Origin of the sequence: Pseudomonas sp. YuFO20, assembly GCF_035064975.1 — a bacterium.
GTDB classification, from domain to species: Bacteria; Pseudomonadota; Gammaproteobacteria; order Pseudomonadales; family Pseudomonadaceae; genus Aquipseudomonas; species Aquipseudomonas putida_AE.
Window position 1 is genome coordinate 1 of the sequence record NZ_JAXDEO010000056.1, and the last position, 42667, is coordinate 42667.

The following is a 42667-nucleotide window of genomic DNA, read 5'->3' on the forward strand; positions in this document are numbered from 1 at the left end:
AAGGTCAGCAGGATGCCCATGTCGGCCTGGAACTTGATCGGCGACCAGACCCAGCACACCACGCCGGCCGCCAGGGTTATACCGACCAGCCCGACCACCCGCCCAGTGAAGGCCACGGCCTGGCGATAGGCCTGGGACAGCGACAGGCCCTGGCGTTGATACTGCAGCTGAACGCTGAGCAGGTACAACGCGTAGTCCACACCGATCCCTACACCCAGGGCAATCACCGGCAAGGTCGCCACCTTCACGCCGATACCCATGACCACCATCAAGGCTTCGCAAAGAATCGAGGTCAGCACCAAGGGCAGCAGCGCCACCAGCGTGGCGCGCCAACTGCGGAAGGTGATCAGGCAGAACAGCGTCACCGCCAGATAAACATAGAGCAGCATGGTGCGATTGGCCTCGCGCACCACGATGTTGGTGGCGGCTTCGATCCCGGCGTTGCCGGCCGCCAACAGGAACTGGCGATCCTCGCTGCTGTTTTCCCTGGCGAACTTGTCGGCAATCGCCACCACCGCATCCAGGGTCTCGGCCTTGTGATCCTTTAGGAAGGCGATCACCGGCATCAGCGAGCAGTCGGTATTGAACAGCTCCGGGGCGTTGACCGAGGCCTGCTGCGCGGCGTAGTTCAGCACGTTCTGGTTGCGCTGGATGCTGTTGAGCTTGGGGTTGCCCTCAAAGGTACCGGCGGTGATCTGCCGTACCGCGTTGACCAGCGAAGCGGTCGCCTGCACGCCCGGAGACTGTTGCAGCTCCCAGGCCAGGCGGTCGGCGAGGATCAGGGTCTGGTAGTTCAGGCAGCCTTCCGCCGGAGTCTTGATCATCACCGCGAACAGGTCGCTCGACAGCGCGTAATGCTGGGTGATGTAGGCGTTGTCGCGGTTGTAGCGCGAGTCGGCCCGCAGTTCCGGTGCCCCGCTGTCGAGGTCGCCGATTTTCAGTTGCAGGCTGACCACGAAACCGCCGATGCCCAGCAACACGGCGACCAGCACCGTGCCGGTGGCCCACTTGCGCGTGGTGAAACGGTCGAGCAGGTCCCACAACTTGCCGAAGCCACGATGTTCGGCGGCACGGGTGTCGATCTTCAGTGCCCGCTCCGCGGCCTTGCGCCCGACGCCGATATAGGACAGCGCCACCGGCATCAGTAGCAAGGAAGTAAAAATCAGCACCGCCACACCGATGCTGGCAGTGATCGCCAGGTCCTGGATCACCGGGATATCGATCAGCATCAACACGGCGAAGCCCACGGCATCGGCCAGCAACGCGGTGACACCAGCGATGAACAGACGGCGAAACGTATAGCGCGCGGCGATCAGCTTATGCGTGCCACGGGCAATGTCCTGCATGATGCCGTTCATTTTCTGCGCTGCGTGGGACACGCCAATGGCGAAGATCAGGAATGGCACCAGCACCGAATACGGGTCGATGGCATAACCCAGCCAGGCGACGATGCCCAGTTGCCAGACCACCGCGATCAGCGAGCAGCCGACCACCAGCAAGGTACTGCGCACGCAACGGGTATAGGCGTAGATAATGATCAACGAAGTGAACACTGCCAGGCCGAAGAACATCATCACCTGGATCAGGCCATCGATCAGGTCGCCCATCAGCTTGGCGAAACCGATGACCCGGACCTTGTACGGGCCCTTGCCCTCAGCACCGGCCTTACGCGTCGCGCTGTCCCCGGCGAACTCGATCTTGTCGCGCAGCCGCTCTTCGAGCATCTGCGAAAAGGCGTGGTAGTTGATGCCCTGGCCGGTGGCCGAGGCCTTGTCCAGCAGCGGCACGACCAACATGCTCGACTTGTAGTCGCTGGCCACCAGACTGCCGACGATGCCGGCACGCCCGATGTTCTGGCGCAGCTGTTCGATCTGCTCGGGTTTGCCCTCATAGGTATCGGGCATCACCGGGCCACCCTGGAAGCCTTCCTCGGTGACTTCGGTCCAGCGCACCGCAGGCGTCCACAGCGATTTCATCCAGGCGCGATCAACACCTTCGGTGAGAAACAGCTCGTCGTTGACCTGCTTGAGGACCGTCAGGTAGTTCGGGTCGAAGATATCGCCCTGGGTGTTTTCCACCACCACCCGCACCGAGTTGCCCAGGCCGCGCAGCGAAGCGCGGTTCTCGAGGAAATTCTGGATGTACGGCTGGCTCTGCGGGATCATTTTTTCGAAGCTGGGGCGCAGTTCCAGACGGGTCGCGGCCATGTAGCCCAGGACCACGGTGGCCAGCGCCATCAGCAGCATGAACAGCGGGCGATGGTTGAACACCAGCCGTTCGAGCAGATTGCCGGAGCGTCGATCGAAGTCGCGCAGATCGCGGATGACCGGCATGTTGTCTTGCTTGGTAGGGGCCATGTGTGAGTACTCGCTCTATTGTTCTGGCTCTTGTTCTTCGAGAAGCGTGCGGGCACCACGGCTGCCGACCACGACCAGCGCACCCTCGCCAACCGCTGTCGCGCCAGCCACCGGGGACGGGGATTGCTGCGCCACCCACTGCAAGCGGACGCTGTCGTCCTTGGCCAGCAACATGTGACCGGCCTGGGTGAAAAATCGGTAGTGACCTTGGGCATCGACGGCGGCGGCGGTGATGCTCACTTGCAATCCGCTTTCCAACGGGGACCAGCTCAGCCCGCCGTCGGTGCTGCGAAATACGTTGCCGCGCAGGCCGTAGACCACCACTTCGCCAGGCTTGCCGACCACGCCGAAAAAGCTGCCTTGATACGGCGTTTGCAACGCAGCGAAACGCTGCTGCGAGCTATCCCACTTGAGCAGCAACCCCTGCTCTCCCGCGATGTACAAGGCATCGCCGGTCGAGTTGATCGCGTTCAAATGGAAGTTCTGCGGGTTGTCGGTGCGATCCTGAAAAGGCGTCCAGCTTTGGCCGCCATCCTCGGTACGCAGGATCAGGTTGAACACGCCGACCGCGTAACCGAGCTTGTCGTCGGCGAACCAGACGTCGAGCAAGGGTTTGTCGGCGCCCTCTTCCTCCAGCCGCTGACCTTCAGCGACCAGCAGCGGCCACTGTTCGTTGGCCGGCTCGGCACCGGCCAGCTTCGAGTAATGCTTGACCAGCAATGCGCCGATCTCACGACCGTCCAGTTGCTTTTTCCAGGTCACGCCAGCGTCACTGCTGTGCAGGATGACGCCATCGTTGCCCACGGCCCAGCCTTGTTCCCGGGAAGAAAAGTAAACGGCATTCAGGTCGCTGCTGACCGGAACGCTGGCCTGCGACCATTGCTTGCCGGCGTCGTCGGAATAAAGAATATGGCCGCGCTGACCAACGGCGACCAGGCGCGGCCCCGCATTCGCAACGTCGAGCATGGGACTGCGGACCGCCAAGGCACTGAGCCTGGCGGGCAGGTCCAGCACATCGACGTAGGCACTCGCCTGGGCACCCGTCTGCCACAGCGCCAACAGCATCACCAGCGCCTGCAACCTGCGCTTGTTCAATGAACCCATAGTGCGTCCTCCTGGCAAAACCGGGCCGTGCTGCACACGGGGTGCAGCCGGCCTGCTGGTGTAACGCGCTTAGCGAATACCGTTACCGGCCAGTGCGTCCGGTGACCACTGCGCCTTGGTGAGGGGTGCGATGTACTTGATGCCGCCGTAGGCGCCCGACAAACCGTTGATGTTGTAGGTCCCGCCCACCAGGTCATAGATCACGTGTGGCGTAGTGTTGGGGGTGGTCACGTCGTAGCTTTGCGAGAGGAAGCTGAAAGAGCCACGGTACAGTTGGCCGCGCGCATCGTATTGATCGGAGGCCAGAGCCACCCAGCTGTCCTCGTCCAGATAGAAGCGACGCTTGGCATAGACGTGACGGGCACCGGCCTTGAGCGTGCCTTCCACCACCCACACACGATGCTTCTCCCAACGCACGAATTGCGGCGCCAGGTGGTTGGGTGTGGTCAAGGCTTTCGGGTCCTTGATGTAGCTCAGCGCGTAGGTGTTGTACGGCACGATCATTTCCTGCTTGCCCACCAGTTTCCAGTCATAGCGATCCAGCGCACCGTTGAAGACATACACGTCGTCATAAGTGCCCGAGCCTGCCGTGCCCGGGTTTGGCGTGTCGTAGGCCAGGGTCGGCGCCAGCTTCACCCGGCGTTGCCCCGGCAGGTACTGCCAGGCACGACGCGCCTGGGCGAGCGGGTTGGCGGCGTCCTTGAGCATGATCGCCTCCCCCGCCCGGCGCGCGGGACCTGTGTAGAACAGACGGGTCTGGAAGTAGGTGTCCTTGCCATCGATGACCTTGCCCGGGTCTTCGAAGATCGGAAACGAGTTGACGATCTCGCCGCTGGTGGCAAGGATTTGCGCGCCTGAGGCATCGACGTTCCAGGAATCATACTTGGTCGAATACGCCACCCCCTGATAGCGCAGCAGGTGGTTCCACATGGCTTCGGCACCTGACTGCGGAATCGGGAAAGGCACACCCGGCAGGACGTTCTCGATGGCGTTGCCACCCTCCAGGGACTTGGCGCCGGTGGCGTTCTTCAAGGTGTTGTCCAGTACGCTCTTAGGCAGGGCCACGCTGCGATGAGTCGGATAGACCTCGACGCGGAAGCTCGGAAAACGCGTGGCCAGTTCGACCGTGACGGCCGTCAGCTGGTTCTTGTACTGCGCGACATTCTTGCCATCGATCACCAGCAGCGGCTTCTCGCTGGCGTAAGGGTCGGGACGCAGGGTATCGCCCGATTTGAAACCTGCTGGCGCGGTCGTCAGGCCGCCGGTATAGGCCGGAATGGAGCCGTCGGCGTTGCCGGCTTTTTCGGCGCCCACGGCGGTGAGGTTGCTGCCCAGCTTGCTCGCGTCGGCGGCGGGCACGGCGGCCTGGACCAGGCCGGCGAAGGCCAGCGCGACGGAGGCGGTTAACAGATTGTGCATGCATTTCATGGTGTCGTTCTCCTGATTGCTTTTAAGCAATCGCGAATCAGAAAGTTGTCTTGAAGGTGGCCGTTACCATGCCGCGATCCTTGAGCTGGGCCGGTGTACCGCCAAAGGCGGTGGTTTGCCCGGGCGTGCAGTTGTACTGCCCGTTGGCACCCGGCGCAGCGCCGTCTCCCTGGCTGCCAGCGCTGCCTGGCGAACTGCAAGTGTCGAATGGACCGAAGTTGTCCACGTATTTCAGGTCGAAGCGATATTGGTTGTGCACGTCGAAGCCGACGCCGACCGAGTAGCTGCCGGAATCTTCGTTGCCCCCCAACTGGACGGCGGAATTGCCGTTGAGGCCGACGTTGTAGGTCATCGGCAGGTACATATCGATGCCCGGGAAGACCTGGTACCAGGTCGGGTTGAAGTTGACCCCAATGATGTAGTTGTCCTTGGTCACCTTGTCGGTGCCGCGGTACCAGTCCTCGCCCTTGAACAGCTGCTTGTTGTCGGTCACCTTCAGCCAGCGGCTGTAGCCGAGCTCGACCAGCAATGAAGAACTGTCCCACAGCGGTGTGTCGCCAAATGTGGTCAGGCCGTTGAGCACCGCATGCACGGTGTTGCCGCGGGCCACGCCGTCTTCGCCATCGAAGCCGCCAATGAAGCCTGGCCGGCCGGCAGCTGCCGCGGCCGGGCTGACGGTACCGGCGACGCTGGCCAGGGGCATGTTTTCCCGGTAGTTGAGGTCGAAGCCGACGCTGACGTCGCCGACGCTTTTCGACAGGCTGATGCCATAGATATCGATGTCGTCGACGTAGAACTGGTTGTAGCTGCCGATGTTGCCGGAGATCAGTTGGGCCGGGCCGACAGCGGTCGGCTGCAGCACCAGGTTGGGCAGGATGTCGGACGTGTTGCGGTAGTAGATGCCGAGCGTGCCGTCGAGCCATTCCGGGCTCCACTTGGCCATCAGGCCGAAGTCGCCGCGCTTGTCCGGTTCGAAGGTATGGCCATTGCTCAGGCGCAGGAACTGGTTGGCACCGATCGCGCCTGGGGCTCCAAAGAACGGATTCTGCCCACCGATCAGCGACAGGTTGTGCCCGCCGTTCTGGATGCCGTCGTTGAAGCCCAGGTAGGTACCGGACTCCGGCAGGCGCGAAGCGTCCCAATCGAGGAAGTACTGCGCGCCGAGGGTCAGTTCCGGGTTGACCGTGAAGCTGACTGACAACTGATTGCGCGGGATGAACAGTTCCTTGGCTTCGGTGCCGGGCACCGCCAACGCCTTGGTAATGTCCAGGCCAGACTGGCCGTAGCTGTTGCCATGGGCAAAGGCCAGGACACTTTCGCCCCAGTACTGGGTGTGCTTGCCGAGCTTGGCGCTGAGGATCGAGTCTTCGCCGATTTCTGTGCTGCCGAAGACGAAGGCATCGAGGATCTCGGCCGATGGGCCGTTGTAGTAACGATCGACATAACCGCTGACGTGGCGCGAATCCGGCCGGCCATCGTTGAGCTGGTTGGTCGCCGCGTTGTCACTGCCGACATTGTCGTAGGCATGGTCGTACCAGCTGTTGGCGCTGATGCGAAAACCGGCTTTCTTCTGGTACGTCACGTCCAGTTCGGACAGCACATCCAGGCGCTGGGACACCGCACTGCCCGAGGAGAAGTTGCGGTTGCCGTCGTTGTTGTTCCATGAATTGGCCAACTTGCTGTTAGCACTTTCGACCCGCTGGGCGTAATTGAACTTCATGGTGTTATCGAAGCGCACGGTCCAGTCTTCGCTGCCGGTGTTCAATTCAAAAGCCTGTGCCGCCGGCAACATGGCGATGAACAGCGCCGAGGCCAGCAGCGTTGGCTCGAACACGCCAGCACCATGAGTCTTGATTACCCGCATCGGTTGTCTCTGTGGTTTTTGTTGTTGTTTTGCGTTCATGGAAATACACCTGGCTATTCAAAATTCGGGCGTGACAGTGCCCACCACTCATAACCCCGTCAGGGGAGCGTTCAATTCATTCAACGAGATCCAGTCAATAGCGCCGGTGTCAGTACATCCGCGTTATTGAACGACCAGACTCAACTTCAGAGTCGTATCATCATCAACACCAACCCCAGCAAGAACACCGTTTCACCGACCATCAACAGGATGGGTTTGAACCCCACCGTGGCCAGTTCCTTCAACTGGATTTTCATCCCCAGCGCACTGATGGCCACGACCAGGCACCAGCTGGACAATTGATTGCCCAGGCCCTGCACCACCGGGGGCAACCAACCCAGGCTGGTCACCGTCGCCAGCACCACGAATGCCACGGCGAACCAGGGCAACAACGGTGGCCGCTCACCCGTGCCCTGCCCGCCCTGGACGCGGGTGATCAACACCGCGCAGACGATCACCGGCAGCAGCATGGCGATACGCATCAACTTGACCACCGTGGCGGTATCGCCGATGTCATGGGACATGCTGTACCCGGCACCGACCACCTGGGCGACGTCATGGATGGTGGCGCCGAGAAACACCCCGGCTTGCAGCGGGTCCAGGTCCAGTCCCCGGGCAATCAGCGGATAGACGATCATCGCCAGGGTCGACAGGCTGGACACGCCAATGACCGTGAACAGTGTCGCCCGTTCCTTGGCCTGGTGGCCCGGCAACGCCGCCGCCAGGGCCAGTGCCGCCGACGCGCCGCAGATCGCGGTGGCGCCGCCGGACAACAGGCCGAACAGTGCATTGAAGCCCAGGGCACGCGCCGCCAGCATCGACACCACGATGGTGACCACCACCGACACGACCACGATCAGCACCGGATGCCAGCCCAGCGCCACGATCTGCTCCAGCGAAATGCGCAGCCCCAGCAAGGCCACGCCCACGCGCAGGATTTCCCGGGCGCTGAAGTCGATACCGGCTCTGCTCGGCCCCGCCGCCAGGAAGTTCATGGCCATGCCGAGCAAGAGTGCCAACAGCATCACCGGCGCGTGATACTGGTCAGCCAGGAAACGCGCGGCAATGGCGACCACGATGCTCGCCAGCACACCCGGTAGATACAGGCTGGTAACCGACTGCAATTGAAGGACCGCGGACCTGGCCATAAGCTAAACCTTGATACCCATTGTCGGCATCGCACACGCGCTTCCACGCTTGATACGCGCCGCCACATAAAAGAAAACCCCACCCAGTACCAGGGCGAGAATGTCGCTGACCAGCAGCACATGGGTCAGCGGCGAGTCCGCTCCGGCACCTGTCAAGGCGTCGCTGATCCAGCCGACGACAAAGGTGCCCAGTGCTACCGAAAACAGGTTGAGCAGCAGCATCGAGAAGCCCATGACCGTCGAACGCATGCGCACCGGGACCGCGCCCTGAATGGCAGTGGTCGCAGAACCGTAGAGCGACATCAGCATGAAGATGCCGACCGCCATTCCCACGTAGAACAGCGGTGAATCCACCGGTACCAGGCGATACGCGATCATGAATGGCGCGCACACCAACATCAGCAACGCCAGCACACTGCCGTGGCCGCCCTTGAAACGAGGGGCCAGGCGGTCGCTCAGAATGCCGCCGGCCAAGGCGCCCAACGAGCCGAATACGATTTGCATCGCGCCCAGGGTCATGGCAATCGAGGCCGGGTCCAGTCCCCTCTCCCTGGTCATCCACAGTTGCGCGAATGAAATGCCCGGATAGGCCAGGTGGGCCAGCACGAACCCGGTCACGGTGTAGCGCACGACGCGGTTGCTGCGCAGTTCACTGAACACGGCGGCCATCTGTGCGGCGAGGGGTTCGCCCCGCTCCTGCACCGTGCAATGGCTGCGTTTGTCGCTCATCAGCATCAACGGCAAGCCAATGATCACCCCGGCGATGCCGAGGAAATGGAACGTGGTGCGCCAACCGTGGGCAGCGCCGAGCGTGCCCGCCAGCAGAAAGCTGCAGCCAATGCCCAACGGAATGCCGAGGTAAAACAGTCCCACCGCGGTGCCCCGGCGCTTTTCCGAGAACAGCTCCATCAACAGGGCCGTGGCGGCGGGCACCAGCGCGGCTTCGCCGGTGGCCACCAGAAAACGTGCCGCGACCATTTGTTCGAAGTTCTGGACGTAACCGGAGGCCACCGTACAGACGCTCCAGACCAGCATGCCTGCGCCAATCACCCGTGGTCGACTGTGACGATCGGCCAGGGCGCCGAGAAACACCGCCATCACGCCATAACTCAGCACCCACACCGCGCCGACCAGAAAACCGTACTGCGCATTGTTGATCGCCAGCTCACCGGTGATCTGCGGGGCGAAACCCAGCAGGATATTGCGGTCCACCTGGGCCAGCAGGTGGATCACCATCAGCGTCGCAAGGACGGCACAGGGACTCTTTTTCCAGAACATTCGTCAGTACCTTTGAGTTGTTTTTATGAAGGTAAGGCGCGATGCCACCCGTCCCAGGGGGACTAGCGCATGGTCCGCCGCTTCGGCCCAAGGGAAAGCGCGGTGATGCGATACGCGTCACCCACCCAGTTGCACAGCAGCGGACGGGTACTGTCCGGCTCGATGATGTCGATCACGCCAAAGCGCTCGGCCGTGCGCAGCGGTGAAGCCAGGGCCTGGTAATGGGCCTCCAGTTCCTTGCGCCGCACCAGCGGATCATCCGCTGCAGCGATTTCCTGCTTGTAGGCAGCGGCGACACCACCCTCGATCGGAATCGAACCCCACTGCGCCGAAGGCCAGGCAAACCGGTGCGGCAATGCCGTGCCCGTGGGGCCATGCCAGGGGCTGACCATGGCACCGGCGAGCCCGACGCAGCGGCGCAGGACAATGGTGATCACCGGCACGCTCGCCTGTTCGATCGCATGCACGGCCTGCATGGCCGCAATCAGCGTGCCCTGCATTTCCGCCTCTTGACCGGTCATGACGCCCGGCTGGTCCACCAGGTAGATCAGCGGCAGGTGAAAGGTGTCGCACAGGTCAATGAAACGGGTCTGCTTGAGCGCCGCCGCCCGGGTCAGTGCACCACCGCCGACGCGCGGGTTGTTGCAGATGATCCCCACCGAATAGCCGTTGAGGCGGGCGAACGCGGTGATGGTCGACGCACCGAAATCCGGCGACATCTCGAACAGACTGTCCTTGTCGACCAGCGACTTGAGGATCTTGTGCGGGTTGAAGATCTTGCGCCGGTCATGGGGAATGGCGTCGTTGAGCCAGGCGTCACGGCGACCGGGCGCGTCGGTCGAGGCCACACGCGGCGGTTGCTCCCAGACATTGCCCGGCAGGTAGGACAGGAAACGCTTGGCCAGGTCCAGCGCCTCGGCATCGCTGTTGGCGGCCAGGTTGATCATGCCGCTGTGACGATGCACCTGGTCGTAACCACCGAGGTCATTCTTGTCGATATCGATGCCGAACGCCTGCTTCACCACCGGCGGGCCGGCCGCGAATACCTGGCTCTGGCCACGCACCATGATCGACAAGTGCGAGGCGGCAACCCGCAGCGCGCCCAGGCCGGCACAGGCGCCGTGGGCAATGCCAACCACCGGCACCGCGCCCAGCAGGTTGGTGATCGGCAACAGGGCATAGCCCGGGATCTTGGTGTGACCGAGCTTGTCGAGCAGCTTCACACTGCCGCCGGCGCTGTCGATCATGCGGATGATCGGCAACTTGTATTCCCAGGCGTAGCGATCGGCATAGATCCACTTTTCAGCGACCGCCGCCTCCGACGAACCGCCACGAATGGTGAAATCATCGGCCGCTACCACGGTGCGCCGCCGATCGATCTGACCCACACCCACCACTGCCGTGCTCGGCGTGGCCGAGGCCATCTTGCCTTCCGGGGTGTACTTCACGGCACCTGCAAGAATGCCGAACTCCTCGAAGCTTTCGCCATCGAGCAGATGCCCGATGCGCTCACGGGCCGTGAGTTTGCCTTGGGCGTGGTGTTTCTCCACCGCTTCGGGGCCACCCAATGCGTAGGCGATTTCACGGCGAGCGCGGATGTCCGCAAGTTCCAGCGACCATTCAGGGGCAACAGGCGTGCTCATGATGATGTCCTCTGCAGGCGCGCGAGATAGTCATCGCGCAGAATGTTCTTCACCACCTTGCCGGCGTTGTTGCGCGGCAGGGCCTCGACGAATTCGATCAGGCGCGGCTTCTTGTAGCCGGCGATCAGGGCCGCGCAATGGCTGCCCAGGGTCTCGCTGTCGAGCGTGGCGCCTTCGCGCCGCACCACAAAGGCGGCGATACGCTCGCCCCACTCCGGGTCGGGCAGGCCCAGGACCGCCACCTCGAGTACATGCGGATGGCTTTCCAGGGCATCCTCGACTTCCCGCGCATACACGTTGAAGCCACCGGAAATGATCATGTCCTTGTTACGCCCGACGATATAAAGAAAGCCCTGGGCATCGAGGTAACCGAGATCACCGGAGTAGTACCAGCCATCTCGAATGGCTTCGGCTTCAAGATCCGGCCTGCGCCAGAAAGCCACTTCGCCGATGCCGTCGGTAGCGATGGCGATCTCGCCAATCTCGCCCACCGCCAGTTCTGCGCCGTGAATATCGCGCACGCTGATCTGCACATTGGCCGTCGGTTTGCCGCAGGAGCGCAGCACGCCGTCTTCGGCGTGTTCGTGCGGATACAGCACCGCCAGCGGCTGGACCGCCTCGGTCATTCCATACTGCTGGCGCATCACCGGGCCGAAGCGTGCGATGGCGCGATGGATCAGGTCGACCGAGGTCGGTGCCGTCCCGTAATGGATGCACTTGAGCGACGAGTGATCCGCTTCGGCGCCGCTGTCGAGGGCGTCGAGCAACCGGGTGAGCATGGTCGGCACGCACATCATCTGCGTGATCCGGTGCCGCTGGATCTGTTGCAGCGTGTCCAGTGGCTCGAACTTCTCGAGAATCACATTGCGCGCCCCGCGCAAGTAGCAGGGCAACAGATGCACGCCGGCGGCATGGGTCAAGGGACCGACATGCAACATCGCATCCTCCACGCCCAGGCTGTATTCCATGGCGTAGAAATGGTTGGTCAGGCGTTCATACCAGCGCTTGACCGTGTAGGTGACGCCCTTGGGCTTGCCGGTGGTGCCCGAGGTATAGGCAATGCGCAGCAAGGCATCGGGAGACACCTGGACATTCGGCGCCTGCGCTGGCATCGAGGCGAGCAACTGGCGGTAATCCAGTACCTGCGGTGCCTGCCAATCGAGCGCTATCACCTGGCGCAAACCGGCGACGCGATCACGCACGCCTTCGCCGATCTCGCGAAATTCAGGCCCCACCACCAGCAGGCTGGCGCCGGCGTCGTCGAGGATCGCGATCTGCTCGGCCAGGGTGTGCCGGGCATTGAGCGCCACGTAAACCAGGCCGGCCTTCTCGACCGCGAAAACGCTCTCGATCGCCTCGGGCGAGTTGTTGAGCAGCACGGCGACGCGCTCCCCAACCTGCAGCCCAAGGGCAATCAAGGCATGGGCAAGACGGTTGCTGCCCGTCTCGACCTGGTCATAGGTCAGGCCGTTCTCGCCGAAGATCAGGGCGGTGCGGCCCCGGTGTTGCTTGGCTGCCCAACTGAGCATGAGTCCTGCGGTGCGTTTTTTTGTCATGATTTTTTGTCTTATTGTCGACAACCTGACACAGCACTCGGGAGTGTTGTGCCCCCGTGTGGATTATTCCAGGTGATTCAATGCGGCTTGATGGGAAGCGTTGATCAGCTCGACCATCATGTTCGCGGCAACCGAACTGCTGTTTTGCTTGAGCGCTTCGACCAGTTGGCGCCAATGGTTGGCGGAAGCCTGGCGACGCTCCGCTGAACGCAAGCCCAACCGCGTGTAGCGTGCGGTCTGGATACCCAGCGCCCCCATCAGTTCTGCCAGCTGCTTGTTGCCGCAGGACTGGAACAGCAGGGTGCTCAGGCGATAACTGCCTTGGGCATACTCGTCCAGGGCATCCGCTTGCGAGGCAATCAGTTCGAGCCGGGTAACGATGGCGTCCATTTGATTGACGATCGACCCATCCAGGTCGACCAGGTACTTGGCCAGCAAACCGGCCAGAACCGCGCGGATCTCGAACAGATTGTCGATCTCTTGCCTGCTCAATGAGGTCACATGCGCGCCGCGCTGCGGCACGATGGTCACCACGCCGACCTTCTCGAGAATGCGCAGGGCCTCGCGAATCGGACCGCGGCTGACCTGGAAGTGGTCGGCCAGTTCCTGTTCACGCACCGAATCGCCCGGCCCGTATTCACCTCGCAGAATCGCAAGCGTAATGCTTTCGGCAATCTGCTCCGGCATCGTCAGGACGCGCTGGCGACCCGCACGCATGATACCTATTGCACTACCGCCCTTGGCGGCCGACGCCGAACCTGCATTCATTGACATAGACTTCAATCGCACTCCATAAGCAAGACATCCTGGCCGTCTTTCACCACGTCGCCCTCGGCAACTAGAACGCTGACAACGCGCCCCGGCTCGACCGCCATCAATGGAATTTCCATTTTCATGGATTCCATGACGATGAGTATCTGATCTTCTTCAACGACATCGCCCACGCCGACATGGATCTGCCAGACCGTTCCGGCGACATCTGATTTAACCGCGATTGTACTCATTCTCGCCCCCTCCAAAACACTACTGATTTCTTTAATGACCGAGCCCTTGGCCGCCGCGCGCTACGCTTTTTGATGAAGGCCTGCGCAAACGCCCTGGATCACGATCAGCAAATTACATGATTGTCTGATTGTTGACAATCCTACGTATCGATGTTCATATCCGTCAAGGCAATTCGAACAACAAGAGGCCAGAAGGCATGTCGCTCACTCATAAAGAAGCACGAAGAATCCTGGAAATACTGGATCACACGAGGCATCTGGACTTTCTGGAAGTCCGCGTCGGTGACACCACCCTGACTGCCAGCAAGTCGGGAACGATCGAGCGGTCCCAGGCGCCTGCGCAAGGTGTAAAACCCGCAAAACCAGCGCAGCCGGCCACTGTGGCGGCCACCCGCGAACCCGAAATCGCCGCCGGTCAGATCGCCGTACGCGCCACCATGATGGGCACCTTCTATCGCAAACCCAGCCCTGACCAACCGTCCTTCGTCGAAGAGAACACGCTGGTGGAGGCAGGCACGCCGCTGTGCCTGGTCGAAGCCATGAAACTCTTCAACACCCTCGCGTCGCCGCTGAAAGGCCGCGTCGTGCGCATCGTCGCCCAAGACCTGCAGATGGTGCAGCGCGACCAGATTTTGATGATTCTTGAACCGGAGGCACGTTGATGAGCAGCATTCCCGTGGCAACCCGCGACATTCGCCGGGTCTTGATCGCCAACCGTGGCGAAATCGCGGTACGCATCGTGCGTGCCTGCAAAACCCTGGGCATCGAATCGGTTGCCGCCGTCTCCGAAGCGGATCAGGACAGCCTGGCCGCGCGCCTGGCCGACCAGTACGTGGTCATCGGCCCGGCGCCGGCCGCGCAAAGCTATCTGTGCGCCGATCTGTTGGTAAAAACCGCCCTGGAACACCGCTGTGACGCCATCCACCCGGGTTACGGCTTCCTTTCCGAGCGCTCGCACTTCGCCCAGGCTTGCGAAGATGCCGGCATTGCGTTCATTGGTCCATCGGCCGAAATCATTGATTCGATGGGCGACAAGATCACCGCCGTCGGTCTGGCGGAAAAAGCCGAAGTACCGCGGGTGCCGGGCTCTGACGCCGTGGCCGATGCAGAAACTGCCCGCGCCATCGCCAGCGACATCGGCTACCCGGTGCTGTTCAAGGCCACCGCCGGGGGCGGCGGGCGCGGCATGCGCATCGTGCGCAGCGACGATGAGGCCGAAGCCGCCTTCCGTTCCGCTTCCTCGGAAGCACAAGCGGCCTTTGGCGATCCGACCTTGTATGTCGAGAAGTTCATCGAACTGGCGCGCCACATCGAAATCCAGATCATGGGCGACCGCCATGGCAATGTTGTGCACCTGGGCGAGCGCGAATGCTCGACCCAACGCCGGCACCAGAAACTGATCGAGGAAGCACCCTCCCCCAGCCTCGCGCCGCACACCCGCGAACAAATGGGCGAGTGCGCCGTACGCCTGGCGCGCAATGTCGGTTATTTCGGTGCGGGCACCATCGAGTTCGTGGTCGATGACCGCGATGGCAAATTCTATTTCCTGGAAATGAACACCCGCATCCAGGTCGAGCACCCGGTGACGGAGATGATCACCGGCCTGGACCTGGTGGCCGAGCAGATTCGCATCGCCGCCGGCCTGCCACTGTCGTTCAGCCAGGCCGACGTCAAGCTGGTCGGCCATGCCATCGAGTGCCGGATCAACGCCGAAGACCCGGACCGCCATTTCCTCCCAAGCCCGGGCCTGGTGAGCGAATGGCTGCCACCCAAGGGCCCGGGCGTACGGGTCGATACCCATTGCTACAGCGGCGCCACCGTGCCACCGTTCTATGACTCCCTGCTGGCCAAGCTGATCGTGCATGCACCGACCCGCAACGAGGCCATCGTGCTGATGCGCAAGGCGCTGGAGGACATGAAAGTCGTAGGCCTGTCGACCACCGCCAGCTTCCACCATGCCGTGCTCGATCACCCCGACTTCGTCGCGGGCCTGGTCACCACGCGCTGGGTCGAAGACGTCTTCGTACCTGCCCGCAAACAGGCTTTGAAACAAGCCAAGGAGCGAGCATGAGCATGACAACATTGGTCGATGTCAGCCTGAGCGACGGCCAGACCGCCGCCTGGGGCGGCGCCCTCGGCACGGCGATGCTGCTCGGCACCATGAGTTCACTGGGGCACGCCCGGCTGGCGGCGATCGAGGTATTGAGTCCCGCCGTGATCGCGTTATGCCTGGGTCGCGGTGAAAATCCGCTGCAACGCGTCACGGCACTGCGCGAGCGCGCCAATGGCACGCCCCTGCGCGCCACGGTGAACCTGCTGCCCGCCCATGGCCGTATTGATGTGCTCGCTGGCGAAACGCTGGACGGCTGGCTGCGGGTGCTCGCCCGGTCCGGCATCAGCGAGGTGGTGTTGATCGATCCGCAGCTGGATTTCGAGCGCCTGGACAACGCGGTGCAGTTGGCACTGGCGAACGGCCTGAGCGCCATCGCCGCCCTGCCCTATGTCGACGATCATCAACATGACAACGCCCACTATTCGGCCTGCGCGGCTCGGCTGGTCCAGGCCGGTGCGCAGCGCATCATGCTGCGCGACGAAGCCGGCCTGCTGCATGTCGATCGCCTGCCCGGCTTGCTCGCGGCGCTGCGTAGCGGCGCTGATGGAACCCCTGTGGACCTGCACACCCGCTGCCACACCGGTCTCGGCCCGCAGGTGGCGCTGGAGGCGATTCGCCTCGGCATCGACCGCCTCGATGCGGCGCTGCCCTGTGTCGCCAATGGTGCCTCGGTACCGTCACTGGCACGGTTGATCAGTTCGGCGGCGCTGCTGCAATTGCCGCTGCAAACCCCGGATCAGGATCGCCTGAAAGAAGCCCAGGCTCAGTTCGCTGCAGTGGCGGATCAGGAAGGCTTTGCCGAAAGTGTGCCCTGGGCCTTCGACCTGGCTCCATACGAGCACCAGTTGCCGGGCGAAATCGCCACCGAGGCCATGCAAGCGTTGCGTGAGCGCAGACGCCTGGCCGATCTGTTCGAGTTTGCCCGCGAGTGCACGCGCATTCGCCAGGAGCTGGGCCAGCCGCCGATGTTGCAACCTTTCGCCCGGGCCATTGCGCGACAGGCGCTCGAGCATCTGGACGCTGGCCAACGCTACGCCACGTTGCAGCCTACCTTGCGTCGCTGGCTGCAAGGCTGCTACGGCCCGATCGACACGTCGCTGAACAGCCTGCAACAACGCATCGGCGCGGTTGCACATCCTTGCCGTGCGAGCGCTGTGCCCGCCGGCGATGAGGCGCTGGCGGCACTGGTCTGCGGCTGCTCGGCGCTGCCGCCGCTGCACAGTCTTCACTACGAAGTGCGCACACCCGAGCAGGCCCTGACGCACGGGCTGCTGCAACGCTGGCCCGACTACACCGTATTGAGTGTCACAGGCCCCGGCCTGTCCATCCATCTCGAACACAGCAAGGGGTGACATGTGCTGAACCAACTACGCGAAAAAGTGCACGCGGAATTTGTCCGCACCGGCAAACGGCGGCGCATCCAGCTGGTCGATGCCACCCTGCGCGATGCGCACCAGTGCCTGTGGGCCACGCGCATGCGCACCGAGCACATGCTGCCGATGGCCGAGCGCCTGGATGCCCTGGGTTTCGATGCGATAGAAGGCGTTGCCCTGGTGCAGTTCGACGCCAGCGTGCTGTTCCTCAACCAGAACCCGCTGGAGCGGCTGCGCCTGTTGTCCGAGCGTATCCGCCGTACGCCGTTGCGCGGCATCGTGCGCAGCAACATGCTGCGCAGCTTCTACCCGGAACCGGACGACCTCAGCGAGCTGTACGTCGAGCGCCTGGTCGCCAACGGTGCCCGCGACATCGGTTTCCTCGACTCACTGCATTGCTGGGATAACCTGGTGCCGGCGATCGCCACCGCCAAGCGCCTCGGCGCCACCACCAACCTCGCCATGATCTACAACCTGGCCCCTGGCTACGACGCGCCGTTCTACGCCGCCAAGGCGCGCGAAGCCATCGAGCGCTTCGACATCGACGCCTTTACCTTCGGCGATGCCGGCGGCAGCATGACCGTGGAACAGGTGCGCAGCATCGTGCCGGCGATCAAGGCAGTGATCGGCGATCGACCGCTCGAAGTGCTCACCCACTGCCTGAACGCGACCGGTTCGCTGGTGGCCATCGAAGCCGCGGTGCACGGCGCCGACCGTCTGCTGTGTTCGATCGATCCGCTGGCCCACGGCAATGCCGGGCCCTCGGCCCAGATGCTCGCTCGCAACCTGCGCGAGATCGGTTTCGAGGTCGACTTCGATGACCGCGCCGCTGACGAGATCGGCGAGTACCTCGCCGGTGTCGCCGAAGAGAACGGTTTTCCCCTGGGTATCCCGGCGGAATACGACCCGGCGCACTTCGTCACCCAATATGCCGGTGGCGCCATGTCGAATCTACAGTCGCAACTGCAGCTGGCGGGGATCGCCGACAAGCTGCCGGTGGTCCTCGAAGAGATCGCGCGCGTGCGCGTGGAACTGGGCTCGCCCGTGATGGCCACGCCCTTCCCCGCCATGATTGCCGCGCAAGCGGTGATGAACGTACTGAGCGGCGAGCGCTACAAGGTGGTACCCGACGAAGTGAAGAAGTACGTGTGCGGCTACTTCGGCGCACTGCCGTTGCCGGTCGATCACGACGTCAAGGCTCTTGTGCTCGCCAACGGCTCCCGCGAGGTGGCGACCACACCGCCGGTGCTGTTGCCAAGGGTTCCCGAACTGCGTAGCCGCTACCCCGGCCTGTCGGACGATGAACTGCTGCTGCGTGCCATGTACGGCGACGAAAAAATCACCGGGCTGGTCCCTGTTCTGGTCGACGATACCTTCAGCGTGCGTCGTCCGCTGCATGAACTGATCGCCGGGCTGGCCAAGCTCCCGGAGCAACGCCATGTGCATATCGCCATGGCCGGTTTCGAACTGCGTACTCACTGAGGCTGCCATGTCGACTCCCCTCTCTGCTCGGCCCCTGCCGCAACCCACCGCCGAAACGGCCGCCTATTGGGCGGCCGCCCGGGAACAGCGACTGGTGATCCAGCGCTGCGCTGGCTGCGGGACCTGCCAGTTTTACCCTCGGGCCTTCTGCATCAGCTGCCTGTGCGAGCGCCTCGACTGGATCAACGCCAGCGGCCATGGGCGCATCTACACCTGGACGGTCTGCCGGATCGCGCCCTCGCCGGCCTTCGAATCCCGGCTGCCCTATGTGGTTGCGCTGATCGACCTCGATGAAGGTGTGCGCGTGGTCGCCAACATCCTCGATGCCGACCTGACCCGCGTCGCCATCGGCGCCCGCGTCAGCGTCTGCTTCGAGCCCGTCAGCGAAACCTGCACGCTGCCCCAGTTCACTCTTTTGGATTAGCCGTCACCATGCAAATGATCACCGACCACTTCGACGCGGGCGCCAATCGCCACCCGGACAATGTCTGCCTGCAAGGCCCCGGCTTGAGCCTCACCTACGCCGAGGTCCAGGCCGATTCCCATGCCATCGGCCATGCCTTGACGCTGCTGGGCCTGAGCTGCGCGCATGTCGGCGTGCTGGCGCCCAATCACCCGCTGAGCTTTGTCTCCATGCTGGGCGCCTTGCGCGCCGGGAGCACCTTCATTCCCTTGAATGCCAGGGACTCGATCGACAGCCTGATCTGGTTCATGAGTTTCACCAAGCTCTCGGTACTGGTGCTGCACTCCCAGTACGCCGAGCATGCCGAGCGCATTCGCGCCGGCGTGCCCAGCCTGAAAACCCTGATCGGACTGGACCAGCCGATCGACGGGCTGAGCATCGCCGCCTGGTGCCGCGATCATGCCGGCCAAGAGTGCACAGTGCGCCAGGGGCTCGACGACATTGCCCTGATCAAGTCCTCGGGCGGCACCACGGGGCGGCCGAAGGCGATCATGCAAAGCCATCGCGCGTTGCTCGCCTGCTACCGCATCGGCAACCAGTTCATGCCACCGGCAAAAAGCCCCGCGCACCTGGTCGTGGCCCCGCTGACCCATGCGGCAGGCGCGACGGCCGTGGCCCTGTCGAGTTTCGGCACGCGCAATGTGATTGCAGCGTCCGCCGACCCCGGCGTGGTACTGGAAACCATTGAACGGGAGCGCATCACCCACCTGTTCCTGCCGCCAACCCTGATTTACCGACTGCTCTCGCACCCGGACGCCAGGACCCGCGACTGCTCCTCGCTCGAATACGTGATCTACGGCGCCGCGCCCATGTCCGTGGACAAGCTGCGCGAGGGTATCGCCCTGTGGGGGCCGGTGTTCGTACAGTTTTACGGTCAATCCGAAGTGCCCGGGGTGATCACCGTACTGACCCGTGAAGACCACCTGCGTGACGGCAAGCACCTGGGTTCGGCCGGCCGTCCCACCGGCGCCTGCGAAGTGGCCCTGATGGATGAAGACGGGCGGATCGTCGAGACCGGCGAACGCGGCGAGATCGTCGCCCGTGGCGAACTGGTCGCCCCCGGCTACTACGACAACCCGCAAGCCAACGAAGAGGCACGCCGGTTCGGCTGGCACCACACCGGTGACATCGGCGTGTTCGACGAAGGCGGTTACCTGTACATCGTCGACCGCACCAAGGACATGATCATCTCCGGCGGGTTCAACCTCTACCCGAGCGAGATCGAGCAAGTGATCTGGGCGCACCCGGCGGTGATGGATTGCGCGGTGGTCGGCATTCCCGATGCCGACTGGGGCGAGAAAGTCATCGCGGTCATCGAACTCAAGGCGGGTGCCTGTGCAACCGCGCAGGAATTCATCGCCACCTGCCGGGAAAAACTCGGCAGCCTGAAGACCCCCAAGCACGTGCTGTTCTGGGACAGCCTGCCGCGCAGCCCGGTTGGCAAGGTGTTGAAGAAAGACGTGCGTGCACAGCTCATCGCGCAGGAGCCTCGACCATGACGCTCGACGCATCCCGCCTGGCCGGCCGCTATGCCATCGTCGGTGTCGGCGAAGCCGGCCTCGGCAAGGCGCAGCCAGGCGACACCGCGCTGTCGCTGCAATGCCGCTCGGCCCGCACGGCCCTGCTGGAGGCCGGGCTTACCCTGGCCGATGTCGATGGAGTATTCGCCCACTGGGACGACCGCGCCAATGCGCTGCTGGTGAGCGAATACCTAGGCATCACCCCGCGCTATGTCGACAGCACGGTGGTGGGCGGCGGCTCGCCGCTCACCCACTTGATCCACGCCATGGCCGCCATCGACGCCGGCCTGTGCTCGGTGGCACTGGTCACCTACGGCAGCACCCAGCGCCTGGATCACAGTCGTCAGCGTGGCGGCGTGGTCACCGACCCGCGCTCCCCATCCGGCCAGTTCGTGGCGCCCTACGGCGTGCTCAGCCCGATCAGTTGGTACGCGATGCTCGCCCAGCAGTATCTGCATCGCTATCAGGCGAGCCCGGAGGACCTGGGAGAAGTGGCGATCAACGCGCGGCGCTGGGCGCACCTCAATCCCCAGGCCACGCTGCGCCAACCACTGACGATGGAGGAGTACCTGGCTTCGCCGCTGATCTCGGACCCGCTACGCAAGGCCGATATCTGCCTGGTCAACGACGGCGCCGGTGCGTTGATCCTGACCAAGGCCGAATACGCCCGCACCCTGGCCAGGCCGCCGGTGTTCATCCGCGGATTTGCCGATACCTATCGGGGCCACGTCACGCCGATCAATACGAACGACTGGCTCGACGATGGCGTTACCAGCGCCTGCGTCGAGCGTGCGCTGTGCATGTCCGGCATCGCGCGCAGCGAATTGAGCATGGTGCAGATCTATGACGCCTTCACCATCAATGTGCTGGTCGGGCTCGAGTCCATGGGTGTGTGCGAACCTGGCCAGGCTGGCGCGTTCCTGCGCAGCGGCATTGCCGCGCCCGGCGGTGCATTGCCGGTGAATACCTCGGGCGGTGGCCTGGCCTTCAACCACTCCGGTCAGTTCGGCATGCAACTGATGATCGAGTCGGTTCGCCAGCTGCGCGGCGAATGCGGCGCACGCCAGGTCGCCAATGCCAGCAGCTGCCTGGTCCAGACCGGCGGGCTCGTCATGTCGGCATTCATGTACATGGTGCTGGCGAACGAACCCGGTGATTGAGGTCCTGCTGCCAATGCGTCGCGGCGAAATCGTCGGACGTGCCGTCATGGTTCCCAAAGAGACTTCACGATGACCCGCAAACACACTTCACCCGAACAAGAGCTGCACTCCCGTCGCGCCACCGCCTTGAACATGGGCGGCGAAGCCAGGCTCCAGGCGCGCCGCGATGCCGGCGTGCTCAACGCCCGTGAGCGGCTGGAGGGTCTGCTCGACCCGCAGTCGTTCAGCGAGATCGGCATGCTGGCCCACTCCGCCCGCCCCGAGGATCGCGACAGCACCCCCGCCGACGGCAAGATCACCGGCTTTGGCCGCATCGACTCGCGCCGTGTCGCCGTGGCGTCCAACGACATGACGGTCAAAGGCGCGTCGTCCTCGTGGATCAATGCGCGCAAGATCGCCTACATGAAGGAATGCGCCACCCGCAACGGCATGCCGCTGATCTTCCTCGGCGAATCGTCGGGCCAGCGCATGCAGGATGCGATGGGTGCGGGCAGCATGGCCGGTGGCGGCCAGGATGCCCAGCAGTACTGCCGGCGGCGCGAGACGCCGTGGGTCAGCGCAGTGCTCGGGCCTTGCTTCGGTTCGGCGAGCTGGTATTCGTGCCTGGCGGATTTCACCGTGATGCGCAAAGGCGCAATGCTCGCTGTTTCCAGCCCAAAAGTCACCTCGGTGGCCATCGGCGAGAGTTCGGATACCGAAGAACTCGGTGGCTGGCGCATGCATGCCGAAATCACCGGGCTGGCCGACATGGTTGTGAACAATGACCAGGAAGCGCTGAGCGCCATCCGGCGCTTTCTCGGCTACTTGCCCTCTCATTCGAATGAGCTGCCGCCCGAGCTGCCCTGCACGCCCGAGGACCGCCCGGACTCGTCGGGGCCTGAACGCATCGTCCCGGCAGAACGCAGCAAGACCTACGACATGCGCAAGCTGCTCGCCACCCTGGTCGATCGCGCCAGCCTGTTTCCACTCAAGGATCGTTTCGGTCGCTCGGTCGTCACCGCCCTGGCTCGGCTCGAAGGTGCCAGCATCGGTATTGTCGCTTCCAACCCGTTATTCAAAGGCGGGGCTCTGGACGCCGATGCCTGCCGCAAGGCCACCGGCTTCATCGCCCTGTGCGACTCGTTCAATATCCCGCTGGTATTTCTGGTCGATACCCCCGGTTTCCTGGTGGGTATCGAAGGCGAGAAACGCAGCGCACCGGCGCACATCATGAACATGATTCACGCGGTGCAACTCTGTTCGGTGCCCAAGCTTTCGGTGATCGTGCGCAAGAGTTTCGGTCAGGCGTACCTGAATTTCGGCGGTGGCCGCAACAGCGACCAGTCGGCCGCCTGGTGCATGGCCGACGTCAGCTTCGTCGACCCCGGCGTTGCGGTCAGCGTGGTGCATGGCGTGACACGCGAGAGCGACCCGGAACGCTACGAGCGCCTGCATGCCGAGTTCGCAAAAGACACCTCTGCCTTTGCCCTGGCCGGCGCCATGGGCACCCACGAGGTGATTGCCCCGGGAGAAACCCGGCGTTTTCTGGTCGAGGCACTGGCGGCGCAACGGCGCGGCTTCAATAACGGTATAGGACGCCACGAAATGCGTACCTGGCCGACCTACTTTTGATCTCTCCTTCCAAGGATTCGCCATGAATGTTTTGATCGTGCATGCCCACCCCGAGCCAAAATCCTTTACCGCTGCGCTGCGCGACCAGGCGGTCGAAACCTTGCAAGCCCAAGGGCATGAGGTGCGGGTATCGGACCTGTACGCGATGAGCTGGAACCCGGTGGCCAGTGCCGAGGACTTCTGCATCAGGGAAAATCCCGAATACCTGGTCTACGCCCTCGAACAACGACGCAACAGCAAGGAGCAGACCCTCGCCGCCGATATCCAGCAGGAGCTGGACAAGCTGTTGTGGGCGGACCTGCTGATCCTCAACTTCCCGATCTACTGGTTCTCGACACCGGCCATTCTCAAGGGCTGGATTGACCGGGTGCTGGTGTCCGGCATCTGCTACGGCGGCAAGCGCTTCTATGATCAAGGCGGCCTGAGCGGCAAGAAAGCCCTGGTGACCGTGACCCTGGGAGGGCGTGAGCACATGTTCGGCGACAACGCGATCCATGGCCCCCTGGAAGACATGTTGCGTCCGCTGTTGCGTGGGACCTTGGCCTATGTCGGGCTGGAGGTGCTACCACCTTTTGTCGGTTGGCATGTGCCGTACATCAGCGCTGAGGACCGACAGGCGTTTTTGCTCAGCTATCGCCAGCGCCTTGAAAACATCGATGCGGATGAGGCCATCGAGTACCCGCGCCTGAGTCAATTCGATGATCGGCTCTTTCCCCTGGGTCTGGGTGACACCCCGCTGTAGGAGCCAGCGAATTCATTGCGCAGTCAGGGTGTAGTGGTAGTGCACTGCGCCCGTCTGTGGATCTACCAGCCAGTAGTCGTCCTTGTCCTTTTTCAGCCGATAGCATTCCTTGTTGATCTTGGGTGAGGTGAAACAGATCACCCCATCCTTGACGGTCCAATGTTCCGTTTCGGGTGGATTGCCGGACATCTTGAATATCTCAGTTCCGTCCGCATTGAAGCTCAAGGAATACGGCAAGCCCGACTCCCCTACGTTGTTAAGTTTGTTGCCAATCAGGGTACTGCGAACCTGATCGTCATCCAGCGCAACCGCCGAAGGCGAAACCGGTTTTATCGTATGGCTACCAGACGAAGCGCAACCGGACAAGACAAGGGCCAGGAATATACAACTCCAGTATTCTTTGCTCATGCCGCACCTCGCACATCAACCTTTATTGAACTGTAAACTTGTTGTTGGTTTTATTTTTCACGCTATCGACAAACCAGATCGTGACCCCGTCGCTGAGTACTTTATTGCATTCCTTTCCATACTTCTGATAAGTGACGCAAATGACGTCTTCGGTAATCACCCAGGCGCCGGTTTGCATGGGCTCGCTGGAAATCTTGATGGTTGCGGTGCCGTCAGGATTCAATGTTTCAGAGAAAGGATATCCGGTGGACGTTACGCTGGAGTGCTTGCGACCTATTACCGTCGAATTTATCTCGCTTGCGTTTAACTGTTTCGCAGTCGGTGGGGCATCAGCATGCGCATCCATGGCAGCTTGATGACCAGAGGATGAGCAACCCGCCAGCAACAGTACAACTATTGAGCAGGCCATTATCTTATTCATCTCTTTCACCTCTGTAATAACGCAGCGGATCCAATCTATAAATAGTAGTCACGCAATACCCCGTGAATATAATCATTCACGATAAACTGGCATCAGTTCATCGCGGCCAGCTTGTTGCCGCCACTGTCCCACCCTCCCCCCAGCGCCTTGTAGATCGCCACGATCCCCCGGTACTGATCCACTTCACCCTGGGCCTGGGCATCCTCCGCATTCAAGCGCTCGCGCTCGGCATCGAGCAGCACCAGGTAATCCACCGACCCTTCCTTGTACTGGATCGCCGCCAGACTGGCCGCCGCGCGGCTCGACTCGCTCTGCTTGATCAACGACAACAACCGCTGCTGGCGTTTGCCATAGTCGCTGAAGGCGTTTTCCGACTCTTCCAGCGCCAGCAGCACCTGCTGTTCATACGTGGCCAGGGCGCCTTCGGCGTCGGCGTTGGCGCCGCGAACGCGGGCGCGCACGCTGCCCAGGTCAAAGGCGGCCCAGGTAATGCTCGGGCCCAGGCTCCAGGCTCGGGCGGCGCTGGAGCCGATCTGCGAACCGCGCCCGGCGGTGAAGCCAAGGAAGCCGCTGAGGCTGACACGGGGAAACAGGTCGGCAGTGGCCACGCCGACATCCGCCGTCGCCGACGCCAGCCTGCGTTCGGCCGCCAGCACATCGGGACGCCGCTGCAACAACTCGCCGGGATCACCGATCGGCAGCGCCTTGGCGATGGCCGGCAGGTCCGCCGGGCTCAAGGACACGCTCAGTTGCTCCGGGCGTTCACCGAGCAAGGTGGCGATGCGGTTTTTCTCCCGGACCTGCTCCGCTTGCAGCTGCGGTACGCTCGCCTCCACCGCGGCCAGGCGCGCGTCGGCGCGCACCACATCGAGTTCGTTGCCGACCCCGGCATCGCGCAGGCTCACGGTGACGCTGCGCGAATCGCTCTGGTTCTTCAAGTTGGCTAGGGCGATTTTCTCCCGCAGTTGAGCGCCACGCAGTTGACCGTAGGCATCCACCAGCTCGGCGATCATCGACACCCGCAGCTGGTAGAGATCCGCCGCGGCGGCGTCTTCCCGCGCATCGCTCGATTCGAGCTGACGCAGGATGCGCCCGAACAGGTCGACCTCCCAGGCCATGTCCAGCCCCAGGTCGTAGCGCTCCAGGTTGACCCGGTGCTCGGTCTGCCCTGGCACCTGCGCACGCCCTTGCTCACTGCTGACGCGGCTGGTGACCACGGGCAGATTGTCGTTGCTGACATCGTCACGAATAGCCCGGGCGGCTTTCCAGCGGGCAAACGCCACCCGCAGGTCGCGGTTGCCTTCCAGGGACTTGCTCACCAACTGGTTCAGCGTGGGGTCGTCGAACTGCTGCCACCACAGGCGCTCGAAACGCGCCTGATCGTAGTTGGCCGCCTTGGCATAAACGCTGACCGCTCGCGGGGTGTCGGGGGTCTTGTAGTCTGGCCCGACCGTGCACGCCGCCAGTGCCGTCACCAGGAGACTCGGCAAAAACAACTTCAGGGCTTTCATGGTTGCACCTCCAGGTTCAGTGCATTGGCGCGTTTGCGCGCTTGCTTGCGTTCGATGTAGCGGCGAATCAGGACAAAGAACACCGGCGTCAGCAGCAGGCCGAAGAAGGTCACCCCGAGCATTCCGGAGAACACCGCTACCCCCATGGCCCAGCGCATTTCCGAGCCGGCGCCGGTGGACGTCACCAGCGGCACCACGCCCATGATGAAGGCGAACGAGGTCATGAGGATCGGCCGCAGCCGCATGCGGCAGGCGTCGAGCACGGCGTCCAGCGGCGACAGGCCCTGGGCCTGTCGGTCCTTGGCGAACTCGACGATCAGGATCGCGTTCTTGCACGCCAGGCCCACCAGGACGATCAGGCCGATCTGGGTGAAGATGTTGTTGTCGCCCTTGGAAATGATCACCCCGGCAATCGCCGACAGCAGGGTCATCGGCACGATCAGGATCACCGCCAGCGGCAGGCTCCAGCTTTCATACAGCGCGGCCAGCACCAGGAACGCCAGCAGCACGCAGAGCGGGAACACCAGCAGCGCCGTGTTGCCGGACAGGATCTGTTGGTAGGTCAGGTCGGTCCACTCGTAGGTCATGCCGTTGGGCAGTTCTTCCTTGAGCAGTTTCTCGATGGCTTTCTGGGCCTGGCCGGAGCTGTAGCCGGGGGCTGCACTGCCATTGATCTCCGCAGTGACGAAACCGTTGTAGTGCGAGACCCGGTCCGGCCCCGACGTCGGGCTGACCTTGACGAAGGTCGCCAGCGGAACCATCTCGCCGCGATCGTTGCGCACCTTCAACTGGCCGATCTGCTCCGGTTCCTGGCGGAACTGTTGCTCGGCCTGCACATTGACCTGGTAGGTGCGGCCAAAACGGTTGAAGTCGTTGGCGTACAGCGAGCCCAGGTACACCTGCAAGGTGTCGAAAATGTCGTTGATCTTCACGCCGTGGGTCTTGGCCTTTTCCCGGTCGATGGCCGCTTCCACTTGCGGCACGTTGACCGTGTAGCTGGTGAACAGGTTGGCCAGTTCCGGAACGCTGCGGCTCTTGGCGATGATGTTCATGGTTTCTTTGTACAGCTCTTCGTAGCCGAGGTTGCCGCGGTCCTCGATCTGCAGGCGGAAACCGCCGATGGTGCCCAGGCCTTGGACGGGTGGTGGCGGGAACACGGCGATGTAGGCGTCCTGGATGTCGCCGAACTTGGCGTTGAGCGACGCGGAAATCGCCCCGGCGGACAAGCTCGGGTCTTTGCGCTCATCGAACGGGCGCAAGCCGATGAAGGCGATGCCGGCGTTCGGGCTGTTGGTGAAACCGTTGATCGACAGCCCGGGAAATGCCACGGCACTGTCGAACCCCGGCTCGTTCATCGCGATGGTGCTCATGCGGCGGATCACCGATTCGGTGCGATCCAGGCTCGCCGCATCCGGCAGCTGGGCGAACGTCACCAAGTACTTCTTGTCCTGGGTCGGCACGAAGCCAGTCGGCGTGGTGCTGAAGCCCATATAAGTCATGCCGATCAGGCCGGCGTACACCAGCAAGGCGACGCTGCTGCCACGAATGATCTTGCCCACGGCAACCACGTAGCCATGGCTGGCCTTGTCGAAAAAGCGGTTGAAGGGTTTGAACAGCCAACCGCCGAGCAAGCGATCCAGCACTTTCGAGAAGCGGTCTTTCGGCGCGCCGTGGGCCTTGAGCAGCACCGCTGCCAGCGCTGGCGACAAGGTCAGGGAGTTGAAGGCCGAGATCACCGTGGAGATGGCGATAGTCAGGGCGAACTGTTTATAGAACTGCCCGGTGAGCCCGGAAATGAACGCCGCCGGCACAAACACCGCGCACAACACCAGCGCCGTGGCGACGATCGGGCCGGTCACCTCGCCCATGGCCTTCTTGGTGGCCTCGACCGGCTCCAGGCCCGATTCGATATTGCGCTCGACGTTCTCCACCACCACGATCGCATCATCCACCACGATGCCGATGGCCAGCACCAGCCCGAACAGCGACAGCGCATTGAGGGAGAAACCGAGCAGGTGCATCACGGCAAAGGTGCCGATCAGCGACACCGGCACCGCCACCAGCGGAATGATCGAGGCGCGCCAGGTCTGCAGGAACAGGATCACTACCAGCACCACCAGGATCAGGGCTTCGAACAGGGTGTGAACCACCGCCTCGATCGAGCTGCGCACGAAGATGGTCGGGTCGTAGACGATCTCGTAGTCCATGCCTTGGGGGAAGTTTTTCTTCAGCTCGGCCATCTTCGCCCGCACCTGGTCGGAGATGTCGATGGCGTTGGACCCCGGGCGCTGGAAGATCGGCATGGCCACCGCTTCCTGGTTGTTGAGCAGCGCCCGCAGTGCGTACTGGTTGGATCCCAGCTCGACCCGGGCAATGTCCTTGAGGCGGGTGATCTCGCCGTTCGGGCCGCTGCGGATGATCACGTTTTCGAACTCTTGCTCGGTGACCAGCCGGCCTTGGGAATTGATCGACATCTGGAAGTGGGTGGCATTCGGCGCCGGTGGCGAACCCAGTGCCCCGGCCGCGACCTGCCGGTTCTGCTCGCGCACCGCGTTGACCACGTCGGTGGCGGTCAGGTTGCGCGAGGCGGTCTTGTCCGGATCGAGCCAGATACGCAGGGAGTAGTCACCGATACCGAACATCTTCACATCGCCGATGCCGTCCAGGCGCGACAGCTCATCCTTGACGTTGAGGATCGCGTAGTTGGACAGGTACAGCATGTCGTAGCGCTTGTCCGGCGACACCAGGTGCACCAGCAAGGTCAATTCAGGCGAGGCCTTGTCCACGGTGATGCCGATGCGCGTCACTTCTTCCGGCAATTTCGGCTCGGTGCGGGTCACGCGGTTCTGCACCTGGACCTGGGCGTTATCCAGGTCGGTGCCCAGGGCGAAGGTCACGGTCAGCGTCAAACGCCCGTCCGCCGTCGACTGCGAGGACATGTACAGCATGTTCTCGACGCCGGTGATGGCTTGCTCCAACGGCGCCGCCACGGTTTCGCCGATGACCTTGGGGTTGGCCCCGGGGTAGTTGGCGTGAACCACCACGGTCGGCGGCACCACTTCGGGGTATTCGCTGATCGGCAACTGGAACAGCGAGATGGCGCCCGCGATCAGGATCAGCAGCGACAGCACCGCGGCGAAGATCGGCCGCGTGATGAAGAACTGTGAGAATTTCATGTCGGTGCTCCCTTATCCGCGAGGGCTGGCAGGCGCATCCGTTTTCACCAGGGCTGGTGATTTGACGGAGGCGGAGGATGGGCTTGCGGGTTGATTGCCTGCCTCAACGGCCTGGCGTTGGCGGGCCAGTGTCGCCACCGTTTCCGGGTCGGCCATGGGCGCGTCCTGCGGGGCGACCACGGCACCGGGACGGACCCGCTGCAGGCCGTTGATGATGATGCGGTCGTCCTTCTGCAATCCGCTGCGCACGATGCGCAGGCCTTCAAGCTTGGGGCCCAGGTCGACGCTGCGGTACACCGCCTTGTTGTCCTGATCGATGACCAGCACGAACCTCTTGCCAAGGTCGGTGCCCACCGCCTCGTCCTTGATCAGCAGGCCGGCATAGGCGGCGCTGCCCACCAGTTTCAGCCGGGCGTACAACCCGGGGGTGTATTGGCCGTCGGCGTTGTCGAACACCGCACGACCACGGATGGTCCCGGTCTTGGGATTGACCTGGTTGTCGACGAAGTTCATCTGCCCCAGGTGACTGTTGCCCTCTTCGTTCGACAGGCCCATGTACACCGGCGTGCTCTGGCCGCGCTGGCCCTGGCGGGAGAGCTGGCCGTACTTGAGGAACAGGCGCTCGTCGGCATCGAAGTAGGCGTACACCTTGTCGGTGGAGACCACGCTGGTGAGCGGCGTGGTATCGGCGGTGACGATGTTGCCGGCGGTGATTTCCGCGCGGCTGACACGGCCGCTGATCGGCGCGGTGACGCGGGTGAAGCTCAGGTTCAGCCGGGCAAGGTCGAGCTGCGCCTGGATCGCATCGACACCGGCCTTGGCCTCTTGTGCGGTGGTGGTGCGGGTGTCGGCCAGTTCGGCGGAAATCGCATTGCTGCCGAGCAAGCGCTGCCCGCGCTGCGCTTCATTGGCGGTGCGCAGCAGCGTCGCCCGGGCTTGTTGCAACTGGGCCTGGAAACGCTCGACCTCGTGCTCGAAGGGCCGCGGATCGATCTGGAACAACAGGTCCCCCTTCTTCACCAACGCACCGTCGGTAAAGGCGACCCGTTCAATCTGCCCTGATACCCGTGGACGGACCTCGACGGTTTCCGGGGCCTCCAGTCGTGCGGTCACCTCGTCCCATTCGGTAATAGGCTGCTCGATGACCTTGGCCACAGTCACGTGCGGCGCCCCCGTTGCATTGGCGGCGACAGGCGCACCATCGCAAGCGGCAAGCATCGTGAGTGCCAATGCGGCAAGTGGATAACGCAGAGGTTTGAGGGACTGTTCCATGGAGTATCCGCCTTGAGCATTGTTTTTGATGATAACCATCATGTATAAGGGCAAAAAAAGAGATTTGGCCGTCACACATTTGCGCCAACAATATATGACGACTATCATAATTACTAGCCTCTCAGCGACGACTTGCCAAGGGCCATGCCCACCGGCCACAGGAGCACCCCATGAAAGTGACGAAAGACAAGGCTGCGGCCAACAAGGAAGCGATCCTCACGGCCGCCTCCCGGCTGTACCGCGAGAAAGGCATCGACGGGATCGGCATCGGCGAACTGTCCCGTTCGGTCGGGCTGACCCACGGCGGGTTCTACGGGCAGTTTCCAGGCGGCAAGGAGCAGCTGGCTTGCGAGGCCGTCAGCAGGACGTTCGAGACCAACATTCAACAATGGCAGGACGCCAAATCGATTCCGGAGCTGGTCAAGGGTTACCTGACCCAGAAGCACCTGGACAACTGGACCGAGGGCTGCCCGATTCCCGCCCTGGCGACGGATGTGGCGCGTACCGGCGGCGCGGTCAGCCAGTCCTTCACCAAGGGCATCGAGCGCTTGATCGAGATACTGATGCCATTGGTGGAGGGCGAAAACCCGGAGGAAAAACACCAGGAAGCGTTGCGGGTCATTGCCTCGATTGCCGGTGCCATGCTCGTTGCCAGGGCCTTGGATAAGCCGGAGCTGTCCCAACAGTTCCTGACCTCGGTGATCAATGCATGGCCAGGCTCCTTGTAGGAGCGAGCTCGCTCGCGATGGTCGCCAACGATAACGCGTGCTGCCTGAAAGGACGCGTTAACGTTGGCGACCATCGTCGGAACGCCGCCCGGAGCAAGCTCCTACAAGGGGTCAGACCGTTGTTTGCACCGCCACCTTCTCTCGTCCCTTGAACGCCAGGGAAAAACAGAAAAAGATCGCCAGGGCAAACCCGGCCGGGAACAGCCAGATGCTTTTCCAGTCATGGCTACCCGCCGTCGCGGCGTAGTGGTCGGTCACCTGCCCCGCCACCCAGAAACCGATCAGCATGCCCAGGCCGTAGGTCGCCAGGGTGATCAAGCCCTGGGCGGAACTCCTGAAGCGTTCCGAAGCCTTGGCGTCGGTGTAGATCTGTCCGGAAACGAAGAAGAAGTCATAGCAGATGCCGTGCAAGGCGATGCCGGTAAACAGCATGAAAGCCAGGTCGCCGTTGTTGCCATAGGCGAACAACAGGTAGCGCAAGGCCCAGGCCAGCATCCCCACCAGCAGTGCAAGCTTGATCCCGAAGCGATGAATGAACAGAGGCAGAAGCAGCATGAACAGTACTTCGGAGACTTGCCCGATGGCCATTTTTGCCGTGGGGTTGGTCACGCCGATTTCCGCCAGGAACGGGTTGGCGTTCTGGTAGTAGAACGCCAGCGGAATGCAGATCAGGATGGAGGCGATGAAGAACACCAGATAACTGCGATCCTTGAGCAAACCCAGGGCATCCAGCCCGAGCATCTGCTTGAGGCCGCCGTTCGCTTCGCCTTTGAGCGGTGCGGTGCGCGGCAAGGTGAAGCTGTAGAGGCCCAGCAGCAGTGACGCAATCGCCGACATCAGGAAGGTGTTGCGCAACCCGCCTGACGAAATCGCCGCTTGTGAATCCCAGGCAAACACGAAGCTGATCACCACGCCGGCGACGATCCAGCCGATGGTGCCCCACACGCGGATGCGCGAGAACTCCAGCGCCGGGTCGCTCATCTGGCGGAACGCGACGGAATTGACCAGGGCCAGGGTCGGCATGTAGATCATCATGTAGGCCAGCACGAACGGATAGAAGGTGCTGAAGTCCGGTGCGCGATACAGCTGATACAGCAACACCGCGCCCACCAGGTGCAACACGGCGAGAATGCGCTCGGCGTTGAAGAAGCGGTCGGCGATCAAGCCAATCACGAACGGCGCGATGATCGCCCCCCAAGACTGGGTCGAGAACGCCATGCCGATCTGCCCGCCAGTGGCGCCCAGATTGCTGGCAAGAAAGGTACCGAGGGTGACGAACCAGCCACCCCAGATAAAGAACTGCAGGAACATCATTGCGCTTAATCGCGCGGTCATCGTGGTCATGACAGTCACCGTCTTATTGTTGTTTTTGTTCGAGAGAAATGTGTTCAGGCGTCAGATAGCCCCAACAATCGTCGATTGAAAGCGGCGTCTGACGACACGCTGGCGAAATCGTCGAAAGCCTTTCGGGTCTTGCTGATCATGTGTCGCTCGATGAACGCCGCCCCTTCTGCAGCGCCCTGCGCGGAGTCCTTCAAGCAGCATTCCCACTCCAGCACGGCCCACCCGGCGAAGTCATATTGGGTCAGTTTGCTGAAGATCGATTTGAAGTCGATCTGGCCATCGCCCAAGGAACGGAATCGCCCCGGCCGCTCGACCCAGCCCTGATAACCGCCGTAGACACCGGAACGGGCATCGGGCCGGAACTCGGCGTCCTTGACGTGGAACATGCGGATGCGTTCGTGGTAGCGATCGATGAAGCCCAGGTAGTCCATTTGCTGCAGCAGCAGGTGGCTCGGGTCATACAGGATCGCCGCACGGGGATGGTGATCGACCGCCTCCAGGAAGCGCTCGAAGGAAGCGCCGTCGTGCAGGTCTTCGCCGGGGTGGATCTCGTAGCAAAGGTCGACGCCGGCCTCTTCGAAACAATCCAGGATCGGCAACCAGCGCCTGGCCAGTTCGGCGAAACCCTGCTCGACCAGGCCACTCGGGCGCTGCGGCCATGGGTAGATGTAGGGCCAGAGCAACGCCCCGGAAAAGGTCGCGTGGGCCTTCAAGCCCAAGCGCTGACTGGCGCGTGCCGCCAGCTTCAATTGGTCGATGGCCCAGTCGGTGCGCGCCTGGGGTTGGCCGCGCAGATGTGCCGGTGCGAAGTCATCGAACAGCGTGTCGAACGCCGGATGCACCGCCACCAGTTGGCCTTGCAGATGGGTCGACAGCTCACTGATTTCGACGCCTGCCTGGGCGCAGACCGCTTTCAGTCCATCGCAGTAATCCTGGTCTTCGGCGGCGCGCGCAAGGTCGATGAACTGCGTGCCCAGGGTCGGCAATTGAATGGCCTTGTAACCCTGGGAGGCCGCCCAGTGGGCGATGTTGGCCAGGGTATCGAAGGGTGCTTCGGCGGACATGAACTGCGCGAGGAAAATCCCCGGGCCACGCATGCCGGTTGAAGTAAGGTCGGTCATGGGAGTCTCCAGAGTCATGGGGTGCAGACCAGTTCGGTCCACTTGGCGTCGCCACGATGGTTGGCGATCACGGTCTCGATGAACGCCATGCCGCGCAGGCCGACGTCGATCCCGGGCACCCCGGGAGCATCGTGCCCCGCGACATTGCCACGGATGGCGCGGGCAAAATCGCCGTAGAGATTGGCCATGGCTTCGAGATAGCCTTCGGGATGCCCGGCCGGCAAACGCATGCGCTCGCTGGCGGCTGCGCACAGCCACGGCTGGCCGACGCCGGAGCGCAGGATGCGCATGGGTTGATCGAGGGCACGGTGGATCAGGCTGGCAGGTTCTTCCTGCCGCCATTCCAGCCCGCCCTTGTCGCCATAAACGCGGATTTTGAGCGGGTTTTCTTCGCCGGCGCAGACCTGGCTGGCAATCAACACGCCGCTGGCGCCGCCGGCCATCTTGAACAGCATCGAGGCGTCATCGTCCAGCTGACGGCCGGCGATATGAACGCCCAACATTGCGCACAGGTGCTGGATCGGTTGATCCGCGACGAACTCGGCCAGGGAGAAGGCATGGGTGCCGATGTCACCAATGCAGCCGCCCAAACCGGACTGTTCAGGGCTGTCACGCCATTGCGCCTGCTTGTTGCCTTGCCCGGCCACATCCTGGCTGAGCCAGCCCTGGGGGTACTCGACAATGACTTTACGCACCGCACCGATCACGCCGCTGCGCACCATGTCGCGCGCCTGCCAGACCATGGGGTAACCCAGGTACGTATGGGCCAGGCCGTAGAGGCGGCCGCTGCGTTCGACCACGTCCTTGAGTGCGAGCAATTCGGCCAGGTTCAGCGCCGCGGGTTTTTCACTGAACACATGAAAACCCGCGCTCAGCGCCTGGCTGGCGATCGGCGCGTGCAAGTGGTTGGGCGTGACGATCACCAGCAGCTCCATGCGCTGCTCGGCGGGCAATACACGCTCGGCCTCGAGCATCTGCTGCCAGTCGCTGTAGCAGCGCGAGGCCGGCAAGCCCAATGCTGCGCCAGTGTTCCGGTTGTTCTGTGCATCGCGACTGAACGCGCCGCACACCAGTTCAAAACGGCCATCGAGGCCGGCGGCCTGGCGGTGGGCTTGAGCAATGAATGCGCCCTCGCCGCCCCCGACAAAGCCCATTCTTATTTTTGGTATTGCAGCGTTCATCGCAATGTTCTCTGTTGGAAGCGGCTTTTCAAACTTGAATTCCGGCTATGATGTAACCGGTTACATCGTGGCGGAAATTTAGGCTCAGTTTCGTTGCCTGTCAAACCCCGGATTAGGATCCATTAACATTTCAGCCCAAGGCTAACTGCGTTAAGCTCGCCGCCCGCGCGGTTCGATAACGAGGTGATCTTGTCCAATATCCGTGAAGTAGCCCGGCTGGCCGGCGTCTCGGTGGCCACGGTGTCCAGAACCCTGAAATCGCCTGAGCGTGTGCTTCCCGAGACACGGGACAAGGTCAACGCGGCCGTAGAACAGGCCGGCTACAGGCCGAACCTGATGGCAGTGCAGTTTCGCTCGCGCCGCACCGGCAACCTGGTGATCCTGGTGCCCGCCATTGCCAACACTTTTTTTGCCCGGGTCATCAGCGGCGCGCAACAGGCGGCGCAGGCGGCCAACTATCGGCTGCTGCTGTGCGACACCCAGGGCCGCGAAGAGATCGAACGGGAATTCGCCGAGCTGGTGTACAACCATCAGGCTGACGGCGTGATCCAGTTGCGTGCCTTCGATCCGTTCGAGGCGCCCTTCCCCAACGTCGAGTTGCCGCCCATCGTCAACGCCTGCGAGGTGATTCAAGGCGGCCGTCATCCGACCATCAGCCTGGACAATCGCGCGGCCGCCAAGGCCATGACCGAACACCTGATCGAACTGGGCCACCGCCGGATCGGCCTGATCAAGGGCCCGAAAAGCAGCCCGCTGACCCGCGATCGCGTGGCTGGTTATCAGGATGCCTTGCGTCAGGCCGGCATCGATTGCGACCCGGCGCTGATCTGCCATGGTGATTTCAGCTTGAAGGCCGGTGATGACGGCGCAGCCGCCATGCTGGACCTGCCCGAGCGTCCCACTGCGCTGTTTTGCGAAAACGATGAAATGGCCATCGGCGCGTTGAAACGCATCAAGCAACAGGGTTTACGGGTACCCGAGGACATTTCGCTGGTCGGCTTTGACGACATTCCCTTCGCAAAGTACTGCGACCCACCGCTGACGACCATCGCGCAACCCGCCGAAGTCTTCGGCCAGAAAGCCGTCGAGATGTTGATTGCGCTGATCGAAAAGAAACCGCTGGTACAGCGGCATGTGGTGTTGCCGTTCGAACTGACGTTGCGCGGCAGTACCGCGGTGGTGCGACAGGAAACTTAGAAGAAGACTGATAGCGCTTTCGCTAGCAGGCCACTCCCACAAGAGGGTCTGTGTCGGCCATCTATTTCGTGTTCACTGAAGATACAACTGTGCGAGCCTGCTCGCGATGGCGGTGGGTCAGTCGACATCCATGTTCAATGTACCGGCCTCTTCGCGAGCAGGCTCGCTCCCACAGGGGAACTTCTTCGTGCCTGGTTTTTGAGTTCACTGAAGATCAAGTGTGGGAGCGAGCCTGCTCGCGATGGCGGTGAGTCAGTCGCCATCCATGCTCAATGTACCGGCCTCTTCGCGAGCAGGCTCGGTCCCACAGTGGATCTGCTTCGTGCCTGGTTTGTGAATTCACTGAAGATCAAGTGTGGGAGCGAGCCTGCTCGCGATGGCGGTGGGTCAGTCGCCATCCATGCTCAATGTGCCGGCCTCTTCGCGAGCAAGCTCGCTCCCACAGTGGATCTGCTTCGTGCCTGGTTTTAAATTCACCGAGGATCAAGTGTGGGAGCGAGCTTGCTCGCGATGGCGGTGAGTCAGTCGCCATCCATACTGAATGTACCGACCTCATCGCGAGCAAGCTCGCTCCCACAGTGGATCTGCTTCGTGCCTGGTTTTTGAGTTCACTGAGGATCAATGGAGGGGGCCTGCGGAGGCTTTGTTAAAGGCATTCCTGGGCAGCACGTTCAAGCCGCGATGGCCCGAACGTCGAGGCCAGCAACGTGCGTTCGTACAGGAACACCTTGCCGCCATTCGAGGCCTTGTAGGCTTCGAGCACATCGTCGGCGGCGACCTTGCTCGAAACGACGATTCGATAGCTGCGCTGGGTCTGCGAAATCGTTGCGCTCAGTGCGTCTTCCTGCAATTTCGGCAAGACACACTGGGCGTAGTCCGCCGGTGCCTTTTTCGTCTGCAGGGTCAGTGTCGGGTTATTGGGTGCAGAAGCACACCCGGACAGCAGCAAGGGGGCGATCAGCGCCAGTCGAGTCAGCATCTTCATCACAGGGTTCCGCAAGGCGTTTTTGATGCACGGCATGTTCCCTGTTTGCCGGCACCAACAGAACTTGTGATGGATGATTGTGACTATCAGTGCAACGAATAGTCGCCGTCTTCACTCGGCGGATTTGACCACCGACCCGCGCTTGAATGCCTCCCGTCGTTCCTGGCGCTCCAGGGCATAGGCCGCGCTCGGCTCGCTGCTCAACTCATCACGGCGCAACAGTTCACCACAATGCTCGCACAACGGCCCGAGCCCCGCGGGCTGGCCGCAAGTCTGGTGGGTGTAGCGCACGGCCAGGCCCTCTTGCGGCGACTTACACCAGGTTTCGCCCCAGGCCCGCAACGCCAGCACCACAGAATAAAACGCCTGCCCCTTGGCCGTGAGGTGGTACTCGTAGCGCGGCGGCCGCTCGTTGTAGGCGCGGCGCTCGACCATGCCGTCCGCCTCCAGGCTTTTCAGGCGGGTCGCGACCATCTGCGGGGTGCCGCCGGTCTGCGCCTGGATCTCATCGTAGCGGTGATTGCGCATGAACAACTCGCGCAACACCAGCACGGTCCAGCGATCACCAACCACGTCTTCGGCCCGGGCAATCGGACACAGGGTTTCAGGACTAGTCTTTTTTAACGCCATACGGGCTTGCCTCTTTCCAAGTAACTATGATTATCATATCTACACGATGCCACGGCAAGCCCATGGCAGCGATCCGTCCATTTCCTGGAGCATTGGTCATGTCCAACACCCCCTACCCGCTGGATCGAACCGCCTACCTGCTGGTCGATCCCTACAACGACTTCCTGTCCGAAGGCGGCAAGATCTTCCCGCTGCTCGAGCCGATCGCCCGGCAAGTCGGCCTGCTGGACAACCTGCGCACCCTCGACCGTACCGTCCGCGCCCTGGACATACCGGTATTCATCGTACCGCACCGGCGCTGGGAACAAGGCGACTACGAGAATTGGGATCACCCAAGCCCCACCCAATGCAAGATCCAGCACATGCACCACTTCGCTCGCGGCGAATGGGGCGGCGAATGGCATCCCGATTTCGCGCCCCAGCCTGGCGACGTCGTCATCCAGGAGCATTGGGGTTCGAGCGGCTTTGCCAACACCGACCTGGATTTTCGCCTCAAGCAGAAAGGCATCACCCACGTGATCATCGTCGGCCTGCTGGCCAACACCTGCATCGAGGCCACCGCCCGCTACGCCCAGGAACTGGGCTACCACGTCACCCTGGTGCGCGACGCCACCGCCGCTTTCAAGCCGGAAATGATGCACGCCGCCCATGAACTGAACGGTCCGACCTTCGCCCATTCGATTGTCACCACCGAGCAACTGATCGCCACCCTCAAGCCGTGAGCACACCATGAAACTGACTGGAAACCTGTTGATCGGCGCCAACGAAGTCGCCGCCAGCGCAGGGACGATGAAGGCGCTGAACCCCGCCAACAATCAGCTGATCGAGCCGGAATTCGCCTTCGGTGGCGCCGCCGAAGTGGACCTGGCGGCGAACCTCGCCGACGCCGCGTTCGACCACTACAGCCACACCTCGCTCGCCGAGCGATCGGCCTTGCTCGAACGCATCGCCGACAATCTGGACGCCGTCGCCCAGCCGCTGGCCGCAAGGGCCGCCCTGGAAACCGGCCTGCCCGAAGCCCAACTGCTGGGCGAAGTGGCCAAGGCCGCGACGCAGTTTCGGCAATTCGCCGAGGTGGTGCGCCGGGGACGCTTCCTCCAGGTGGCCATCGATCCGGCCCAGCCCGAGCGCCAGCCACGCCCGCGCATGGATCATCGCCTGCAGAAAATCGCCCTCGGCCCGGTGGCGGTGTTTGGCGCCAGCAACTTCCCCATCAGCTACTCGGTGGCCGGCGGCGACACCGCCGCGGCGCTGGCGGCGGGCGCGACGGTAGTCGTCAAATCCCACAACGCTCACGCGGGAGCCTCGGAAATCCAGGCCCGAGCCATCCGCAAGGCCGTGCAGGACAGCGGCTTGCCTGAAGGTGTGTTCTCGATGGTGCGCGGCGCGGGCAATGCGATCGGCGAAGCCCTAGTCGACCATCCGTTGATCAAGGCCGTGACCTTCACCGGTTCCGAACAGGGCGGCATGGCCCTGTATCGCCGGGCACAGCTACGCCCTGAGCCGATCCCGGTCTTCACCGAGATGGCCAGCGTCAACCCCACCTTCATCCTGCCCCAGGCACTGGCAGAGCGTGGCGCGCAGATCGGCGACGGTTTTATCGAACGCATGCTGGTCAATGTCGGGCAGGCCTGTCTCAAGCCGGCGATCCTGATTGCCATCGCCGGGGCCGGTTTCGAGGCCATGCGTAACGCCATGATTAGCCGCGTGACGACGGCACCGGCGCGGCCGATGCTGACGCCGGGCATCCATGGGGCGTACTTGAGCGGGCTCGACAGGTTGCACGGTGCTGGCGCCAGGCTGGCTGCCGAAGGCCTAGCCGCCAACGTGGCGCTGGACGGCCAGTCGGCCTTGCTAGAGGTCGACGGCCAACGCTTTCTCAGCGAAACAACCCTTACCGAGGAAGTGTTCGGGCCGGCAGCCCTGCTGGTGAAGGTCGAGGATGAGGCGCAAATGCTCGCGGTCGCCCGGGCTCTGCGCGGACAGCTCAGTGCTGCCATGCACATGGAAGCCGAGGACTTGGCGCTGGCCCGTCGTTTGCTGCCGATCCTGGAGCGGCGCACCGGGCGGATCGTCGTCAACGCCTTTGCCCATCCGCAAGAGGTGTCTTTCGCCAATGTGCACGGCGGGCCGTTTCCAGCGTCGTCGGACAGCCGTTTCACGTCGGTGGGCATGAGTTCCATCCAGCGTTTTCTGCGGCCCGTGTGCTACCAGGGTTTTCCCGATGAGTTACTGCCCGAGGCACTGCGTGAGGGCAATCCGCTCGGTGTGCCGCGCAGCGTCGACGGTCAATAAGCAGTTTTCGCGCCAGGCAAATTCTAAATGTGGGAGCGGGCTTGCTCCGGGGGCGTTCCGAGGGAGTGTCAGTCGACATCAATTAACCTGACACGCCCTCTTAGCCATCAAGCCCGCTCCACGAGGTTCGATGGTGGATATAAGATCTGTGTCGACGCAAGCCATCATTTAGAAGACACCGCTGGCACATTATCGGACTTGAAAAAACGCAATAACCTGAAACTCCGTCCAACGATCAAACCATTGATGAGCCCAGACCCCAATGACGACCAGGCCACTAACGAAACTTCATTGGCCAGTTCCGGATGCACAGCCTCCTGGTAACCGCTGTAGTAACGCCAGGCGAAGAAGCACCAATACACAATCAGCACTCTGATCGTGCCATCCAGCACCAGCCCCCCACCCTCATGTTTCACGTTGTGGTACGAGTAAAAGCGAAAGGCCAGCAACCACCCAACCAGCAACCCCAGCGCATAAACCGAAAGCGGAACCACAAATCCTTGGGAGATTTTCAGCGAGGTCACGGAAATAGCGACGAATATCGCCGGTGTCAGTATTAACGATTTTTTCGTTTCATAACTCTTGAAGCAGGCAATGACGCCGTAATACGTCACGATAAAAAAAACTGCGTAAACCCATAGTGGTGTGCCACGCAAAATGTCGAGCATAAAAAACCCTTTGGCACTGCCTGTGCCCCCCATTCAATGAGTTATCAAATTATCCACGCTAGGCAACTATCGCAAGTCGGGGAGATCCCACAAAATTGTAGGTAATGGACTAGGACACAGTAATATTGGTCTGAGGACAGGCAACTAACCGGAACGCATCCGCAGGCACCGATGGTAGAGAAGCATGTCTCTGGTTTCTACCCGAGCAAGCTCGTTCCCACAGGTAATCAGGGTCAGGTCAGGAAAAGGTCGTCGCCGCCCCTTCCTACAAGGCAAACACCTGATTCCTTCCATTGCGCTTGGCCTGATACAACCCGTCATCGGCGCGGGTCAGCAGGCTTTCCAGGTTGTCGCCGGGCTGTACGAAGGCGACGCCGAATGACGCGGTCACGGTGTCCAGCACGGTGTCGGTGCTGCGCGCCTTGATCCGCAAGGACTGGACCTTCAGGCGCAGGTGCTCGGCGAAGGCACAGGCACTGCCCAGGTCGGCGCAATCGGGCAGGACCACACAGAACTCTTCACCGCCGTAACGCGCCGCGAACGCATTGGCTGGCAACGCCCCGCGCAGCACCTGGGCAACATGCTGCAGCACCCGGTCGCCCAGCGGGTGACCGTACTGATCATTGAATTGCTTGAAGTGGTCGATATCCAGCATCAACAGGGCCACCCCACGGGAAGCCTTGCCCAGCGCCTGTTCCAGCAGGCGGGTGAACGCGGTGCGGTTGAGCAGTTCGGTCAGGCCATCGAGGGTCGCAGCCAGTTGGGCGCGCTGCAGCTTGTCGCGCAGGGTCTTGATTTCGTCCTGGGCCGAGTGCAACTGCGCGAGGAAGTGCTCCTGCTGGCTCTGCATCAGCCGGGTGCTCTGCTGCAGCTCGCTCAAGATGCCCGGCAGGCGGTCATTGGCCGGTTCGTCGAGCATTTCCAGGCACTGCCCCAGGCGGTTCTGGAAGTTGAGGCTGCCTTCCACGCTTTGCGAGACGTCGCGCTCCATGCCATCGACCAGGCTGATGACCTGATGCTGTTCGGCGCGGGCATCTTCCAGCTCGTCACGGATGATGTACTGGCGAAACAGGAGAGTCGCCGACTCTGGCGGGCAACCGTCGAAGTCCCGGACCACGCGGTCCAGGTGACGATTGAGCTCCGGGTCCTGGCCCTGGCTGTAGGTGTACCAGAGGGCGTAGTGCACGGGATTGGGCGGGATGTTATGGCGAACCATCAGCGGCACGGCCTGCTTGAGCAGGGCCGCCGCTTCGCGGGAGTCTTCCGGATACAGCGCTAGGACATTCGCACGCGTTTCTGATGAGCTCATAACGTCACTGTGGTTGTTTATCATGGGCATTTCGGCTGTGCGCTGAGCATACCGATACGCCTGATAAACGGCTATCCCCGCAATGATCCTTAAAACTGCAGGAGCCCGGCTTGCCGGCGAAGGCGTCCTCGAATATTGCAGCGGGCTTTGGGGCCTCTTCGCTGGCAAGCCAGCTCCTACAAAGGTTTGCGCGGGGCGTTGCGTTGCGGTCGACGCGGACTTGTAGGAGCCCGGCTTGCCGGCGAAGGCGTCCTCGAATATTGCAGCGAGCTTTGGGGCCTCTTCGCTGGCAAGCCAGCTCCTACAAAGGTGCGCGGGGCGTTGCGTTGTGGTCGACGCGGACTTGTAGGAGCCCGGCTTGCCGGCGAAGGCGTCCTCGAATATTGCAGCGGGCTTTCGGGCCTCTTCGCTGGCAAGCCAGCTCCTACAAAGGTGCGCGGGGCGTTGCGTTGTGGTCGACGCGGACTTGTAGGAGCCCGGCTTGCCGGCGAAGGCGTCCTCGAATATTGCAGCGGGCTTTGGGGCCTCTTCGCTGG

Annotated in this window: 35 protein-coding genes; 13 read left to right on the plus strand and 22 right to left on the minus strand. The window is 62.5% G+C overall.

Annotated elements, in window-relative coordinates:
- From SOP85_RS25235 to SOP85_RS25280, 10 genes are all read right to left on the minus strand, one after another.
- Positions 1-2357, minus strand: a 2357-nt coding sequence (locus SOP85_RS25235) for an efflux RND transporter permease subunit (protein WP_323628588.1), incomplete at its 3' end; no start/stop codon positions are given.
- Positions 2358-2372: 15 nt separating this feature from the next.
- Positions 2373-3461 carry a WD40/YVTN/BNR-like repeat-containing protein gene (locus SOP85_RS25240; RefSeq protein WP_323628589.1) on the minus strand — a complete coding sequence of 363 codons (1089 nt, stop codon included), beginning with the start codon at positions 3459-3461 and terminating at the stop codon, positions 2373-2375.
- A gap of 69 nt (positions 3462-3530) precedes the next feature.
- Entirely contained in the window at positions 3531-4889 is a 1359-nt protein-coding gene (locus SOP85_RS25245) for a DUF1329 domain-containing protein (protein ID WP_274077632.1), read from the minus strand.
- 37 nt (positions 4890-4926) lie between these two features.
- Complete coding sequence (locus SOP85_RS25250; RefSeq protein WP_323628615.1) at positions 4927-6753, minus strand: DUF1302 domain-containing protein; 1827 nt, start codon at positions 6751-6753, stop codon at positions 4927-4929.
- A 185-nt stretch (positions 6754-6938) separates the two neighbouring features.
- Complete coding sequence (locus SOP85_RS25255; protein WP_323628590.1) at positions 6939-7940, minus strand: YeiH family protein; 1002 nt, start codon at positions 7938-7940, stop codon at positions 6939-6941.
- Positions 7941-7943: 3 nt separating this feature from the next.
- Positions 7944-9218, minus strand: a complete 1275-nt coding sequence (locus SOP85_RS25260) for a spinster family MFS transporter (protein ID WP_323628591.1) — start codon at positions 9216-9218, stop codon at positions 7944-7946.
- Between the two features lie 62 nt (positions 9219-9280).
- A complete protein-coding gene (locus SOP85_RS25265) occupies positions 9281-10861 on the minus strand; it encodes an acyl-CoA carboxylase subunit beta (protein ID WP_274077629.1) in 1581 nt (526 codons plus the stop codon).
- Positions 10858-12417, minus strand: coding sequence for a class I adenylate-forming enzyme family protein (locus tag SOP85_RS25270; RefSeq protein ID WP_323628592.1), 1560 nt, complete (start codon positions 12415-12417; stop codon positions 10858-10860). Before SOP85_RS25270 ends, SOP85_RS25265 begins: the two co-directional genes overlap by 4 nt.
- Before the next feature lie 63 nt (positions 12418-12480).
- The gene (locus SOP85_RS25275; protein WP_274077627.1) at positions 12481-13191 is read right to left on the minus strand and encodes a GntR family transcriptional regulator; all 711 of its coding nucleotides are present in this window, start codon (positions 13189-13191) and stop codon (positions 12481-12483) included.
- A 5-nt stretch (positions 13192-13196) separates the two neighbouring features.
- Positions 13197-13421: an acetyl-CoA carboxylase biotin carboxyl carrier protein subunit gene (locus SOP85_RS25280; protein WP_274077626.1), complete on the minus strand. Its 225-nt coding sequence runs from the start codon at positions 13419-13421 to the stop codon at positions 13197-13199.
- Between the two features lie 197 nt (positions 13422-13618).
- Between SOP85_RS25280 and SOP85_RS25285 the strand changes: the two genes are divergently transcribed.
- The 9 genes from SOP85_RS25285 (at position 13619) to SOP85_RS25325 (ending at position 23885) form a co-directional block, all read left to right on the plus strand.
- Positions 13619-14083: an acetyl-CoA carboxylase biotin carboxyl carrier protein gene (locus SOP85_RS25285; protein ID WP_323628593.1), complete on the plus strand. Its 465-nt coding sequence runs from the start codon at positions 13619-13621 to the stop codon at positions 14081-14083.
- Positions 14083-15492, plus strand: a complete 1410-nt coding sequence (gene accC / locus SOP85_RS25290; RefSeq protein WP_323628595.1) for an acetyl-CoA carboxylase biotin carboxylase subunit — start codon at positions 14083-14085, stop codon at positions 15490-15492. Before SOP85_RS25285 ends, accC begins: the two co-directional genes overlap by 1 nt.
- Positions 15489-16886 (plus strand): hypothetical protein, encoded by a 1398-nt coding sequence (locus tag SOP85_RS25295; protein ID WP_323628598.1) that lies wholly within the window; start codon positions 15489-15491, stop codon positions 16884-16886. Before accC ends, SOP85_RS25295 begins: the two co-directional genes overlap by 4 nt.
- Before the next feature lie 3 nt (positions 16887-16889).
- On the plus strand, positions 16890-18389 hold the full coding sequence (locus SOP85_RS25300; protein WP_323628599.1) for a hypothetical protein: 1500 nt from the start codon (positions 16890-16892) through the stop codon (positions 18387-18389).
- Positions 18390-18396: 7 nt separating this feature from the next.
- On the plus strand, positions 18397-18813 hold the full coding sequence (locus tag SOP85_RS25305; RefSeq protein ID WP_323609025.1) for a Zn-ribbon domain-containing OB-fold protein: 417 nt from the start codon (positions 18397-18399) through the stop codon (positions 18811-18813).
- A gap of 8 nt (positions 18814-18821) precedes the next feature.
- Positions 18822-20351 (plus strand): AMP-binding protein, encoded by a 1530-nt coding sequence (locus tag SOP85_RS25310; RefSeq protein ID WP_323628600.1) that lies wholly within the window; start codon positions 18822-18824, stop codon positions 20349-20351.
- Positions 20348-21532: a thiolase C-terminal domain-containing protein gene (locus SOP85_RS25315; RefSeq protein WP_323628602.1), complete on the plus strand. Its 1185-nt coding sequence runs from the start codon at positions 20348-20350 to the stop codon at positions 21530-21532. Before SOP85_RS25310 ends, SOP85_RS25315 begins: the two co-directional genes overlap by 4 nt.
- A gap of 69 nt (positions 21533-21601) precedes the next feature.
- The gene (locus SOP85_RS25320; protein ID WP_323628603.1) at positions 21602-23143 is read left to right on the plus strand and encodes an acyl-CoA carboxylase subunit beta; all 1542 of its coding nucleotides are present in this window, start codon (positions 21602-21604) and stop codon (positions 23141-23143) included.
- A 22-nt stretch (positions 23144-23165) separates the two neighbouring features.
- Positions 23166-23885 (plus strand): NAD(P)H-dependent oxidoreductase, encoded by a 720-nt coding sequence (locus SOP85_RS25325; protein ID WP_323628604.1) that lies wholly within the window; start codon positions 23166-23168, stop codon positions 23883-23885.
- 12 nt (positions 23886-23897) lie between these two features.
- Here SOP85_RS25325 and SOP85_RS25330 read toward each other — a convergent pair whose 3' ends face one another.
- The 5 genes from SOP85_RS25330 to mexE form a co-directional block, all read right to left on the minus strand.
- Complete coding sequence (locus SOP85_RS25330) at positions 23898-24293, minus strand: hypothetical protein (RefSeq protein ID WP_323609029.1); 396 nt, start codon at positions 24291-24293, stop codon at positions 23898-23900.
- Between the two features lie 22 nt (positions 24294-24315).
- Positions 24316-24714 carry a hypothetical protein gene (locus tag SOP85_RS25335; RefSeq protein WP_323628605.1) on the minus strand — a complete coding sequence of 133 codons (399 nt, stop codon included), beginning with the start codon at positions 24712-24714 and terminating at the stop codon, positions 24316-24318.
- 92 nt (positions 24715-24806) lie between these two features.
- Positions 24807-26225, minus strand: a complete 1419-nt coding sequence (locus SOP85_RS25340; RefSeq protein WP_323628606.1) for a TolC family protein — start codon at positions 26223-26225, stop codon at positions 24807-24809.
- Complete coding sequence (locus SOP85_RS25345) at positions 26222-29401, minus strand: efflux RND transporter permease subunit (RefSeq protein ID WP_323628607.1); 3180 nt, start codon at positions 29399-29401, stop codon at positions 26222-26224. The genes SOP85_RS25340 and SOP85_RS25345 overlap by 4 nt, the downstream gene beginning before the upstream one ends.
- Positions 29402-29413: 12 nt before the next feature.
- Complete coding sequence (gene mexE, locus SOP85_RS25350) at positions 29414-30673, minus strand: multidrug efflux RND transporter periplasmic adaptor subunit MexE (protein WP_323628608.1); 1260 nt, start codon at positions 30671-30673, stop codon at positions 29414-29416.
- A 170-nt stretch (positions 30674-30843) separates the two neighbouring features.
- On the opposite strand from mexE, the gene SOP85_RS25355 reads away from it, so the two are divergent.
- Positions 30844-31401 (plus strand): TetR/AcrR family transcriptional regulator, encoded by a 558-nt coding sequence (locus SOP85_RS25355; protein WP_274077611.1) that lies wholly within the window; start codon positions 30844-30846, stop codon positions 31399-31401.
- Positions 31402-31512: 111 nt separating this feature from the next.
- Here the strand turns inward: SOP85_RS25355 and SOP85_RS25360 are convergent, their stop codons facing one another.
- Genes SOP85_RS25360 through SOP85_RS25370 form a run of 3 tightly spaced genes read right to left on the minus strand, consistent with a single transcriptional unit; the run spans position 31513 to position 35047 of the window.
- Positions 31513-32745 (minus strand): nucleoside permease, encoded by a 1233-nt coding sequence (locus tag SOP85_RS25360; protein WP_323628609.1) that lies wholly within the window; start codon positions 32743-32745, stop codon positions 31513-31515.
- Positions 32746-32789: 44 nt separating this feature from the next.
- Positions 32790-33842, minus strand: a complete 1053-nt coding sequence (locus SOP85_RS25365) for a sugar phosphate isomerase/epimerase family protein (protein ID WP_323628616.1) — start codon at positions 33840-33842, stop codon at positions 32790-32792.
- A 38-nt stretch (positions 33843-33880) separates the two neighbouring features.
- Positions 33881-35047 carry a Gfo/Idh/MocA family protein gene (locus SOP85_RS25370; protein WP_323628610.1) on the minus strand — a complete coding sequence of 389 codons (1167 nt, stop codon included), beginning with the start codon at positions 35045-35047 and terminating at the stop codon, positions 33881-33883.
- Between the two features lie 189 nt (positions 35048-35236).
- Here SOP85_RS25370 and SOP85_RS25375 point away from each other — a divergent pair, with 189 nt between their 5' ends.
- Positions 35237-36244, plus strand: coding sequence for a LacI family DNA-binding transcriptional regulator (locus SOP85_RS25375; protein WP_274077608.1), 1008 nt, complete (start codon positions 35237-35239; stop codon positions 36242-36244).
- A gap of 646 nt (positions 36245-36890) precedes the next feature.
- On the opposite strand, the gene SOP85_RS25380 is transcribed toward SOP85_RS25375, so the two are convergent.
- Positions 36891-37229, minus strand: a complete 339-nt coding sequence (locus SOP85_RS25380; RefSeq protein ID WP_274077607.1) for a hypothetical protein — start codon at positions 37227-37229, stop codon at positions 36891-36893.
- 111 nt (positions 37230-37340) lie between these two features.
- Entirely contained in the window at positions 37341-37859 is a 519-nt protein-coding gene (locus SOP85_RS25385; protein WP_323609038.1) for a winged helix-turn-helix transcriptional regulator, read from the minus strand.
- Between the two features lie 98 nt (positions 37860-37957).
- Between SOP85_RS25385 and SOP85_RS25390 the strand changes: the two genes are divergently transcribed.
- Together SOP85_RS25390 and SOP85_RS25395 are read left to right on the plus strand one after the other, a co-directional pair.
- Complete coding sequence (locus tag SOP85_RS25390) at positions 37958-38581, plus strand: isochorismatase family cysteine hydrolase (RefSeq protein WP_274077605.1); 624 nt, start codon at positions 37958-37960, stop codon at positions 38579-38581.
- A gap of 7 nt (positions 38582-38588) precedes the next feature.
- Complete coding sequence (locus tag SOP85_RS25395; protein ID WP_323628611.1) at positions 38589-40154, plus strand: aldehyde dehydrogenase (NADP(+)); 1566 nt, start codon at positions 38589-38591, stop codon at positions 40152-40154.
- A gap of 164 nt (positions 40155-40318) precedes the next feature.
- Here the strand turns inward: SOP85_RS25395 and SOP85_RS25400 are convergent, their stop codons facing one another.
- Both SOP85_RS25400 and SOP85_RS25405 read right to left on the minus strand, forming a co-directional pair.
- A complete protein-coding gene (locus SOP85_RS25400; protein WP_274077603.1) occupies positions 40319-40822 on the minus strand; it encodes a hypothetical protein in 504 nt (167 codons plus the stop codon).
- Between the two features lie 265 nt (positions 40823-41087).
- Positions 41088-42131: a GGDEF domain-containing protein gene (locus SOP85_RS25405; protein WP_323628613.1), complete on the minus strand. Its 1044-nt coding sequence runs from the start codon at positions 42129-42131 to the stop codon at positions 41088-41090.
- Positions 42132-42667: the final 536 nt, after the last annotated feature.

What these genes read in the sequence shown, in the direction of transcription:
- SOP85_RS25240 (WP_323628589.1), bottom strand. Translation starts at nt 3,461, where the DNA reads ATGGGTTCATTGAACAAGCGCAGGTTGCAGGCGCTGGTGATGCTGTTG.
- SOP85_RS25245 (WP_274077632.1), bottom strand. Translation starts at nt 4,889, where the DNA reads ATGAAATGCATGCACAATCTGTTAACCGCCTCCGTCGCGCTGGCCTTC.
- SOP85_RS25250 (WP_323628615.1), bottom strand. Translation starts at nt 6,753, where the DNA reads ATGCGGGTAATCAAGACTCATGGTGCTGGCGTGTTCGAGCCAACGCTG.
- SOP85_RS25255 (WP_323628590.1), bottom strand. Translation starts at nt 7,940, where the DNA reads ATGGCCAGGTCCGCGGTCCTTCAATTGCAGTCGGTTACCAGCCTGTAT.
- SOP85_RS25260 (WP_323628591.1), bottom strand. Translation starts at nt 9,218, where the DNA reads ATGTTCTGGAAAAAGAGTCCCTGTGCCGTCCTTGCGACGCTGATGGTG.
- SOP85_RS25265 (WP_274077629.1), bottom strand. Translation starts at nt 10,861, where the DNA reads ATGAGCACGCCTGTTGCCCCTGAATGGTCGCTGGAACTTGCGGACATC.
- SOP85_RS25270 (WP_323628592.1), bottom strand. Translation starts at nt 12,417, where the DNA reads ATGACAAAAAAACGCACCGCAGGACTCATGCTCAGTTGGGCAGCCAAG.
- SOP85_RS25275 (WP_274077627.1), bottom strand. Translation starts at nt 13,191, where the DNA reads ATGTCAATGAATGCAGGTTCGGCGTCGGCCGCCAAGGGCGGTAGTGCA.
- SOP85_RS25280 (WP_274077626.1), bottom strand. Translation starts at nt 13,421, where the DNA reads ATGAGTACAATCGCGGTTAAATCAGATGTCGCCGGAACGGTCTGGCAG.
- SOP85_RS25285 (WP_323628593.1), top strand. Translation starts at nt 13,619, where the DNA reads ATGTCGCTCACTCATAAAGAAGCACGAAGAATCCTGGAAATACTGGAT.
- accC (WP_323628595.1), top strand. Translation starts at nt 14,083, where the DNA reads ATGAGCAGCATTCCCGTGGCAACCCGCGACATTCGCCGGGTCTTGATC.
- SOP85_RS25295 (WP_323628598.1), top strand. Translation starts at nt 15,489, where the DNA reads ATGAGCATGACAACATTGGTCGATGTCAGCCTGAGCGACGGCCAGACC.
- SOP85_RS25305 (WP_323609025.1), top strand. Translation starts at nt 18,397, where the DNA reads ATGTCGACTCCCCTCTCTGCTCGGCCCCTGCCGCAACCCACCGCCGAA.
- SOP85_RS25310 (WP_323628600.1), top strand. Translation starts at nt 18,822, where the DNA reads ATGCAAATGATCACCGACCACTTCGACGCGGGCGCCAATCGCCACCCG.
- SOP85_RS25315 (WP_323628602.1), top strand. Translation starts at nt 20,348, where the DNA reads ATGACGCTCGACGCATCCCGCCTGGCCGGCCGCTATGCCATCGTCGGT.
- SOP85_RS25320 (WP_323628603.1), top strand. Translation starts at nt 21,602, where the DNA reads ATGACCCGCAAACACACTTCACCCGAACAAGAGCTGCACTCCCGTCGC.
- SOP85_RS25325 (WP_323628604.1), top strand. Translation starts at nt 23,166, where the DNA reads ATGAATGTTTTGATCGTGCATGCCCACCCCGAGCCAAAATCCTTTACC.
- SOP85_RS25330 (WP_323609029.1), bottom strand. Translation starts at nt 24,293, where the DNA reads ATGAGCAAAGAATACTGGAGTTGTATATTCCTGGCCCTTGTCTTGTCC.
- SOP85_RS25335 (WP_323628605.1), bottom strand. Translation starts at nt 24,714, where the DNA reads ATGAATAAGATAATGGCCTGCTCAATAGTTGTACTGTTGCTGGCGGGT.
- SOP85_RS25340 (WP_323628606.1), bottom strand. Translation starts at nt 26,225, where the DNA reads ATGAAAGCCCTGAAGTTGTTTTTGCCGAGTCTCCTGGTGACGGCACTG.
- SOP85_RS25345 (WP_323628607.1), bottom strand. Translation starts at nt 29,401, where the DNA reads ATGAAATTCTCACAGTTCTTCATCACGCGGCCGATCTTCGCCGCGGTG.
- mexE (WP_323628608.1), bottom strand. Translation starts at nt 30,673, where the DNA reads ATGGAACAGTCCCTCAAACCTCTGCGTTATCCACTTGCCGCATTGGCA.
- SOP85_RS25355 (WP_274077611.1), top strand. Translation starts at nt 30,844, where the DNA reads ATGAAAGTGACGAAAGACAAGGCTGCGGCCAACAAGGAAGCGATCCTC.
- SOP85_RS25360 (WP_323628609.1), bottom strand. Translation starts at nt 32,745, where the DNA reads ATGACCACGATGACCGCGCGATTAAGCGCAATGATGTTCCTGCAGTTC.
- SOP85_RS25365 (WP_323628616.1), bottom strand. Translation starts at nt 33,842, where the DNA reads ATGCGTGGCCCGGGGATTTTCCTCGCGCAGTTCATGTCCGCCGAAGCA.
- SOP85_RS25370 (WP_323628610.1), bottom strand. Translation starts at nt 35,047, where the DNA reads ATGAACGCTGCAATACCAAAAATAAGAATGGGCTTTGTCGGGGGCGGC.
- SOP85_RS25380 (WP_274077607.1), bottom strand. Translation starts at nt 37,229, where the DNA reads ATGAAGATGCTGACTCGACTGGCGCTGATCGCCCCCTTGCTGCTGTCC.
- SOP85_RS25385 (WP_323609038.1), bottom strand. Translation starts at nt 37,859, where the DNA reads ATGGCGTTAAAAAAGACTAGTCCTGAAACCCTGTGTCCGATTGCCCGG.
- SOP85_RS25390 (WP_274077605.1), top strand. Translation starts at nt 37,958, where the DNA reads ATGTCCAACACCCCCTACCCGCTGGATCGAACCGCCTACCTGCTGGTC.
- SOP85_RS25395 (WP_323628611.1), top strand. Translation starts at nt 38,589, where the DNA reads ATGAAACTGACTGGAAACCTGTTGATCGGCGCCAACGAAGTCGCCGCC.
- SOP85_RS25400 (WP_274077603.1), bottom strand. Translation starts at nt 40,822, where the DNA reads ATGCTCGACATTTTGCGTGGCACACCACTATGGGTTTACGCAGTTTTT.
- SOP85_RS25405 (WP_323628613.1), bottom strand. Translation starts at nt 42,131, where the DNA reads ATGAGCTCATCAGAAACGCGTGCGAATGTCCTAGCGCTGTATCCGGAA.